Source organism: Paenibacillus sp. EKM206P (genome assembly GCF_011066155.1).
In the GTDB taxonomy this organism is placed as follows: Bacteria; Bacillota; Bacilli; order Paenibacillales; family Paenibacillaceae; genus Paenibacillus; species Paenibacillus polymyxa_D.
This window is the reverse complement of sequence record NZ_JAAMNQ010000001.1, coordinates 115,344-173,014: the sequence shown is the minus strand read 5'-3', so window position 1 is coordinate 173,014 and position 57,671 is coordinate 115,344. Positions and strand designations below refer to the sequence as shown.

Here is a 57,671-nt window from a genome sequence, read left to right as displayed (position 1 = left end):
CAACAGGATCAAAGGAACCACATAATTGGCTAAATCATAAGCAAAAACAATACCATTTTTGAATAACCCGACGACACTTCCGTAGGCCAATTCCATGCCGAAAAATACAGCAATTCGGGTTAATGGCTTTTCCGCCAGATGAATACCCCGCAGCACAGGAATAATCAACATGCTGCTTACCAGCAGCGGTGCCACACTCAACAAGGAAACCGAGTGGTAGGTTCCCTCCAACCAATCCGCAATACGGCGGATTTCCGGGCCTACTGCCCACACTACCAGCGTGTAAGGAATCAGTAGCCGGGATTGCAAGATCGCCAGCAGGAAGGCCGGAAAAACGAGCGCCAGCAATATGGCTCCCTGCTGGCTCATGGTGGGATTCATCTTGGCGCTGGCAAATCCGATGGCGAGTGGCAGCATACAAGCCAGCAACCCCATGCCGATTCCACGCCGATTTCCTAGCCAAACGGAAATCTGCTGATCTGCCAACCGACTCATGTTTCTCACCCCTGACCTCCCTTCATCCGCTTCCGCTTGAACATCTCCTTAAACAGCAGAACGAGAAATTGGGAATCCTCAATCAAATATCTTTTCCACAATCGTTTAGGCTCCTGAGACAATCTCCAGAACCATTCAAATCCCGTCTTCTGCATCAGCTCCGGTGCTCTTTTCACATTTCCCGACAGGAAATCAAAGGTCGCTCCCACCCCAATTGAAATCGGAGCGCGGTAAGTCTCATAATATCTGTAAATCCATTTTTCCTGTTTAGGTGCGCCTACACCAACAAAAACGATGTCCGGGCGAGCCTCTTGCAGCAATTGGACAATGTGTCTGTTCTCCTCTTCGTTTTTCTCAAATCCATAAGAAGGAGAGTAACAGCCCACCACGTTCATGTTCGGATAAGATTCCTGGAGATTGAGCATAGCCTTCTCAGGAATACCGTCAGCTGCACCCAGAAAAAATAAACGATAGCCTCGATCCTCAAAAGCCTCCCCCAACCGAGTGAACAAATCTGACCCGGACACTTTTTGTTTGAGGGGCTTTTTCAGTAACTTGGACGCCCATATGATAGGCATCCCATCGGCCACTACAGCTCCGGCATCTGAATACACCTTGCGGAATTCATCATCCTTGCGAAGCTTGATCACATGATCGACATTACAGGTCAAAATGTAGGAATGACGCTGATGTTCAATAGAAGTATCTATAAATTCGAGTAGATCATTAAAATCGTAATTATCAAAGTTGACATCGAACATGTTCACTCTGCTCATCGTATCACTTCTCTTTGCGAAAATCGGTTTGAGTAGATGTCTGGTATAACGCGTTTAAATACCAGCAAAATGGAATAATCATCTGAACCGTCGACAACGTATTATCTGAAAACGAGTAGATCAGAAAGCCTGCAATTAAGCTTGCAAAATAAGGTTTGATAGACTTGGCAAGCGACCGGTAAATGAGAGCGAACACGATCAGCAATGAAAGCATTAATAGCCCGCAACCGATATATCCCGTGTCAAAATAAAAGCGAATATACTCATTATGCGGTACAACGAAACCATTGAATAACGTCCCGTCGTTCGCAACCGTTACCGCGCCAAGACCTCTACCTGACCAAGGGTAATCATGTACTCTGTTCAAAAAATATTCCCATGCCTCCGAGCGTCCCGATAGGTCAATGCCTGTATCGGTCTCCCGTTCGAAGGAGCGTTTTTTTAAATTGTTCCATTGCAGGGCCACCGCCCCCAGAGCAACCAAAAACGATCCGGCCAGCGGTAGCAAATAATTGACTTTCCCCTTGAGGTACTGACGGGCAATATCAAACAGATACACAGCAAACAGTAATAACAATGCCAGAATCGGTCCACGTGTACCGGTGGCGATCAGAATCAGAAAGTTCAGTGCCAACACTGTGTAATAAAAAGCGGCTTGCTTGGGTTTGCGCTTGACCTCAATTAGAGAGACGGCAATTCCGAGAAAGGAGAGCATTGCCAGATGCGGCGGTATATTCGCTCCTTGTACTCTGACTGCGCCCGTAAATTCCACATCCGTAAACGAATGCAGCCCTAGAACCTGCAAACCCAGCCCAATGACCACACTAATAATGGGCAACAGACTGATCAGTCGGATATGCTTTTCTGCCACATCCTTTTTCCACTGGATCAGTAAAAAAAAGAAAGGGAGTGATAAACCGACGAACGCCTTGACGGCAATCGAGGTCGTTAACAAAGGCATCCATGCTGAAAATCCAAATGTGATTCCCAGCATGATCACCAATGCCCAGACCGGATAGCTGAACTTGAGACGTATGCCATACACGAGCATGCACGGCACCAACAGAGCCAAAATGCCCAATTTGTACAATGACAAAATCTCAATACCGAACACGCCGCCCTGATACAAAGAATCGACTGAGACTGCTGTACTTAGCAAAACAGCATAGCTGATGCGCTCCGGATGATGGATAGAAACAGCCAGCAAGAGCAGTAAACATACCGCCGCAATACTGACCACCGGCTGATAGGTAGCCGCAATTCCTACAGCAAGAGCGCCCAGTAGAAAAATAAAAACATGCTGTATGGTGTTTATTCTAGTAGTCCAAGGATAGTTACTCATGTTCCATCTTTCACCCCGCAGCTGACTCGCTTTTCCGGTTGCGCAGTGTATCCAGCGTCCCACGGATACTTTCAAGCCTGCACCGGTTCAACAGCTTCCTGCCCTCACTACGCGCCAGCAGGGAATCCAAAGTGATGTATAACACTTTGGCTGCCGTCTTCGCCATCAGCATCGCGTTGCCGCGCAGACCTACGGCCTGAGCAGCGTTAGACATGCCCTGACAATAGTAGCGGTTCATGATCCATTCTTTTGTTAACCGTGAAGCCGGCACAAAATGTTCCACAGACATGTGTGGATGATACATAATCGTTCCACCATTTTTACGGATTTGCTCGAATACCCACGATTCTTCACCAGATAGAAGGATATCTCCCTTTCTGCCTAGATGAAGCGGGAACATAACAGCGGCAAAAGCCGTTTTACGCATCGCCATATTCGCTCCAAATGGATTCAGTCCCGACGGATATTCACGAATGGCTTTGCCCAGATCAATAATCGTGTAAGGCAGTTCAAGCGGGCCTGTCAGCCAACCCGGTCGTTCCGTCTCAAACATAGGGTCAATTTTCCCACCCATAGCCGTCAGCTCAGGATTGTTCCCGAATGCTGACATAATCGTTTGCAACCATGTAACACACGGAATTGCATCATCATCGAGAAAAGCAATGACTTCCGCTCTTGATAACGTAATGCCTGCATTACGAGCAGCAGACAGTCCTTGTTCGCGCTCATAATGATATCGGAGATGGATATTCTGACCATGGGCGACGGTGAACCTTTTGATCGTCGCTGCTGTATGATCAGTGGATCGGTTATCGACCACAATGATCTCAGCCAGTGCAAGGTCTTCCAGCTCCAGCAGGGACATTAACGTTTTTTCCAGCAGATCCGCCCGGTTATAGGTGCAAATAACGACGGACACTGCGGGACATCGCTTGAATGCATCCATCAGTAAGCATCCTTGGAGAACAGCATTTTAACGCCTGTTTTCATGATGATTTTCAAATCGAGCCACGTATTGCGAACATGAATATACTTCAAATCCATTTGCACCATTTCTTCGAAGCCTACACTGTTACGTGCGCTCACCTGCCAGTAACCCGTACATCCCGGTGTTACAATCAGGCGTTGCTTATCATAATCGGAATATTGCTCGACCTCGCTTGGCAACGGCGGACGCGGACCGACTAAAGTCATGTCGCCGACCAACACGTTCCACAGCTGCGGAATCTCATCAATACTCGTCTTACGCAGAAAACTGCCAATTTTCGTGATCCGAGGATCGTTTTTAATTTTGAACATGGCGCCGCTCACTTCATTCAGCTCCATCAAGTCCTTTTTCAGTTCCTCAGCATTGGACACCATTGAACGGAATTTATACATATCGAATAACTTCTCATTCTTGCCCACCCGAGTTTGCTTGAAAAACACGCTTCCCTTTGGGTCTTCGAGCTTAATCAGAACGCCTACCACTACAAAAAGCGGAAGCAAGACGATCAAGCCCACGAACGACAGCAGCATATCAAGGAGGCGTTTTGTGACCAGGTAGGACGTTTTATCCTGAATTTGTGTATTTCCGTATGGCATGTAAAACGCTTTACCTGACATGACAGCCTCGCCGTCCTCCGGTAAATTTTCCATGCTCATGCTGACGTACCCCCTCTCAACCTGCCGTGGTTGCTTTCTCGGTCTTTTTCAACCATTCATTCATGGCCTCCATAACCGGATACTTCAAATCATCGCTGGCAAGTGCAAATTCAAGTGTGGTTAAAATATATCCAAGACGCTCACCTACGTCATAACGTGTGCCTTCAAAATCATAGGCGTACACACGCTCACTCTGATTCAGCTTTTGGATCGCATCCGTCAACTGAATTTCGCCGCCAGCTCCTTTTTCCTGAAGATCAAGATATTTGAAAATTTTCGGCGAGAACACGTAGCGACCCATAATAGCCAAATCGGATGGCGCTGTGCCTGGAGCCGGTTTTTCTATAAAATTATTCACTCGGTACAAGCGTCCGTCCTGCTGATCCGGTTCAATGATGCCATACCGGTTCGTAAATTCCTGCGGTACCCGCTGCACACCGATAACCGAATTTTGAGTTTCCTCATACTGATCCATCAGCTGGCGCAGGCAAGGCTTCTGACCTGTTACGATATCATCACCCAGCAGCACACCAAATGGCTCGTCCCCGATAAAGCGTCTTGCGCACCATACCGCATGTCCAAGACCTTTGGGTTCTTTTTGGCGAATGTAGTGAATTTCCACTCCCGAAGAACGCTGTACTTCCTCCAGAAGCTTCAGCTTACCGTCCTCGAGCAGTTTTGATTCCAGCTCAAATGCGTTGTCAAAGTGGTCCTCAATGGCACGTTTGCCTTTACCCGTAACGATAATAATGTCCTCAATACCAGAAGCAATCGCTTCTTCCACGATATATTGAATCGTAGGCTTATTGATAATTGGAAGCATTTCCTTAGGCATCGCTTTTGTGGCAGGGAGGAAGCGCGTACCTAACCCTGCTGCTGGAATAATGGCCTTTTTCACTCTTTTCGTCATCGCACTCATTCTCCTTGCTTCATCGAATTTTGGTGTTGCTTACTTCACCTGATTCATCACAATTCCAACCAGCGTCGCACTGGCCTGCTCCATGAGTTGCTTTGTTTTGCGTAGATCTTCCCGTTTGGTACGACCATGTCTAGCAACGAGAATCACACCATCCGTTAAGCCTGCAATCAGACGAGCATCCGTATAATTCAGCGCCGGAGCCGAATCGAGTAAAATGATGTCATATTCACGTTTGAGCTCTTCGAGTAGCTCAGCCATACGTTCGCTACCGAGCAGATCTGCTGCGTTGTACAGGGTGTCTCCACCGGGAACAACCGATAGCTCCAGGCCACCATGCCTAACGATAGACTTGGAAGAAGCCCCACCGCGCAAATAAGCCGATAGACCTCCGGTATTCTCCATTCCGAATATCTCATGCAGCGCTGGTTTATGCAGATTACAATCCACCAGAGCTACCTTCTTGCCTTCTTGTGCAAAGGAAACTCCGATGTTGGCGAGCAGTGTTGTTTTACCCGCTCCGCTTTCCGGCGAGGTTAACAATAGAACCGTCCCACGGTCCTTTTGCCCAATCACCTGCTGCCGGATGTATGTACGGAGGGATCGAAATGATTCCGAGATATACGATGATGGATTACTTTCTGTAATCAACATGTCATTCAATCGCAGCATATTTACGCTCCCCTACCCGTTCTTTGGAATTTCCGGCTGCTCCATCGACGTCCTTCTTGCGAATGACTGGAATCGATGCAATTACCGGAATACCGATGTCCGCGTCCGCTTCTTTCTCCGAGCGCAGCGTACCGTTAATGCTTTCCAGGAACACAATCGTGCCCAATGCAATCATCAGCGATACGAGAAAACTAATCGCAATATTCATGAGCGGGTTCCCATTAATCGGGTCAGGATTGGCCTGAGGATCCGCTTCATTTAAAATTTTCACATTATTCAATTCCATCAATCCCGGAACCGTCTGTACGAATTTCTGGGTAACCGCGTTTACAACCGCTGCGGCCTGTGGATAGCTCCCTGCCTCAAACGTCAAACCGATAACCTGACTTTTATCCGAGGATTTAATCTGCAGCTTTTCTGCCAACTTCTGCTGTGTCAAACCGAATTCGGGATGAGTCGCTACAACAGCGTCCATAATTTTAGGTGAAGTGAGAATTTGCTTGTAGCTTTCCACCAAATTAAGACTTGTGTTGACGTCGTTCAGATTGTTGCTCCCCTGCTTGGCGGAAATATGATTAACCAGCAGTTGGCTTGAAGCGGAGTAGACTGGCTTCACGACATTGTCGCTCACAAAGTATGTTGTTACACATGAGAGAATGACAAAAATCGCAATCAGCCACAATCTTCTTTTAATCAGGACTAGATAATCCAAAATGGTTTTCTCCACAAAAATCCTCCCTCCTATACAATTTCTCTTCATATTTAAGTATGACTTTATTGTAACAATTGGCTCTGTGAACGACATGGAACCGAATGGCACTTTCTCCCTCACTACAGGGGGAGGGAAATGTATACTTTCGGATACGGCATGGTATACTTTTGTACCATACATTGTTGATTATGGAAAAAGAAATCGAAAAAAGCCTCAAAATCACAAAAATTGGTGATTTTGAGGCTTTTCATTCCACTCGCATATGAAAGTGCAATGCAACTTATAGAGTCAGCGCATCATACAATGTTTGTTGGCTCGTACTTCGCCAGACCAATAGCATTGGCATACAACGCTGCCTGCGTGCGATCCGCCAGCCGCAGCTTGGCCAGGATCTGACTGACATGCTTTTTGACTGTAAACTCACTGATAAATAATCGGGATGCAATTTCACGATTGCAAGCTCCTTGTCCCAACTCGACCAGCACTTCCTTTTCCTTTGGCGTCAGGTCGTCCGTCAGATTGCCCGCATCTTCACGCAGCTTGTTTTCGAGAATAGCCGGATCATAATATTTGCGTCCTTTGTTGACAAGATGAATCGCGTAAATTAGTTCCTCAGGCAACGCTTCCTTAAGCACATAACCGTCCACGGAAGCTTCCTCTGCTTTCAGAAAATCTTCACGTGTTGCGGAAGAGGTCAGCAAAATAAATTTACTTCTGAAACCACGTCCGCGCGCTATCTTGATAATATCCAGCCCTGATTCATCAGCTAGTTTCAAATCCAGCAGCACCAGATCCGGATCCGTTTCCTCAATCACCACAAGTGCTTCCTGTTGATTCTGGGCCTCTCCCGCAAACTGAACATTGGGCTGCATGGATATAACCGCAGCAAGTCCTTTCCGTACTAAAGGATGATCATCGACAATGACAATTTTCATGATTCGGCCTCCTGTCTACAGTTCAGGATTTGCATAATCCCTATGTATCCGATTGTTACCGCAGATTTTGTATTGCAGAATGTTCACACATTTTATTCGAGAATTTTGCAAAATCCTCATTCATAAGCATTTACCGGAATGGACAATCGGATCTGTGTTCCTTCTCCGATTCGACTTGAAATATCAAATTCGCCTCCCATCGATTGAGCTAAATATTCCATATTCATCATGCCCAGGCCCCCGCCTGCACTGACCGCCTCACCTCCTGCTACCATTCTCGCCGTCTCAAACCCTACTCCGTCGTCATGAATAGACAGTCTAATCACTTGGGGCGTCAATTTTAACTTCACATCAATTCGCTTGGCCAATCCATGACGGATTGCGTTCCCCGCCGCTTCGGAAATGATGCGGAACAAAGCCTTTTGGTACAAATACGGAAGTGAATAATGATCACCATGAATGTCAAAATCAATTTGTACATGATTCAGCTTGGATAGTGTATGCAGATGACTTTTCACCGTCCCTAACCAAGTTGAGCCTCCGCTTTTTTTCGAGCTTAGACTATGAATCGCTCCTTTCAGCTCTCTAACCGCTTGGTTGGCAGATTGCTGAATTAGATCAATTTGCTCCTCCACCTGCTCCTTTGGCTGATGACACCAGGTTTGCCGGAGAGAATGCGTTGCGTACACAATACCAAAAAGGCTCTGAGAAACATTGTCATGCATTTCATTTGCAATCCGGTTCTGCTCATTCGTCACAATCAATTGATTCTCAATACGCTCCAGCTCATAGCGCTCCAAAAACACAGCACTCAGCTCAGCCAAGAATATCAGTTGTTGCACGAGCCAGCGTCTTCCTGTCAGACTTTGATCCGGTCCCAGCTTGAGGCCAATCGTCGCTACAAAGCGGGTCGTCATCGGTACGGTGATCATGAGAAAGTCGCCCCATTCTGGCAGATGTCTGAAAAATGGTTCGCGTTCTTCCCTGAACTCCTCCCGGTAATTCTCCAGTTCCTCGAATAGCTGCTCTTCCTCCTCCACCGTCCAGCCTGTCTGGCTGCTTGCCGGTGCATCCTCCTCCTGACTATCCAGCCAGAAAAATGCACGGCTCTGCTTGGTAAGCTTGACAGTGTAATCCGAGATGACCTGACCCAGATTTAATGCCTCATTATGGCTGGTCGTCTCCATGATGTGGTAAATTGACTTGATATGATCCATCGTCTCATTGGCTTGTTCTTTAGCCACCTTCAGTTCGTCCTTCATGACGCCGATAACCTGCATTGCCATCGTGGTTACGATCAATACCAGAAACAAATTAATGTTCTGCAATATAAGATCCCACAAAAAATATTGACCTGGTGTAAAAAAGATATAACAAAATGTAAGCACCAAACCGATATAAGAAAGTAGGAGCGTCCAGCTGTACCTCATAGATAGATGAGCACAAGCTACCAGCATGGGAGTAATCACATACCATTTGAACGGGCTATTTATCCCTCCGGTCGGGAATAACAACAAAATGATCCCTGCTGTTTCTAGTGCAATGCTACATTTCAATACCATATCATGAAGTCTGTATTTACGGTAAATCCAAGTAAATGCTGTAACGGATAAAAATAGAAAACCAATCAGTAACAGCTTCTGCCACACGATTAATCTAGATGATTCGAACAGAAAAACAAGTGACGTTAAAGATAGTGATACATAACGGTATAGAAAAATCATTTTGTCTTCTGCTGACTTCCTCAACTTCATCCTGTCACCCTATTCTGTGTTTTGAAGGGACGATGGGCATATTAGGTTTGTGTACTCTAAAAAATCATAACCAATCCAAAAATAAATAACAAGACATAAACTCTTACGTAAACGGTTACATTCCAAAAAATTTGGTACTTTTTATAACATATTTACCGTTTCAGGAAAACATTTTGGGGGTAATGTCAGAATTTATGACGTTTGTCAAGGGAATAAATCACAATTCAGTAACCTAAAAAAGACTTGCTGGTACCACTGTAATTATAACAGCGGTATTCAGCGAGTCCTTTTTTAGTGAATCTGGTAGTCTACATTTTAGCCCCCAGCACGCGCTAATTCACGCATATTGGCTTCAAATGCTGCCAACAGAGCTTCATCTCCGCTCAAACCAGTTGCCTCTTCTTTTTGGATCTGTTCAACCATACGCTTGTAATCCTTTGGAATCACTCGTACAAACTGCTGAATCGCAGTCTGCCAATCATCCAAAATACGTTGTCCCGCTTCACTACCCGTGTAAGTGACATGGCGTTGAATCAAGCCGCGCAAATCCGCTGCTTCTGCAGGATCTTCCACACCTTCCAGCAACACCATTTCCAGATTACAACGGCTCAGGAACGTCCCCTCAGGGTCATAGACATATGCAATACCTCCGGACATTCCGGCTCCAAAATTCCGTCCGGTTCCACCCAATACAGCTACACGTCCGCCCGTCATATATTCGCAACCATGATCCCCAACGCCCTCAACTACAATACGTGCGCCGGAGTTCCGAACGGCAAAGCGCTCGCCTGCGATTCCGCTAATGTAAGCTTCACCGCTGGTGGCTCCATACAAGGCTGTATTTCCGATAATAATGTTCTCTTCTGCCTTAAAGGTCGCTTTGTGAGACTTTTTCACAATAACCTTACCGCCAGATAGCCCTTTACCGACATAGTCATTGCTATCGCCTTCCACGCTCAACGTGATGCCTTTCGGAATAAATGCCCCGAAGCTCTGACCTGCCGATCCAATAAAGTTAAAGCGAATCGTATCCTCAGGCAAACCCGCCGCTCCATACTTACGGGTGACCTCGCTGCCCAGAATCGTTCCTACCGCCCGATTCACGTTTGTAATAGGTAAGGTGCCCTCAACAGGCGTTCCGTTCTCCAGCGCTTCCGCAGCCATCGGTACGAGCTGCTGCATGTCGAGTGTTTCTTCCAGACCGTGATTTTGGCGTTGTACGCGGTAACGTACACTACCTTCTTCCAACTCAGGAACATGCAACAGCAAGCTCAGGTCTACGCCCTTCTTCTTCCAGTGCGAATCGGCGTTCACGGTATCCAGACAATCCGTACGTCCAATCATTTCCTGAATTGTACGGAAGCCCAATTCCGCCATAATTTCACGGACATCTTCTGCGATGAAACGCATAAAATTCACCACATGGGCAGGATCGCCCATATAATTTTTGCGTAGCTCCGGATTCTGCGTAGCCACACCAACCGGACATGTATCCATTTGGCATACCCGCATCATAATACAGCCCAACGCCACGAGCGGCGCTGTAGAGAAGCCGTATTCTTCCGCGCCCAACAGAGCAGCTACTACCAAATCGCGGCCAGACAGCATCTTGCCGTCTGTCTCCAATACCACGCGGTCGCGCAGATTATTCAGCATCAGCGTCTGATGCGTCTCCGCCAGACCCAGCTCCCATGGCATACCCGCATGACGGATGGAGCCTTGCGGGGAAGCGCCTGTACCACCGTCGTAACCGCTGACCAGAATAATGTCAGCACGGCCTTTTGCTACCCCTGTAGCAATCGTGCCTACGCCTACTTCTGACACCAGTTTCACGTTAATGTCAGCACGCGGGTTGGCGTTTTTGAGATCATAGATGAGCTCTGCCAAATCCTCGATAGAATAAATATCGTGATGCGGTGGTGGCGAAATCAAACCTACTCCTGGCGTAGAACCACGTACCTCAGCGACCCAAGGGTATACCTTACGTCCTGGCAGTTGTCCACCTTCGCCCGGCTTCGCGCCTTGCGCCATTTTGATCTGAATTTCATCGGCGTTCACCAAGTAATTCGATGTTACACCGAATCGGCCCGACGCTACCTGCTTGATCGAACTGCGACGAGAATCGCCATTGGCATCCGGTATGAAACGTGCAGGGTTTTCCCCACCTTCACCCGTATTGCTCTTGCCCCCGATCCGATTCATCGCAATCGCCATATCTTCATGCGCTTCCTGACTGATAGAGCCAAAGGACATGGCTCCTGTCTTGAAGCGACGCATAATGGATGCAGCGGATTCCACTTCTTCCAGCGGCACAGGCTCACCCGTAGGCTTCAACTGAAGCATGGAGCGGATCGTTAAATGCTGTTCCGTTTCGCCCTGCACCAGCTTGGCGTACTTTTTGTATAGCTTGTAGTCTCCCGAGCGAACCGACTGCTGGAGCAAATGCACCGTTTGCGGGTTAAACAAATGCTCCTCCCCATCGTTACGCCATTGATAGTCGCCGCCCGAATCCAGCACTTTGTCGTTGCCGTCCTTGTCAGTGAAAGCACGGTTATGATGAACCAGCGCTTCCGTAGTCACTTCCTCCAGACCAATACCGCCAATGCGGGAAGGTGTCCAGGTGAAATAACGGTCAACAAAATCCTGCTTCAGACCTACAGCCTCAAAAATTTGTGCTCCACGGTACGACTGAATCGTGGAAATACCCATTTTGGACAATATTTTAACGACACCCTTCGTTGCCGCTTTAATATAATTTTTAACTGCCTTTTCGTGCGAGATGCCGCGCAACAAGCCCTGCTGAATCATGACATCCAGCGTTTCAAAAGCCAGATACGGATTAACCGCGCTCACACCGTAGCCAAGCAGCACCGCATAATGGTGAATATCCCTTGGCTCCCCAGACTCCAGCAAAATGCTCACACGTGTGCGTGTACCCTGCTTAATCAGATGGTGATGCAGGCTGGAAACAGCTAGCAACGCCGGAATGGCCGCATTTTCCGCATCCACTCCACGGTCGGACAAAATCAGGATGTTATGACCTTTGTCAATGACACGGTCAGCCGCCTCAAACAATCCTTCCAGCGCCTTGCGTAAGCCCTCAGCACCTTCCTTCGCTTCAAAGAAGATCGGAATGGTCATTGATTTGAAGCCAGGACGGTGTACGTGGCGAATTTTGGCAAACTCCTCATTCGACAACACCGGCGAATCCAAACGAATCTGGCGACAGCTTTCCGGTTCTGGATGCAGCAAATTGCGTTCTGGCCCAATCGTAGTTGCGGTTGACGTTACAATCTCTTCACGAATGGCGTCAATCGGCGGGTTCGTGACTTGGGCAAACATTTGTTTAAAGTAATTATACAAACGTTGCGGACGGTCAGACAGCACCGCCAATGGTGCATCGTACCCCATTGAACCAATCGGTTCTGCACCTGTAAGTGCCATCGGCTCCAGAATTTTGCGCAGTTCTTCAAACGTATATCCAAAAGCGAGCTGAAGCTGGTTTACATTTTCATGTTTAGGCTCCGGTTGTTCTAGTGCTTCCGGCAGCTCATCCAGATCAACCAAGTGCTCATCCAGCCATTGCTGATAAGGTTCCTCGGAAGCAATACGTTCCTTTAACTCTTCGTCAGAAACGATACGACCTTCTTGGGTATCAACCAACAGCATACGACCCGGACGGAGACGATCCTTATAGAGCACATTTTCAGGAGCAATATCCAATACACCCGCCTCTGAAGACAGTGCGATCAGATCGTCCTTGGTCACATAATAACGTGCAGGACGCAGACCGTTGCGGTCGAGAATGGCTCCGATTTGGATACCGTCTGTAAACGCCATCGCAGCCGGTCCGTCCCACGGTTCCATCATGGTGCTGTGATATTCATAAAATGCTCGTTTCTTCGGGTCCATGGTTTCATGCTTGTTCCAAGGTTCCGGCACCATCATCATGGCTACATGAGGAAGAGAACGTCCGCTCAGATACAGGAACTCCAGTGTATTATCGAACATGGCTGTATCTGAGCCATCTGGGTTAATGACTGGTTTTACCTTCTTGATATCTCCGCCAAACGCTTCGCTTTCAAACTGCGCCTGGCGAGCATGCATCCAGTTCACGTTGCCGCGCATCGTATTAATTTCGCCGTTGTGAATCATAAAACGATAAGGATGCGCACGGTCCCAGCTTGGGAACGTATTCGTGCTAAAACGGGAATGGACCAGCGCGATCGCCGATGTCACCCGCTCATCCTGCAAATCCAGATAAAATTTGCCTACCTGCTCGGTTGTGAGCATTCCTTTGTATACAACCTTGCGACATGACAAACTTGGAATATAGAACGACTCACCGTTCTCATCCTCTTGGTTATAGCGAATAGCAAGCTCTGCACGTTTGCGAATGACATACAGTTTCCGTTCGAAGTCCAGTTCTTCCTTCAGATCGCTACTACGACCGATGAATACCTGACGCACGCCCGGTTTAGCTGCTTTTGCCGATTTACCCAGCATTTCATCATAAGTTGGAACATCGCGAAAACCCAAACAATTTTGACCTTCGTCCACGATGATATCTCTTAGCTTCTGCTCATGCACTTCACGAACTTTTGGATCATTGGATACAAAAAGCATACCCACGCCATAATGTCCGGCCTTTGGCAATTTAAAGCCCAATCGCTCCGCTTCCTCTTGAAAAAACAGATGAGGGACCTGAATCATAATCCCTGCTCCGTCACCGGAGTTTGGTTCACTTCCCTGACCGCCCCGATGCTCCATATTCACGAGCATGGTCAAAGCCTGACTTACAATATCGTGCGATGGTTTTCCCTTGATGTGGGCAACAAAGCCCATGCCGCAGGCGTCTTTTTCGAATTGGGGATCATATAGTCCCTGTTTGGGTGGTAAACCTGTCTGTCTCATGGAACGCAACCTTTCTGTTATAAAGTCATGCTGGCCTGAAATACAGGCGGCCGAATAGAAGACAGTGGCGACAAGAGGTAACTCAAAGAACAACTACGAGGAATGGGGGACAAAACATGTGACGTATTCAAGGCGGTACGGTCCGCCGAATGCGTATGTTTTTCAATAATTATGCAATGGCTTGACTTGAAAAATACGTCGATTCCACTGATGAATCTAATTAGTTCTATCATTTTATCATTGACCTATCATGTTAGCAATTCAAAGTTTTTATGATTGTGATAATAAATCTTTTACATTACAGCTTCAACGTATCAATGCAAAAATATCTCATTTTTATGTATAAATATTCACTTTTAAAAAACAGCCTTTCCTATTCCTCTAAGGAACAGAAAAGGCTGACAAAGGAGCTTTGATGAGTTTATAGACCATCAAGTGTATTCCCGTAAATCAGATATCCGTATTAAAATTCGAGACTTTCACCGGGCTTCAACGCTTTCCCTTCAATGCCTTCTTTGTGCAGACGATCACAGAAGCCGTCTCCGTCCTGCTCAATACCCGGGAACGTATTGTAATGCACTGGTATTACGCGGCTTGCACGCAGCCATTTTGCTGCCAGCAGTGCATCCTCCGGTCCCATCGTATAACCATCTCCGATCGGCAATACCGCAGCATCGATGGAGTTAGTTTCCCCAATGAGACGCATGTCGCCAAACAGGCCGGTATCCCCTGCATGGAAAAAGGTTTGGCCTCCCATGGTCAATAAAATTCCCGCTGGCTCTCCCATGTAAATGGTTTGTCCGTCCACCGTCAAAGATGAGCTGTGGAATGCAAGCGTGAATTTCACATGGAAGCCGTCAAAGTGGTGACCTCCACCCAGATTCATACCGTGAGCTTTGGCCCCCAAGGATGAACAATATTCGGCCAGTTCCGCGACCGCGATTACTGGACAATCATTGCGCTTGGCAATTTCAACAGCATCTCCAAAATGATCGGCATGACCGTGTGTCAACAACACGGCATCCACCTGAATATCCTCGGCCTGTACGGTTGCTTTAGGATTTCCCGTCAAAAAAGGATCAATAATAATCCGTTTCCCCTCTGCCTCTACCAGTACAACTGAATGTCCATAATATGTGATTTTCATATCATCTACGCCTCCTTTGTCACTTTCATTATTTGGGTTACTTTCCTTTACCTATTATACCTCTTTTGCATACTGGCTTCACCTGTACCACAAAATCCGTTCACAAAGCTGAACCCTATTGTTTAGAAAGGGCTGTTATTTGTAGAGGGTGCCTTTATTTATAAAAGGTATGATGACCGATCGTTTTCACCTTGGTACGGGAATGATGAACCGTAAGGTCCTGAGCCAACGTAAGCGACAGGAAAAAACAGGTGTTATCAGGCACGGCTTTATGGCCGTTCAAAGCAGCAGTAACCGCACGGATGCTGTCCTGGTTGGGCTGAACACGACGAAGACGCCCGTTCGCGACCGGACTAAATTGCGCTTTTTGATAAATCACTGCCTGAATCGTATCGGGAAATGGGGCTGACCGCAGCCGGTTTAAGACAACGTTGGCAACTGCCACTTTGCCTTCGTACGGTTCGCCTTCTGCTTCTGCCATCACTATTTTTTGCAGCAGGAGCAGTTCTTTAGCGGAGACAGTATAGCTCCAGGTAGACAACGCCTTGTCATCCTGCGTGAGCATTTTTGTCTTCGTAAAGTAGATGGTTGTAGGAGGGGTTAGGATTGCGGACTTGCTATGCTGGACCTCAGGCTTTTTCTTGCCTGTAGCAACGTTATTCCGAGCTTGTTCCGCCTGCTTCATCTGGGAAGCGGGTAACGGAGTCGGCATGATTTCTTTCCAGCTTGGCTGCCCATGAGCAGCAACAAAGATGGGGCTTGTCCTGTTAGACCCTTTATGGGTCCCCATCCTGTCGCCATATGTAGGAGCTGCAGAGTTCCCTGACCAGCTCAGAGAATGCATGGATGCATTTTTATGATTATTCTGTGTTTGCTGAACCTCAGCGTAGAGGCCTATCCCCAATATACAAACAAGCAGCACACTCAAAAGAGGTGCAAACCAACGATGTTCTTTAATAATTTCCATAATGTTCCTCCCGTTAACTTAAGCACATTCCTCAGATATGTAACCCAAAATGCGCTTTTTGAATAACGCTGAAACACTATATCACTAAATTCGCTGATAGATCAAGGGTTTCGCCTCATTAATGGGAATGTTTGAATTATTTGGTACATTGGTTTTTGACCCAATCGTGTTGCATATAAAACAAATTCTCCCACTTCCCAAGGCCCACCGCTTCGGTCATTTGGCTGCCACACAGAAGCTGGAACGGGCTGTCCCCCTGTGTACGAACGTGCTACGGTGATATGAGGCCGATAGGGTCTGTCCTCAGGTTTAAAACCAAGCGGTTTGGTAGCACGAAGTATAGACTGATATAGCTGCTCTAGCGACTCTCGCTGTTCAGTCACTCCTTTCCAGAGTACACGTGGAAATTCTTCACGGCCAAAAAAACCTGCTTCTCCAATGCCAAGTGTGAACGGGTGATGCTCAGCTGCCGCTTGAACTAAAACCTGCTCAAGTTTCGGGATACCCGACGTCTCCACATCACCCAAAAACTGAAGCGTCACGTGGTAATCTCTGAAATCAACCCATTTGCGAAAAGAAAGATCACTCAAATCCTGCTCCACCCAATGATGTAAGTTCTTCTTGTGCTCATTTGGGAGAGCAATAGCTGTAAAAAGTCTTTGCGATTCATCTTTCATCAACCTTTACCTCCTTTGCTATAGATATTTGTGGATATTTCAAAAGCAGCTGTTTGGATTGTCCCTAATCAGGGTAAAGCCATTTGTTGTTATATATAGTGACACCGCGAGCTCGTTTTTATCCTTCTTATGCAATTTTTTCAGCAATCTGTTATTCTTGAAAAGATGGTTCGCCAGAATATATTGGAAACTCCAAGGAATCAAAAATCGAGGAGGCTGTGAACTATGGGAAACATTTTAAGCTTACATCAACTGACGGAAGAGCAAAAAAAACAAGTTCGTGCAGCGGCTTCGGGCTACGAGTTGATTATTGGCAAAGCTCAGGAATTAGAATCTAAACAAATCCGGGAGGCCGAGATTATTCTGGGCTGGTCCAAGCATATTGCCGAAGATGCATTACATCCAGACAGCAAGCTGAAGTGGATACAAACCTGGTCGGCTGGGATTGATAAGCTACCGCTTACCGAATTGGAGAAGCGTAACATTTTACTCACGAATACGAGTGGTGTGCATGCCATTCCAATTACAGAGCAGATCTTTGGAATGCTGCTATCGCATACACGTTATTTACAGCAAGCAGCTCTCTTGCAGCGTCAGAAAACATGGCAACCACCGAAAGGCCAACTGACGGAATTACGTGGCAAAACGCTGTTGATTACAGGCGTTGGCGAAATTGGCCGTGAAACAGCGCGGATTGCAGAATCCTTTGGCATGCGGGTAATCGGAGTCCGCCGTTCTGGCAAGGAAGCTCCGCATGTAGAGCATATGTATACTAACGAACAACTACACGATGCATTGGGAGCAGCGGATATCGTGGTAAATATATTGCCATTCACCGAGGAGACTCATCACTTCTTTGACGAAAAAGCATTTGCAGCTATGCGTAAGGGAGCCTTCTTCATTAATGTAGGTCGCGGTGGAACCGTTCATACGGATGCGCTTGTACGCTCTTTGGAGCAAAAGCATATTGCCTTTGCCGGACTGGATGTATTCGAGGAAGAACCACTACCTGCGTCACATCCACTATGGAGTCTGGACCATGTTTTGATCACACCGCATATTGCAGGCGATACGGACCGATACGCCGAACGAGCGGTAGATATTTTTCTTACTAATTTGAATGCCTATGCCGCTGATCAGGAACTGCCGTTGAATTTGGTTAACTATAAAACTCAGTATTAACACACTACTTACAGATCCAGATTTCCCGACTCATACCTGTCTTATGTATGCGACATTGCTCCGTAAGGGTCCAACCTGACTCGGATAACAATGTTTCCATCGGCTCCGTGCTCACGACCACCGCCCGCGCGGCCAAGCGTCTCAGACTGCGCAGCATCTTCTTTTGTTCATCAGCCGGGAGCACGGAGCACAGGTTATAGGGCATATCCAATATGGCCGCATCGTATGTGCCTTCGAGCTTATTCATATCCCCGAGTTTCACTAGATCTTCTTCATATCCAAAATGACGCATATTCACTCGTGCCCCACGCACCGCCAACGGATTGATATCACAACCGCGAATATCCTTTCCCATACTTAATGCTTCAATCATTACATTGCCCATACCACAACACGGGTCCAGCAGTTTCAATGAGCCTGGTTCTCCCTTTGTTGCTATTAGATCAGTTGCTGCCAAATTCACAAGTGCCCTAGCTACCAGAACGGGGAGTCCAGTAGAATAATTTTGCGGCTTCTGACGACGCTCCTGCCACGATCTGTCGCTATACTGACACCTACCCAGTAGCCACCGTTCTCCTATCCGAATAACACCAAGGGTGATATCCGGTGTCTTCATTTGCGCCTGCCCATGAATACGCGCGCCAATCCGGCGTTCGATCCCGCGCCGCTCGTCATAGTCGGCCTCATGGTCACCTTCTTTAAGGCACAACACCTTGAAAGTCTTTCCTTCCTCAAGCTGTAACATAGAGGCTGCTTCGCATAGCTCTTCCAGTGTTCCCGCATCTGTCACTACATCCAGCCGAAGATGAATAAACGGGCTGGTCCCCGGTTCCAGGCGTCGATGGGACAACAGGATGGAATCCTGCACGGGCGGCTGACCGAACAAACATTTTAATTCCAAAAGACATAACTCACGCTCTGTTTCATGACACGCATAGGTATACACGTAGCTTGGTTTCATTTCATCGATATTCGTTTTCTGTTTATTCATGTCAGATCTCTTTTCATCTTTTCATTAGGAATCAAGGCTAGAATTTACGGCCTCCGCTATTAGACGGTAGGAGTGAAGCCGCTGCTCATAATCGGGAATCGGTGTGACCAACAGAAACTCATCGTTATCATATTTAATCTGCAAACCACGTAACCGTTCGGCAATAACCGACGGCGTTCCCACCAGCCAGCTGGCCCGAATTGCCGGGTCGCCCAATGTAATCTGAGCAGCCCATTGCTGCGCCAGCTCATCCGTCAAGGCACATACTGCGCCTACAGCAACCATGGTACGTGGCTTGTCTATCCGATTGGATGGCTGAAAGCTGGAGCGGTAAATGCTGAGCATCTCTTCTGTTTGATGTTCACTCATAAACTGACCGAATACATAGCCTGTTGAATACTGGGCGGCATATTCGGCACTTTTTCGGTTTGTGCCCAGCATCCACACTGCTGGCGGCTGTTCAGGCATTGGCCGGGCAAACACAGGCACCTGTTCATATTCGTAAGTACCTTCCAGCAAAGCCAATAGAGCTTCCATCGTCTGTGGCAGCTCCGTCACATGTTGAAGAAAATTGCCGCTCAGTGCCATCGAAGCATGAGGTCCCCCACCAGGTGCTCTCCCCAGACCCAATTCGACTCTGCCAGGATATAGAGCGGCCAGCAGATGAAACCATTCCGCGACCTTGACTGGACTATAATGCGGAAGCAAGATAGCACCCGCACCCAGTTTGATTGTCTTCGTCACCGCCCCGATATGAGACAGCAGCACTTCCGGGCTGGAGGAAGCCAGCCCCTCCATATCATGGTGCTCCGAGGTCCAGTAACGTGTATATCCCCACGCTTCTGCCTGTCTCGCTAGTTCGCCAGCTCGTTGAACCGCCTGCTCCGGACGGTTACCGGGCAGCAACGGCACCATATCGAGCACACCGAGATTCAACCTTTTTATAGATAAAGACCGAGATGGCATAGACACAATCCTCCCTCCTACTATCAGCTATAAACCAGTTTCTTCTACTATATAGGGGGAATTTAAAGGTTAATCCAGATCATAAATGGAACCCACCTTCAGGCCGTATAACTCATTATAGATTTTTTCAGCAAAAGCATCGGTCATGCCTGCAATATAGTCTATGACCATATGCTCCCATGTCCAGATCGGCTTCGTCTTGGCTTGGTCGCGCTCATAGCGCTGGAGCCAGTCGCTTGGAATAATAGATTTGGATGTTTCCGGGTCCAGAAAAGCCAACCAAAGTCGTTTGAGCATCCACTCACTCCGTTTTTGCAGTCGCTGTACGCGCAGATCGCGGATCATCGTAACCCAAGCAAAGCTTTTCAATACACTCACCGTGCGCAGCATATCCAAATCTTCGTTTCCATCCCGTACAAAGGTCACTTTTTTCCAATTTCCATCATCAATGACACCCAAGCTGCTGACAAACAGACTGACCCAGTATGCCTTCACTTCACGGCGGGTCCGGGAATAATCGTGTTCACACATCGGCATCTTGCCATTCCACACCTTCAAAAATTCACTCAGCACAGCCGCTACCTTCTGCTCAATCTGAGCCAGTTGCCAGCCTTGCCAGAAGCTATCCTCCAACGTGGTGATTTTCTCCGTAATCAGACGAATTAAATACGGATCATACAAGAAGTGCTCGTGTACCTCGATTTTTCCAGCCTTAATCCCATCCTCCAAATCATGCGCAGAATAAGCGATATCGTCGCACAGGTCCATAAGCTGGGCTTCCAGCGTTTTTTTACCATCAGGGATACCCCAATCCTCGCGGATGGAACGTATATATTCCCACTCATGCAGATACAACCCTTTTTTGTTCAGAATCCCTGGGTACGGGTATTTGTTGATCCCCAGTAACACAGCGTCCGACAAATTCAAACCATCCACGTTCTCACGCTTCTCCAAAAACATAATCAGCCGGAAATTGTGCGCATTCCCTTCAAAATGCTCATAAATTCGTCGCTCACGCGCATAGGCCTCCTGTCCACGCTTGGACTCCAGTGTGAAGCCTCCGGCAGAGGATATCTTTTCTACCTTTGTTTCAATCAGTTGATCCAAAATCCCGTCCAGTACTTCTTCTCCCTTGTGCCCGAACGGGGGATGCCCAAAGTCATGTGCGATGGAAGCACATTCTACCACCTCAGGGTCAATGATCAGTCCTGCGTTATCTGCCTGTTCCAGCTCTACTTCAGGATGGCGGCGCAGCAAGCTTCGGGATGCTTCACGCGCAATTTGCGCTACCTCCAAGGAATGCGTCAGTCGTGTGCGATAATAATCGCCCGTGCCTGCACCAAATACCTGTGATTTACCCTGCAACCGACGGAAAGTCGGTGAATGAATCAAACGGGAGTAATCCCGTTCATATGCGGCCCGTGAAGCGTCGCTTCGTGTCTGTTCCGCAAATTGCCGATGCTCTCTCTTGTCCTGCCATGTCATAAATCCCACTCCCTACGTACTCAATTGGAGTGATTATACATTTTTTTCGCGCTTCATGAAAGCTCACATGACTTTCAGTTATATATGTAAGCATCAAACTATCCCACCTAGCGCATTATCGCCTATCAAGTCAAGCCAGTGGTCAGACGATGAGAAATAAAAAAACAAGTCCCAACTATGTCCCGAGACTTGTTTTTGCTTATGATAACTTCTATTTTTCCATTAATTTATTGAATATTTCTCTATCTTCGGAAGTAAAATCGGAAATCCGTTTCTTTTGCTTGTATGTGTTGGTACTTGAATCCAGCTTAATGAAGCTATTTTCACCAACCACATATACGATATTGTTTTTTATCTTATATGACACAATATTATCAACAGTATTTTCCGTTGGATCAGCAAGATGATTATAAAGTATTAAAGGGTCGTCCGGCCCCCCTCTAAAAATTTGAAAAGTCCCGTCACCAAAATATTCTACGGTATCTTTGCCTGATGGGTATTTATACTTCGTATCATCCCCAGAATTCACCAGGAAAATTAGAGTAGTAATTATAACTAGTAGAGAGATCAAGATCAAAATAAAGATATATCTACGCTTCATCTACAATTCACACTCACTTCCAAGCTTTTCTTGTATCAGTTACTGTTACATAAGACGTATACTCATTTAATGTTCCCCATGATTCCATTAAATTTGTTAGGTTTGCTGCAGCCCAACCAAGTTTGTTGTTCCCAGTAAACATTTGTTTAAAATTATACTCAAAATTATATTTATCATAATATATTGTAGTAATTTTCCATTGCCCGTCAACGTAGTTTCCATTTATTTTATAATACATCTTGTGAAAAGCATTATATAAATCTTTATCACTTTCTAATCCCTTAGATTCATTATTCGAAAAACTTTTAGCTTTATTAGCATTAGCTTTTTTGACTTCGTCATTAACTATTGCGATGTGTTCTTTAGATTTTTTAATTTGCTGCGCCTCATATGACCATTCGTTAAAGTGTAAATTTCCTGGGTTGTAATCAAGTGAATGTTGAAGTAAATTGGCTGTGATGTCCCCGTACTTCTTTCGAGCTATAGGAACAGCTACTAATGTAAAAGCTTTACGATCAGGATAATGTAGTACAGTATCTGAAGAATTCTTTACCTTCTCTACGCCTCGCACCCAAGTCTTTTCTAGTTCTACCATAGGATTTTCAAACGGAAAAGTATTACTTCCTGCATACACTAACATATTCTTACTATATGCATCTTCTAGTACTTTTTCCGAGACATCAGACTGTTCCTTTTCTCTTGTTTCCTTAAGTTCTAACTGAGGACTATATTGAATTTTTCCCAATTGATCTTCTTTTTGTTTTAAAACAAGTTCAAACTCAAGAATCTCTTTGCTGGTATCAATCTGTTCTTGATACTCATGTACGTAAGCGTGTGTAAACGTAATATCTCGAATTGTGTTTTCATTTCTAACGATTTGGATATTACATTTTCGATAGTAATCCTCAGTATCAGGTTCATATTCTGTGTTTGCCCATGTGTACAGCATGTTGGAATTATCCGCATTGTCTATAACTGAAGGAAGCGAATGAAGCGGAATTTTGCTTAGAATATGTAGCGAATGAACCAAGTTTGTAGACTTAGCTGAAAGGTTTAGGGAACTATTATTTTTATAAGTAAAGCCAGTGATCTCACCTTTTACAAACTCGATTGGTTCACCACCGGATTTACGTTCTATTCTTAATGAAATGCTCATTGAAATAATCTCCTCTGTTAATTCAATCTAGTTTTGTAGGAAATATTTGTGAAAAAATAATTTCCAAATATTAATATATACGAAAGATATTAAATAGTAAACATATTTTTAACTTGTACTTTTTCAGTTCGAATCGAATTTGAAAATCTAATATAAAAAAGGTGTTCCCCAGCCATTGGATTCAGGCCAGAGAACACCTCTTTACTCAACTTTATATCCCTCACCACTTTTGCTCTAACGCTTTGCCCTCGGGTCCAATACATCCCGCAGCCCATCACCCATCAGATTAAAGCCTAATACGGTCAGCATGATAGATATCCCCGGAAAAATAACTGTCCACGGCGCGTTCTGGATATATTGCCGCGAATCGGACAACATTTTACCCCACTCTGGCTCAGGAGGTTGTGCACCCAAGCCTAGAAATCCAAGCGCTGCTGCTTCAATGATAGCCGTTCCGATCCCCAACGTTCCCTGTACGATGATTGGTGTCAGGCTGTTAGGCAAAATATAACGGAGGATGATTCGTGTATTATTGGCTCCAAGCGCTCTAGCAGAAGTGATATACTCCTCTGTTTTGACACTCAGCACCTTAGAGCGAACTAACCTTCCATACGTTGGCACATTGACAATGGCAATGGCGTACAGCGCATTTTCCAATGAAGGCCCTAGAATGGCCACAATAGCAATGGCCAGCAAAATACCCGGAAATGCCAGTAAAATGTCGAATAGCCGCGAAATGATCATATCTGCCCATTTTCCGTAAAATCCTGCGATTAAACCTAAGGCGGTTCCTACAATCATTGAACCAATAACAGACAAGAAACCGACCCACAACGAGATTCTGGCTCCATACAGCGTGCGAGTCAGTAAATCTCGACCGAGATCATCCGTACCGAACCAATGCTCCGCAGAAGGAGGCTGCAAACGGCTCACCAAATTTTGCTCTTTATAGTCAAAAGGAGCAATCCACGGCGCGATCAAAGCAATGATGACAAAGAAGATAATAATGCTCAGGCCGACGAACGCCATTTTATTGTGACGGAATGCCCTCCACGCGTCCCTCCAAGGGCCAGTCACAACAGGCAAATGCGCCAATGTACTGCGTGTCGTCGGTATGTTGTTGGGTTCCATTGAAAATTGTGACATCGGACAAGCTCCCCCTTGAACAATTGACGACTTGATTACTGATAACGGATACGCCGGTCGAGAACCGCGTACAACAAATCGACAATCAGATTAATGATGACGAACAGAAACGCTATGATCAGAATTCCGCTTTGAATAACCGGATAGTCACGCGAGCTGATCGCTTCAAAAATGTACCGCCCGATGCCGGGCCAGGCAAAAATGGTTTCTGTCAGTACCGCGCCTCCCAGTAGTGATCCCGTCTGAAGACCGATGACAGTAAGCACAGGGATCGCAGCATTTTTAAGCGCATGTTTGTACACGACTTGAAAAGATGCCAGCCCCTTCGCCCGAGCCGTACGGATATAGTCCGCATCCATAACCTCCAGCATACTGGAACGGGTAATGCGCGCAATGACCGCCATTGGAATCGTTCCCAGTGCGATACTGGGTAGGATCAAATGCTTGATAACGGTCCACACCTGATCCATACGTCCACCTATGAACGCATCAATCACGGCTAAATGTGTCACAGCTTCCACCGGATCACGGGAATTCATGCGTCCGATGGAAGGAAGCCAATGCAGCTTATTTGCAAAAATCCATTGCTCCATCAAGCCCAGCCAAAAAATCGGCATCGATACTCCGACCAGTGCAATGACCATGCTGACATAGTCAAACCAGGAATTTCGCTTCCAGGCACTCACGATGCCAGCGTTCATTCCAACTACTATGGCAAAAAACATGCTCACTACTGTCAACTCCAGCGTAGCCGCCAGATAAGGAAGCATTTCCCGGGCAATCGGCTGTCTGGTGCGAATGGAATCACCCAAGTCTCCATGTGCCAGTTCACTCAAATAGGTTCCATATTGCTGAAACCACGGCTTATCCAGTCCCAATTGCTCACGTAGCGCCTGCTTGGACTGTTCCGTAGCTTTATCTCCTAGTATGGTTTCCGCCGGATCACCCGGAATAGCATGAATAATCGAAAATACGATAAGCGTCATGCCTAGTAATACAGGAATCAATATGGCCAGTCTTTTTACAATATATGAGTTCATATCCTATTCACCGCCTGCTTGCGTTTGGGCTATTCAAAATAAATATTTCCGTACGCTTCCATACCTGCCGGAGAAGGTACAAAACCCTTGAGGTTCGCTTTACCTGCCATCAACGGTGTGCTGTGAACCAAGGGAATCCACGGTGCATCCTGTTTAATAATCACTTGTGCTTGTTTATACAGTTCCCCACGCTTGTCCTGATCGACCTCAACCTGCGCCTTCACCAATACTTTATGGAGTTCCTCATTCACATAAAAACTACGGTTATTGCCTGGAATCGTATCCTTGTCCAGCAATGTATAAAGGAAATTATCCGGGTCACCATTGTCCCCGTTCCATCCCAGCATGTACAGATCATCCTTCTCTCCTGCTTTAAGATCATCCAGATACGTAGCCCATTCTGGAGATTGGATGTTGACTTTGACGCCTATTTTTTCAAAATCGGCTTGAATGGCCTCGGCCACCTTTTTGCCGTCAGGCATATAAGGACGAGATACGGGCATTGCATAGAAGGTTAACGGCTCGGGAAGCCCGTTAGGAAAGCCTGCTTCCGCCAGTAAAGATTTAGCCTTATCCAGATCATAGGCGTAGTCCTGAATACTATCGTTGTACCCCCATAACGTAGGTGGCATCGGATTGACCGCAGGCTTAGCCTGCCCTGCAAACAATGCATCAATAATGGCCTGTTTGTTCACTGCGTGATTCAGCGCCTGGCGCACCTTGGGATTATTGAATGTTTTTTTCTTTAAATTAAATCCAATGTACGCCACATTAAAGGAGGGACGTTCAATTTTCACCAATTCGCTATTACCGTCTAGCTGCTTTGCATCATCCGGATTCAAATCCTCCATCAGGTCAATTTCTCCATTTTGCAGAGCATTAAATCGCGCGGTATTGTCGGGTATGGAACGAACAATGATCTTTGCCAACTTCGGCTGGCCCTCTTTCCAATAGTTTGGATTCTTCTCCAGCGTGATGGTATCGTTCCGTTTCCATTCCTTAAATACAAAAGGCCCCGTGCCGACCGGATTACTCTTGAAATCAGCCTTTTTCTCCTGAATTGCCTTGGGACTTGCAATACTAAAGGATGGCATAGCGATATTTTGTAAAAACGGCGCCTGCGGCTTGTTTAGTGTAAACTGGACACTGTTCGCATCTACCGCTTTAACCTCCTTAATCACCCTACTTCCTTCAGGACCGAACATAGAATCATAATAGTCAAACGAGTCACCTTCAAATTTGTATGGACTTTTTGGATCAGCCCAGCGGTCAAAGTTAAACACAACCGCTTCAGCGTTAAAGTCACTTCCATCATGGAATTTTACACCCTGGCGCAGCTTGAACGTATAGACCAGTCCATCCGGTGATACTTCCCAGCTCTCTGCAAGTCCCGGTTGGATCTCCGTTGTGTTTTCCTTATATTCCAGCAGTGTGTCGAACACTTGCATTCCAATTTTTAGCGACTCGCTTTCAGTCACAATGGCAGGATCTAGCGCCACGGAATCTCCGCCGCGTCCATAAATAAGCGTGTCCTGCACGCCCTCTCCTGCTCCGCTTGGTGTTTTCCCTGCCTCTGGCTTTGCTCCTTCACCTGATCCCCCACAACCGGAAAGCGCCAAAACAGCTCCTAGCGCAAGCACCAGCAGAACGGTCCAGATTTTGTGTTTTGCATACTTTTTGCTCATGCAGCAAACCCCTTTCACACCTTATATATTGTTAATTCGTTGATACCGGATGAATGCCAATTCTTGAATTGACATGACAAGCTTGTCCTCAAGCTGTAATCCCAGGTTCCGAGTTCATCAAATAGGTGTAGTAGGACAGAAGTGTTCATAATCTAGTGGTGTAAGAGATGCTGTAGGGTAATGAATAAATGTGATGTGATAAAGAGAAAGAGGAGTATGTAAGGTCGTGGTGAAAGTGTGACATATACTCACAAACAGTGAATATTATGCTCAAACAAAGTTGATTATTGGATACTTTACTATAAAATCTGGAAGCCGACAAGGGGGTTTTTCATACATTACGATATGTTTTTATACATCATGTCAATTAATATTACAAACCTACAGACACGATCATATCAAATATATGCTTCTGCTGGGGGTCTTTAACCTCCAAACAGGAGCATAATAAGTGCAGGCGGTTGTCTTTGAACCGCCTGTCTATTTACGTTTCAGGCGTATGGCTTAGTCCACATAAAAATAATTCCTTCCGGGCAAAAAATTTATAAAAGATCATTTGGTTGCTTTAAACACACCCAGACGGTTCAGTACGACCAGTAAGCGATAAAAATCGTAACTGCTTGGTAGTTTCGCATCCACAATCGGGCTTGCCGGATGAAATGCAACGGCGGCAGCCATTGCTTCCTTTGCCCAGATCGGTACAGGCATAGTTTGACGCGCCTCCAGCTCAGCTACCCGCTGATCCACTTTTTTAATATAAGCGCTTTGTTCATTCAACGTCTGCTTGAGCACATCTTTGCTGTTTTCAAGAGCGGCGACCTGCTGCTGCAGGGTCTTAAATGCCGCTTTTTCCTCTGCTGTCATTGGCTCCTCCCCCTCTTCTCCTGCAAATGCTTGGCGTAACTCAGCCTCTGTTCCAGCATATACATTCAGATCAACTGGCCCTTGAATGCCTTCAACCCGTCCACTATCGCTGTATTGCCAGAAGTCCCAGAGCTTCCATGGTGTGGTATCATTGGGCACTCGTGTGCTGTAACGCGCAATCCATAGCTTATAACTACCCAACGGGACTTTAAAATGGGTAGCAAAAGCATTGCCCGTATATACCATCGGCTTGCTGCCGCTGACTCGCTCAAATTCCGTCAAAAATGCCAGTGCAATCTCATGAATTGCGGCTGAGCTAAGCGATCCCGGATTGTTTTCATAATCCATTACCGCTGGCAAGTCCAGCACTTTCACCCCACCCACCTGCTCCAACACCTCGGCGAAATGCCTGGCTTCTGCTTTTGCTGCATTTACATTGGTCGCATCTACAAAATGGTACGCTCCTAGTAAGAGCCCGGCTGCCTTGATCCCTTTTGCATTCGTGATAAATGTCGGATCGACGTAACGCTGTCCTTGACTCGCTTTAATAAAGGCAAACGATTTACCATCGGCTCGCACACGCTTCCAATCAATCGTTCCCTGATATCGGGACACGTCAATGCCTTCGGCAGCGTTAGGGCTGCGATTCTGCATAAGGCGTTCCCTCCTTATCATTCATAATGTTATAGCTCACTTTGTCTCTGTTATCCATATGCTTGGACCATCCATACGGTCTGGGCTTTTCCACTTTTACACCGAAAAAAGGGCAAAAAGGTAGTCAGCCTATTTGGGTAGTGGCCACTGCTGACACTTTATGAAACTTTATTTTCTTTGTCAGAAGGGTCGGTTGACTTTATTTTTTCCCCACTCGACTTAGACTCAAAAATAGCTACCGCATTCCGTAAAATATCCGGCATCGGTACTCCCATTCTGCCCACATTTTCAATAATGGACAACAGCTCGTTCGCTAAATAAAAGAAAACGACGGCATCCCGGAAGTAATGTGCATCTCCGAGAATACCGTCGATTAAATGAGCTACCGTAATGAGCAAAAACACGGTAACCTTGCGAAAAATACCGTAATACCCCTGGCGGCTTTTTAGCTCCCCATTAATCCAAGCCGCTGCCCATCCGGTGAAAAAGTCGATCACGACCATCCACCACAGCAACGTCAACATTGTGGTCCACCCCCCGAAAAAATAACCGATCAAGGTCCCCGTGGAAAGCCCCAGCCAAATCTGATCGATCTTTTCATGCATGTTTGTTCCCCCTTTTGAACCTAGGTGTAAAGTGAATGCCCTTGGACTGATCCAAGGGCATATAAACAATGATTTTTATTTTGTTCTCTATACTGTTTTCTTACGGAAAATAGAGGTATACCATTTAACCGTTTCTTCCTGTTCATTTGAAGCATCGGTTGATGACGATCCTTCTACGTTGCCCGCTATTAGATCAGAACGCTTGGATAAAATAATCTTCATTACTTGTTCACGCTGTTCTACATCTAAAGCGTAGCTTCCCATGATCGTTGCTATATTGCCCTCACCCCGCTCATAGCGAGTGATGCAAGCATAAGCACAAATACGCATTTGTGCCTCTGTTAAAGCGGCCATGTTTATAGTTTCACCTCTTTTATATAAAGATGCTGTTACATATAATCCTCAGTACACGTTATTTTCCTGTGTTACCAAGCATAAGCTGGGTCAACGTCACTTCGAGATCTGCAATCCGCTGCTTCAGTTGATCTGTCTCGCTTGGCTGTTGTTCTGCTTTTTGTGTCAGTTCCTTAATTGCTTCCTCACTCAATCCTTCACTCCAGAACGTCGTTGGGTCTCTTCGTTCTGGGGCCATGAATGTCTGAGCAGAATATATAGGTTCGTCTCCACGTTCGTTTTCAGGTTTGTTTTGCCATTCATCATGCTGCTTCTGAAATAAAGCTTGGGATTCGTTGTTCAACTCCTCATAGGCTTTTTGCGCTTCTATCAGCTTTTGATCATATTTCGCTTCGTAGGCCAGCCAACCTTGGATGTCAAAACGAGGATGGTATAGACCTGGTGGTACTGGAATCCCTACTGTATAACCAGCAGGGATGCTTTTTGAACTTGTTCCATCTATGGTACTAGAGCTACTGTCAGTATGCTGATGGGTGTCTAGTTGCTGGTTTGTACCAGATAGCGTGAGTGAAGATGGAGTATAAAAAGGAACGACACCTGAAAAGGTATCGTCCACCAGTTCGTCCTCCAGATAGAGGCCATCTGTATTTACTTTAGGTACTGCTTTCATGTGCCAACCCTCCTTTATCTATTCGCTAAGAACTTAATACCATCTAACCTCATCCAAGCCAAGGATACAGTAGACTCCATTTGCACATTGCCATTTTCACTCACAAGTACTTTTATAGCAACATCCGCAGAGCCCGTGTTGCCCGCACACATTAAGGCAACGAGTTGTTTAGGTCTATATCCTACAGGCAAGCGGAACATTACGAACGTACCTGCTGCGGGTGGCTTAACAGACCCTTGAAACGTCACAAGACCGTCCGAGGATTTAACGTACTCTACCGGAGAAAATGCAGCCTCAACAGTGACCCCGTTTAGCAATGTCGGATTCAACACATCAGGATTATCTTTGTCAGCCTTCTTATTCTCCAGCACAGACACCCGCGCCGTGTTCTGCTGTACGCTATCCGTCAAGTCCGCGAGCAGCGTCTTTTCGTTGGCTGCGTAAGAACCTGTGAACGGTACGATTGGCGAACGATCAAGCATAAGATACGTAACGGTGTATGCTTCGGACGCAATGTAATCGCGTTCTGGCGTATACGCAAGCTCGCCAGGTGCTTGACTTGTGGAAATCACCCTGAATGTATCATCCTGTTTCGACGTTCTGAACACATGTAGTATTTTCTTGGCTTTACTCTTTAACAGCGATTTTGGTAACCCTTCACTGTTTATCTGATAGTTCAGTCCTACAGATTCATACTGTGGTTTTACTGATTCTCTCAGCACAATGCCCGTACCTACTTCAACTTGATTGTCACCCTCAACAAAGGATAATTGCCCCTCTGAAACGATAGGTTCCACAGTAGGAGTTGCGAGTTGATATACGAGCTGGTACGGTGTATACCCTGCATATGACTGTTGCGGTGCGGATTGTGTGAAAGTAGGAGTTCCCACGCGTTGAACCCAATACTTAGTACCTGTACCGCTCCAGGTTGCTGTGGTCATGGTTTGAGCATCAGCAGGAGTGATGGTGTTAGCATCGTACGCCTTATATCCGTAAAAGTAGGCTTTGATATCGTCTAATGTCGGTGTGTAGCTGTCTGCCCATCCGCTGTCTGTAACGGGGACAGATATAGCAAAATTTAAAGCTATCGGGTCTATCGACCATCTATCCGCATTAGACTCATGGTCACCCCAAAACAATATTTTACCGTTGTATTTTGCTGCGGCTGCACCAGGACTACCATAGTTATAGTTAGCACCTGGAATTACAGGGTATATAGTTTTAAATCCTGTCTTATTTGCTATACCATTCACTGCTGTAATCTTGCCGCCTTCTAACAGGACGCTTTCAAACCGTTTCACTTTGAAATATTGACCATCACGTTCAAACACTGTATCAGCATTAGCCCCTGTAACTGGATCGGCGTACAGGTCTGTTTGCAATGCCAACATGGAATCCTCGCGCGGCTTGAATGCTTTAGCTGTGCTGCCGATGTTGAGCATTGGCTTTGTCATGGTAACGGCTGTTGATGATGTCCCTAGCAATCGGATATTAGCAGCTCGACTCGTTGCTGTGAATGTGGCGCTTAACAACCCCGAACCCACTGCCTCAACTATAATAGCGGACTCAGGATCGTCCGTAACCGTAACCCTACCAGTCGCCCCACCCGATTGAACTGATACAGTGTACTTTTGTCCGGGCATTAGCGGCGATACAGTGTGTACTATTTTGTTATCCAACGTGACAGTAATGCTCTTTTCGTCCACTATGGTAGGTGTCCCCTGTTTGGCTGACCACTCAAAGAAAGAAGGCAACATATTCTCCCCATACCGAATCGCATACGGATTACGTACAGGCATTACGCTTTCCACATATGGATATTTGGTAACTATCTGTTCAGCGGTCATGCTGTCTAAGGCAGCATAATCTGAAGCGCTGATCTCATAAAGACGAATAGCGTCTGCATAAAAAGCTTGGCCAGTTGCTGTTGAAATTGATGCAACTTCTAAGTTCATCTCAGTATCGTTTGTCGGTGCACATTTTGTATAGATCGTTACAAATCGACTCTGATCTTTGGACTGTTTGAGCGCCTTATTACCACCTGTAGAAAAGTTTACATAGATATTACTTGAGGCATTGATGTTTTTAACATCAGCCAGGGCGACATAGTATCTTCCACCAGTAAGCTTTAATCCGGTACTATACACGTTATACACACCGGAGGCATTCTTTGCAGTCACCTTGATAGATCCCGTACCCTGCGCCTTATTAGATGTATCCAGTGCAAGATCAGCTTCCCAACCTAAAAGGCTGTCAATTCGGTCACAAGAGCCTATCCGCCCCAACATATTCACCAACGTACGTCCACTTAGTCCCGTCAGCGAAAATGGCGCAGCCTTTTCCGCATGAACCATCTGCACCCCGGGTTCGAGAGTTACCGTCTTACGCTCTGTCGTATCCAGACGCTTCTTGATCTCATTCACACCATCATTCACGTCACCAGCAAATTCATCAACAGCCCGCCAGTTTTGGTCCAAATACTTCTCCAAATCAAAATACGTGGTTTTGGGCGATGTGCGGTCAATTTGATTCAAGCCAAGATTTGGTGTTTTTTCACTTGCCATGTTATGCGCCACCTCCTAAATATCTATCCTGTGTTGTATGTTCATTTTCATAGAGGGTCATAGACTCGACCTCGGCAATGGTCAGGTAACGTAATTTGTACTCCACCGCCATGTGAGCGGGCTTGATCTCCTCAATGGCTGCTTTAAGATCCTCCACGTTAGGCGGAATCCCGATGGTATCGATAAATTTGACCGTAAATCCCCATTCGGCAGGGTGAAAAATAACATCTACCGTACCTCCGTCATACGCCTCTGCTACATTTTTGACAAGCCGACCGGAAAAAGTTCCTGCCCCTCGTAGCTTCGATTCCACCACCGCACGCCGTTGGTCCAATGGCTTCGCCAGATCGGTTTCAATCCCCAGCTCCATTTCCCAGCGTTCCAACCCCCATGTGGCGGTACGCACGAAAAACTGTCCCACTGTTGCATCCATTGCAAGATACAAGGCGTCCAATTCGCTTCCTTTAGCATCCATATCGGAACGCATCACGCGTGAGGTTTCATAATAGGCAGGCAAATAGGAAAGCAGCTCGCGTCCCCGTTCGCTGCTCATTTGACCCATTGCATCTTCCGCTAGAGTTACTCGATTAACAAAAGTGTCACTACGGTTTGCACGTTTTCCCTCGTCTGAGTTATTCAAAAGCTCTTCAAAACTGTTCATTCCGCTGTTACTCACTGACGCTCACCGTCCCCAGCACGGCCACCTGACCTGATCCAATCTCAATATTCTGATTGCTCAGTCCATTGATTTTCAGTTCAGAGAAATCAATAATAATTGGAATGTCCAGCAGCACAGCGGAAATCCGGGTGTACCGTACCAACGGATCTGCCTTGTAAAAAGCAAGCTGCTTCAAATACGTCCGCACACCGTTTTCAATCAGCTTTTTGATTTCATCCAGAGTGGATGGCTTCTCTTTGGTCCGCTGTACCTTAACCGAAACGTTTATTACTACTTCAGCCGCTGGCATGACCGTCACCACGGGGCCCGCTGGTGCCAGCCCTTCCCCTTGCCCATCCTGAGTCGGATCAATATACTTCTGCACCGCAGCCACGATATCTGGGCTGGCTGCTCGTTTGTCCGTATCCAGCACATATAACCCCACTGTTCCCGGCCCCTTCCAGAGCGGAACTACTTCCACGCCACCCACTCCAGCAATCTCATTCGCCCACTGGGTATACTGTGCCTTGTTGCCACTGGTGCCCTGGTTCCGCACCTTGGCATAAAAACGCTCCAGCAACAGCTGGTCGCTCTCAACGTCTGTGCCGCTTTTGGTTTCCTCCGTATTGATCACAGAGGCAACCCCGCTAATCGGAGTGGCCATCACCTGGATGACGCCCGCAGGTACATTACCGCTGCGCCCGGGGTTGACCGCCCGAATAGCCGCTTCCCCGGCACCTTGTTCATCCAGCGTGACCGAAGCCGTGGTCGCATACTCAGTAGAAGCTTCCCCGGATACATCATCTGCCGGGGTCGCCACCAAGGTTCCCGCCGGGACAGTCGTTCCCGCTGTGCCCGTGAACGTAACCATACCTGAGGCCGCAACCGCTTCTCGCCGTGTCACCCCATGCTCTGCTGTCCGCAAATCCAGCTCAGGCGAACGAAAATCCGGGTTGTCGCTGGCTGCTGTGCTGGCAAAGCCCCGACGCAGCAGCTCCTGCGCCCAGATCGCCGCTTCCGAGAGCATGAATGCCACCGGCGCCTGCGCATCCCAAATAAAAGAGCCCTCGGACTTATCAATATCCGAAGGCACTTTTTCCAGCATTCGATTTAAAATTTCCTCTTCCGTCTGGTCTACCAAATATTCCGGCAAGTCTGCCATTAGATCACCACACTTTCCACAATTTCCGTTTCATCCCGCACGTTCGTAATCTGGCAGCTAAAATGGCATGCCTCGCCTTCCCAGCGAAACGTGAACTGATCCACACTAGCCGTACGTGCATCTGCTAGTAGCGCCTCTGTGACCATGCGTTTAATTTCACTTTCCTGCACACCGTGCCCATAGCTGCTGCCAATGAGCTCCTCCAGTTCACTGCCATAGTCAGGTGAATAGATCACATGCCGGTAGCGAGGAGTGCGAATCGCTTTTTCACACCACTGTACCCAGGCTTCTTTCTCGCCTGTAGTCACGATTTTACGGCTAGGGCTCATAACAAACTCGCCGGCTTCAAAATCAAACCTCCAGCTTCGCCCAAATACTGCACGGTTATCCTCCAGTATATCCGGGTCGGTCATATCCTTGTCTGTCCAGATCATATCATCTGTTTCGGGAAATAAATTAGCCACGTCCACTCACCACCTTGCACACGACCACCACATCATTGCCGCTATTCACCCGAACCGCAAGTACACGATCTCCAGGCTTGAGTCCTTCGTTCAAACTGAGATTCACATCCTCCAGCTCGTCTTCCCCGATATAAAAGGAAGTTTTCAGCTCTTTGCCTTCCCAATTTTCTGATTCCACTGCGGTTGAGGTACCTTTGTACATATGGCGTGGTACAGATAGCAGTCCCGGCAGCTCCGCGACCAGATAATCCTGAAGCTCATGTTTAAAATCGTCCAGCTTGAGTCCCGTGGAGGTGATCGTGCCTAGTACCGCGCCTACTCCACTCAGCGCTTGCTTGGTATGCTTATGAAATGAAGATTGCAGCGCAGTAGCTAAATGCCCGTAGGGGTCCTTATTCAAGGTAAAACCTCCTTTTTACATCGTCATACGTTCCGAGCTCCAGCGACATACTGCCGGGGTTGCCCAATTCCCTGCTCACTGAAATGACCAACAGCTTTATGGAACCTAACATTACCGCGTCTCCTGCTCGGATCGTGTTCATATCCGGTGCATTTACCGATATCGTTTGCTGTATGCCTCTCAGCTTACTTTTAGCCAGCTCACGGGCTGCTGCACCGGACTTGACCTCGTCATCCTGCACGATCACCTGAAGTGTCCCATATTTGGCAATGTCCTTTTCCTCAAGCGCCATCACCTTGGAAGGAACCTCATTACCTGTTTCACTAGCCGCCGTAGCCAGCACTTTCACCCTCGTAGCTGCACCTTCCAGCGTGCGGGACTGTGTCGTATCAGTCACTCTCTCCAAAACATACACGTCTTTGTTCGTTCCTAGCTCGTACAGCTCCAACCCGGAAGAAATCATCCGCGGATGATACAGCTTTCCCCCCGCCTTTGCCGTTTCGCGCAGATCTCCCAGCATCATAGAATAGATGGACTGTGTGCGGTATACGGCGCGTCCCAGCGTTTTTTTCGTATCTGGCAATGAAGCGATTTTCAACTTCCAGTCCCTAGCATACTTCTGAAAACGCTGAGTAGCCGTCTGCTTGGCAGGGAGTAAATATTCATCCTCTGACTTGTCCAAATACACTGTACGGTCATACAACGTCAGCGTCATGCGTTTAAGCCCGTTGTTAGATGTTTCTACTTCCCAAATCACGGCAGGGGACAATAAGGGAACATAATCTTTTTTACCATAAGGAATCCCGCTAACCCGAATGGACATCCCAGGGGAAATAGCGGGCATATCCGGAGTAACGACAAGATTGACCGTGCCCTGATAGGCGATTTGCTCCAGCGAATCCCTCAAATTAATGTTTTCCACAAGCGGCGACAAATCATATTTATCCTGTAAAATGACTTTATAGCTCATGACAACACCAGCTTTTGCCCCGGTTTAATTGCATTCGGATTTTGTCCAATAACCTTTTTATTAAGCTGATAAATACGACTCCATTGCGAACTGTCCCCCAACTCCAGCTTGGCAATTTTGGACAAGGAATCCCCGGACTTAACCGTATATGTTTTTTTCTTTTCTTTCATATCTGTGCGGGGCTTTTTGTTGACCGCAGCCGCCTTACTTCCTGTGCCACCAGCTTTTTTGGCAACTTTCATATCACTCCAGGTCCGCAGTGACAGATCAAAATTCACATCCCCATACTCGCCGCCGCGAAAGGTGGAATTATGAGAAGCTACAATTACAGGTACATTCACGGCTGTCTCCGTAATAATAAAACGTAGCGGGTTCTTGGATAACAAAAAGCCATTTAACGTGTTCATGGCCTCCTGCGGATCAGGGATATCTTCATATGTGCAATACGCTGGATTGTACTCTTTCGGAAAAAAAGAAGAGAAGGAGATTTCCTTCACCTTCTCCCCTTGCGGGAAGTCAAACTCCCCATAGGATAAAATCGTCGTTGTATCAAATCCCTTTTGCCGTGAGATCGTCACTTCCTCAGGATTTACTGGAAACTGAAATTTTTTCCCTTTACCATCCGTCAAACTAAATTCCATCTCTTTCCTCCCTCCCCATTACTCCCATCTACTGTATTACTTAGCTACAGCGCCTACAGGCTTGGTGTTCTGCGTTGCACGCAGAATTTCAGCTTTGAGACGGTAGCCAATTTGCATAATAAGCCCATCCACATCCAGCTTGTTCTCATGTACAGTGACCTGTACAGCCCCCGCAGGAAGATTGAATTGGTTGGTAGTTTCGGTTTTAAAATCCTTCAAAAAGCCAGACAGTGTTCCCATTTGTTCAGGACTGATCTGAACTACTTGAGGAGTTGGATTGCCATTGGCCTTGCCTTTAGCTTTGGCTCCATTGTTTGCATGAGCAGCAGTATTCAGTAGTGGGTTGGGATTGACTCCCTGGTTAGCTATAGCCATCGGTCCATAAGGATTAGGGACACCTTTTGCACCTGGTTGCTGAGGTCCATGCATCACTTGAGAGCCGGGGGGTAACCCCGGAAATGGTGGCATAGGTGTTAACGGTTTGGTAGCCACAGCTACAGCAGGTTGAGGTGGTATAGCATGTTTAGGTACTTCAGGCGGCTTAGCTGGGGCTTTCTTAGGTTCATCTTTTTTACCAAAAGAGAAGAAATCAGAAAAGCCTTTACCGAAATCTCCAGCCTTATCCGAAAGCCAACCTGTTACCTGGGAAGCTTTTTCTCCAAGAAATTTACCAGCGGACTTCGCTTTGTCCATCATGGCTGGACCATAATCTGAGACTAATCCACCAATTTTTCCACCAACAAAGTCTCCCGCCATACCCCCAAGTGTAGAACCAACCACAGTACCAATACCCGGAAGCAAAAATGAACCTATAGCTCCACCTATCGCAGAACCAGCAGTTCCGCCTACAGTTGAACCAATAGCTTCTGCACGTTCTTTACCAGAGGTAGCCTTCGCGATGTTCACAATATCCATTCCATAGCTTAAAGGTCCCAACAGTTTTTTCGCTCCACCTTTTAGAAGGTTTTTGAATAAGCCTGATCCGGCTTCCTCAGCTGCACCTGCAACACTACTTGGTCTGATAATACTTGAAGCTGCATCTGCCGCAGCACTCGAACTTGCAGCGCTAGGCACCACACCAGCGGCTTCACTCGGATTTATCATCCCCAAGCTTTTAGCCTGATCAAACAATCCCTGTCCACCTTCAATTAAATCTGAAGCCCCCCCAAATTTTTCTAAAAACTCACCCCCAGATTTCCCTACATTAATTGCTTTACTAGCAAAATCTTTAAACTTCTCTCTTCGGTTAGCTCCCTGGAGTGGTCCCTTTAAAATACCAAAATCAGTTTTAAATTTTTTAAATGCTTCAGGAGCTTCAGATATGCTCTTTACTCCTTCACCAACTTTTTTTACATTACCAAGAAAATCCTTTACCTGAGTTAATGCATCCTTAGGCTCTTCTTTTTTCTCTGCAGCTGGTGTCACAGATCCCAACTTAGTACCTAAATCAATAATAGCTGCTGTATTAGTGTTTACAGCTATAGTATTCAATTGCACTGCAGTGCTTAGCAAAACGATACTTGGATTGTTATCAGCCTTTGGGGAGCCTGAGCCAGATTGAGAGTTTACCTTCACATTCACACTTCCCGAGGCGTTAATAATCTGGGATTTAACCCGGTTAATCTTGTTCAACAGATTATCCAATCCTTTGGAAGCCATATCGTTCAGCACAATTTCCGGGGCCATGCGAGTGCGGCCGATTTTCAACACACGTCCTTGAATCCGCTCAAAATAACGTTCCATTGCGCGCAATTCTCTGTTCGCCTTAATGACGTTTTGAGGATCAATCACAAGGTTCATGCGGTAATTTAATGCTTCTGCCATCTATCATGTTCACCTCCTTGTTTATGCTTTTGAAGCTGCTATGCTATCCATTTCCTGTTCGGCAAACGCCAGCAGCAGCATGCGCTCACCGCGGGGAAGCCGCCAAAAGTCTCCGGGGCGGAGGTGGTGCCGGACCCACAAGTGGTACAGCATCGTCGTCATTCCCCCGGAGCCGATTAGTTTTTTAAGTCGGCAATCTCAACGCCAAAACCGGACAGCTCCAGCACCTTATCTCCTACTGCATCCAATTCACCCGCCAGCAGCATACGGCGGACGGACTGTTCGCCACCGGACAGCTTCAAGCGGCTTGTAATCCGAGGATCGCCCCAACCGTTAAGGGACAAGCCCTTCACTTCCAGCTTTCCGGTAGCTTCTGAGATCAACAAGGCGTTGAACGTTTCAGTATCTACTTTTTCATCTACAGCCCCCTTCACGGTTCGGCGAATCGTGCAACGTTCACGAATGCTGTCCACTTTACTGGAGGTCAGGCCATGCAGCACAATTTTCATATCGAGGCGCTTGATACGAACCGTTTCTTCCGGTAGTTTTTCAGCGGCTTCAAACAGGCTGTCCAAAATTTGTTCTTCTGTCATATTCTCATTCAAACTCATAAGTCATTCTCCCTTATTGTTTATTTGTATTTAGGGAACGGAACACCTGACAGCATTCCATCCCCCGTTTTTCAATTTAGTTCGCTACAATCGGGTCCAGCAGCTCATAGCCTTCAAAGGTAAAGGTCGTTTCTTCCTGTACCTCTTCACCTGCTGTCCAGTTGGCCAGTTGGATTTTGTCAGGAGTGCAACGAATAAGACGAATACTTTCATGTCCGAAGGCTTCTGGATCATCCAATTTAGTAATAATCTCAAAACGGTTAAAACCGCGACGAATCATATCGGATGTGACCTTGTAGCCACTCATCGTTCCCGTTCCTTTTTTGATACCGCGCTTGTGCACCTTCCATTCGTTGCCCACGAGATTCAGCTCGCGTTTTTCCATCTCCACGCTGGCTTCCAGCTTATTGATATTCGTCTGCCACACCCCGTCCACATGCGCCTGACCAAACGTACCTAAAATAACTCTTGAAGCATCCAACATTTCTTTTTCCTCCTCAAAATAATCCATAATATAGTTCGGGATTTCATAAAATCCTCGTTGTTAACAAGCTACTTCATTTCTGCCGATTGCCTACGAAATGCTTATACACGTAAAATGCTTATTTATTGCACGTAAAATGTGCCGAACAACTGCTCCATCACGTCGGTGAGCTTCACGTTCCATTGCAGGAACACTTGATCCGGCTCCGGTTTGATGACTGGCGCATCGCCGTAGTAAGCCGGGTCGAGAATGACATCGTAGCCATCTGCTTCGATGACATTGCTCAGCGACAGCTGTGCCAGGTATTCTTTGATTGCACCGATAAGTGCCAGACGGCCTTCCACCGTATTGTTGATTTTGCCAATGTAAGTCTCTTCAGCTGCACGCTGCAAGTCAGCGTTAATAGCGTCCATGACACGGATGGAACGAATTTTCTTCCATGCGTTGTTTTGCCCGGCAGATGGATTCACCAAGCTGTTGATCCCGCGCAGCGCTTTGACCTGACGACCGTCGAAGAACAGCAGGAAGACACCGTTACGGACAGCCTGCTCCTGCTCGGAACGTGTCCAGCGGCGGGTTACATCCTCAAAAGGCGTAACCGCATATGTTGCCGATTGATTCAGACGTTGACCTGCAATCAGGCCAGCTACATAAGCAGCCGTTTGGGCGGAACTGTAATCCGAACCTGCCAGACGTACGCCTGTACCAACGTTCACGATGCCTTCATGGTTTAGGGCCAGGGAACGTGCAGAGGCCAAGCTGACGGCTGTTTTGGACACATCATCTGCCGCAGAACCGCCGAATACAGCGATTACGCCTTTACCTTCGCCACGGACACGCTTGATCCAGGCAGCGAAGCTTTGCAGCAATGCCAGATCAGCTGCATAATCCAGAGCCAGGACATTAAACTCTTGTCCTTCAAGTGCCTCCTGCATCGCGATGTAATCGGCATTAACCAGCTTGCTATTGCCGCTGTTGCCGCCAGTGAGGTGTACGCCGCTGACATCCACCGGAATGCCGCCGTCGCCGACAACTTCGGCCTTCACCCATACATTTTCGCTGTTCTCGTTCATCGCCTTGGCGATAGAGGCAGCCGTACCGTCACTGCCTTTGTACGTGCCGAGCAGCTTGGTTCCTTCATAGAGGCGCACCTCACGAGCTTGCTCATCACCCAAAGTTGGCTGTACAGTTACAGCAAAACCATTACCGCGGCTACCTGTGTACAAAGCCTTCAGACGCAGCACATCCGCCGGGGTCGCACCGCCGCTTTTCAGCGTCACAGATGCTTCAGCAGCTGTATCATCTGCCAAACGGTAGGCTAAGAGCTTTTTCGGACCGCCCAGCAAAGCCAGATACAGCGTCGAATACGCGGTCGCACCGTCCAGACTGTCACCCGAAAAGATTTGGCTGATTGCCGTTTCACTGCCGATCTCTACAAACTCACGTACAGGGCCCCAATTCGCCTTAACGGGCACAACGACCGTACCACGCGACCCACCTTGAATCGCTGAAGCTGCTGCTGCCTGAAAATTCATATACAAACCCGGCAATACCGGTTTATTCGTGTTTTCCCATGTTCCGCCTGCCATAATTAGTCCACCTTCGCTTTCATAAATTGTTCGATTTTAGTGTGTGCTTCTGCTACCGTAAACAGCTTGTCCTGTGTGCCAAAAAAGGCGCCTGCCAGCACTTCTTCTTTCACGGAAAACAATGGTTCTGCGTGCTCCTTTAGCTCCTCCAGCGTATAGCGAGGGCCACTTGCTTCCTGCCCGGCATATACCGGGGCCTTCTCATGGTCTTCCAAGGTCACTCGGACCACCTCATTTCAAAATAGGATGAATTTCCACTCTGCGAATCAACGCCGCTTCCTCAACTGGGCGCATACGCCGCTGTACTAGCATCAGCCGAAGCTGACCATCTAAAATGGCATCCGCCTGCAAATCGGCTGAAGCTTCAGCTGTAGACATATAACGGCCTTTGTCCTGATCCAGAGGAAGCTGGATTTGAGCGGCAAAGCCCTCGATCAGTGCGGAAGCTGCGCGGTTTTCTTCAGTGGTGTCTGGGGCGGTAATATGCCCGATGAACCGTTTGCGCAGCTCATACATGGAGGCTCCCGCCATCCTAGTTTCGCAGCCGCTCATCCGCCACAGTACCGCTTGCCGCCCCGGCTGTGCGGGCCATGCGTCGGCGTATACCGACCACGTTTCACCCAGTTGCTTCTGCGTCCAGCGGACCAGCGCGGCCAGCCACTCTTCCGGCTGTGTAGCACCGTTTGCTGGAGCGGGTGAACCACCTTCCGACTCAGGCACATACACGCCAAAACGCAGCGTTCTATAGGCCTTGCCCGTAACAGTGTCCAGCTTTTCTGCATCCCGCACGCCCAAATAGTGCGCGGTAAAAGCCGATGTGTCCTCACCTGCACCTGTCACGGGTTCCCGGTGCAGCCCAGCAATCAGGGCATTCGCCCATACATCAGCCTGCGCCAGTCCGGCTTGTCCTGCGTACAGCTTGATGCGAACAACCTGCCGATAGCCAGCCCAGGAAGACTTCCAGATTTCCTCGCCCAGCGCCATAACAGCATACGGCTCCTCTGCCGTCTGCGACGGTGGCTGAACATCGTATACACGCCCTTGCAGCGCTGGAATAATTTCAATGAGCTTTTGCTTAAAGGCTTGTCTCATTCTGCGGCATGCCACCTTTGCGTACCCTGCGTGCGCATGTTGTGGCTATTCAGCCAAGCTTTTTTCCACTTCCGTGTTCTCATCCGGCGTAGCCTCGTACTCATGCATTGCAGCATCCCTTGCTTAGGCAACACGACTCCTCCTTTCTATTCAACGAATTCCCGGGAACCGACAGAGACGATCACCGCATGAAAAAACCGGCCCTAATGGCCGGCTAACGTTTGACTGTGTGTGTCTTCGGTATGTCCTCTTGTCTTGATTCCCGATGATATAATCTTACACCCTAATAACGAATGCGTTGCCGGGGAAATGGACGATAAAAGCAGAGACTAGGGATGATGTTGGGAGGTTTTTAGAGAACGTGTGTTCCTATTATAAAAAAGGCCTTGATCCCTGTTATTACAGGAAATCAAAGCCTTTAGGAAATGATATTAAATTATAAACGAGAACAAATGGATAATTATTACATCACCCCGATTTTCGATCCGCGCCCTTCTGCAAGCCTGCCAAATTTAAAACGCCTTGGTCCGCCAGCGCAAGCGCCATTTTGTAAAAAGCACGTGTGCGAAGCTTCGTATACGTATCCTTGCTGACTGGCGGGTCTAACACGTAATTGTAAACCTTGTAATCAAACACATCGTCATCCTTTAAATAACGTTCACGGATGAGCAGCTGTTCGCGTTCATTCAAGCGACTCACTACGGCATCCACCATTTCGCAGTAGGCCAAGCGGGCGGCAGGAGCATCTACATTATATACGGCTGTCCGGGCCGTTGGATCGCTTGTCACATTTGTTGGGCCGTTCGGTCGATCCGTATAGCCAGCAGTAATAAAGCTCTCCCGATCCATAAAAGTAATCGTTTTATAAATCCGGTATTTCTCAAACACACCCTCCAATGCATTCTGCGTTTTGCGACGGTCCAATTCGGGTAAGTTATTTCTCATGTAAAGCAACACTCCTTATCTTATGCCTTTTGACAATGATGTATTTTTAAATGAAGATTTTGCAAAATCCTCAAATAGAAAACGTTCATGTTTACATTTTGTTCCCCTTTTGTTCGTATCTTGAGTATAACATAACATTATTTAGGATAGGTATCCATCGTCAAAAAAAGCAGTATAGCTCCAAAAACAGGATATTCGCTTTATTTTCCTATGCCTTTTGGCATATTACGTGCTTTTACTATTTACCTAATGGTATAATAAAACCAATATCTATGATTCTCTTGCAGAAAGGAGCCTCCATTGTGGAACAGCCAGCATTCGGAACTTACTTAAAGCAGCAGCGTGAGCACAAACAATGGAGCATCAACCAATTGGCAGATGCTGCAGGTATTAGCAATTCACAAATTTCCCGCATTGAAAATGGACTGCGCGGAATCCCCAAACCTTCCACTCTCCGCAAAATAGCGGATGCGCTTAGCGTATCCTATACCGAAATGATGAAGGCCGCCGGATATTGGGGAGACGATGATTCAATGGAGCAAAATCAACATGAACTTTATCGTTCTACTGTGCCAGAATGGGCAACCTCCAAAGACCGCCGGGATTTTAAAAAAATGCTGGAGGAAGACGACGAATTAATGTTCGATGGTATTCCGCTGGATGAAAAAGATCGTCAACGGATCAAGGACGTGCTGACAGGTCTGTTCTGGGAAGCCAAGCAGATGAACAAACATAAAAAGCCCAAAGAGCCCCGAACGGGCAAAGATCAGGGATAGCAGGTGATCGTATGAACGAGCTTATTCACAAACTTGTCCGAAAATACCGTACCAACTGTCCCTTTGATATTGCGAAAGCTCTGGGTATCCATATCCGATACTGCGATCTAGGCCCCACAACCAAAGGGCTGTATTACCACAAGTTGCGTAGAAGATTTATCGTTATCCACAATGGCCTCACACCCGAATGGGAACGGTTCGTCTGTGCGCATGAATTGGGACATGACCGACTGCATAAAGGCATTAGCCGCTTTTTTATGGAGGAGCACTCCTACTTTTCCCCAGGAAAATTTGAACAGCAGGCCAATCGGTTTGCCGTGCTTTTGTTGAGTGAAGGAAAACCGCCACTAGCTGACGAAACGTTGGATCACTATTTACCCCGGATCGGGCTGCCCAAAGAGACTGCCCTTTTTTTTGATCACAAAACAGAACGCTAGTTCCCCACCCGTAGGTTACTGTTTATTACTTCCTCTATAATATAGGTAACTAGACGATGGGTTTAACAACCGATATATCAAAAAATTTTAGTGCTTTGATATAAAATAGAAGTTATTTTTACAATCATCTGATAAAATGTGGTCGTAAGCGGTTTCTCTAATTCATTCATTTTATGGGAGGTTGAAGGAACAACATGAACTCATGGAAAAAACTCTCGTCGATCCTGACGACTGCCGCGCTTTTACTTGGGTGTCTCGGTACAGCAGCAGCAGACCCAGCAACCCATGTGGGAACAGCGGGAACGGCAACGACTCCAGTCAGCGGTAAACACATCACCATCCTACATACGAACGATACCCATGCCCACGTGGTCGCGAATGACAAGGAAATGGGATTCGCCAAGCTGGCGGGTATCATTGATCAGTACCGGGCTTCTAATCCCAATACACTGCTGCTAGATGACGGGGATACCGTTCATGGAACGACCTTCGCTACTTTGGTTAAAGGTGAGAGCATTGTGAAAGTGATTAACAAGCTGCGCTATGATGCTATGGTTCCGGGTAACCACGAGTTTAATTATGGTTGGAAGCATCTTGTCGAGCTAAGTAAGGAAATTCAGTTCCCTGTGCTCAGCGCCAATATTAAACAAACAGACGGAACACGTTTGTTCAAACCCTATGTTATTAAAGAAGTGGACGGCGTTAAAATCGGTATTATCGGTCTGACTACGCCAGAAACAGCATATAAGACGAATCCCAAAAATGTGGAGGGTATTCAATTCACCGATCCTGCGGCTGAGGCCAAAGCGGCTGTTGATGAAATCCGCAGCAAAGTAGATGTCGTTGTTGTTCTTGGTCACCTGGGGCAGGATGCGTCTAGTAAGGACACCAGCCTTAAGGTTGTTAAGGAAGTGCCTGGCATTGATATTTTCATCGATGGACACAGCCATACCGTACTGGAAAAAGGCTTGGTTAGTGACAATGGTACATTGATCGCTAGCGCAGGTGAATACACCAAGTATTTGGGTGTTGTGGACTTATGGGTTGACGGCGGTAAGGTTACGCAAAAGCAAGCCAAGCTGATTGATTCGACTCAAGCAGTGGACGTTCAGCCCAACGCTGAAATTGCTGCATTGATCGCCTCCATTCAGAAGGACCAGGAACCTATTCTAAAAGAGGTTGTAACGCAAACAAGTGTGGATCTGGAAGGAGCACGCGAAAAGGTGCGTGCAAGTGAAACCAATCTCGGTGACCTGCTCACCGATGCTATGCGTGACGTTTCGGGAGCAGATGTGGCTTTAACGAATGGTGGCGGCATCCGTGCTTCCATCAAGACGGGAACGGTAACCAAGGGAGACGTCATCACAGTGCTACCTTTCGGCAACCAGATCGTTACCCTGAAAGTGAAAGGCTCTGACATTCAGGCCGCACTGGAAAATGGTACAGCCTCCTATCCAGAGCCAAGCGGAGGTTTCCCACAGGTATCAGGTATTTCGTTCAAAATAGACACATCAGCAGCCAAAGGGAGCCGCGTTCATTCCATTCTGATCGGCGGCAAGACACTTGATCCTGAGGCAATATATACACTGGCCACCAATGATTTTACTGCCGTAGGTGGTGACCAATATACGATGTTCGCTAAATATCCACAGGCAGGTATGTTCGGCTCGCTTGATGAGGCGTTAATCCGCTACATGCAAAAGGTGGGCTCCGCTAGCCTGCAAGTACAAGCAGACGGTCGCATTCAAGAAGCCAAGACTGATGGTAAAACTTCTGTCCCTGCCGCACAAGCTGTGCCATCTGCTACAACCGCAACACCCGCACCTGTGCAGGAAAAGCCGCAATCCGTCTCTACACCGGCTGCAAAACCAGCGCCCGCAAAACCGGCACCGGCAAAGTCTCAAACAGCTAAGCCACAGCAGACATCCGATTCTGCACAAGTTACAAATAGCCATGTATATGTTGTGAAATCCGGGGATACGCTGTATGACATTTCCCGCAAACATGGTACCACCTGGCAGCAGCTTCAACAGTTGAATAAGTTGAAGAATCCTCACCGTATTTATCCCGGACAAAAGTTAGATCTCCCGGCCTAATTCGATAGCTAGCAAAGGCAGCATCCTAGTAGTTCCGGATGCTGCCGTAGGTCAGGCGTTTATAGATATGCGATAGTCCAAGCTCATTTGGACATCGCATATTTTTTTTAAAAGCAAACCTTTTAACCGCTGACAAGTTGTGAACCGAGAGGTATGATGGAGAAGAGTCACTCGGGCAAGAACATTCGTCCCGATCCCCATCGGGATCAGTTATATGTGTGGAAGGAGTCCAGAAATGCAATACATTATTTACGATCTTGAATTTACCGTTAGTCGTAACGCCAGATATTCCTCCGAAATCATTGATATCGGTGCCGTCAAAGTTGTTCAGGGAGACGATGGCCTATACGTTGCGGATACGTTTCACAGTTTTGTAAGACCCTCGAATCGACCTGTACTCTCTACTGATACCGTTCAGTTCACGGGTATTACTCAACGAGACATTGATGCCGCTCCACTATTTCCTGAAGCTGTGAAGGAGTTCATAGCCTGGCTCGGTACGGATTCCCCTTATTATTTATGCGCATGGGGCCCGGATGACCGTCAGAAGCTGGTATCCCATTGTCGTACCCATCATGTAGATCTCGGATGGATTCATAATACAAATGATATACAGAAGCAGATTTCCCGTCTGCTTGGTTCCAATGGAAAGTACCGTCAGTTGAGCCTGTCTCAGGCGCTGGAATTGTGCAACATTGACTTTGACGGTCAACAACACCGGGCACTGGATGATGCCGTGAACACCGCTCAGGTTTTCATGTACCATTTTGATCGTATTACATTAGTTCATAATGCTGCTGACGATGAGGAAAGCCGTGGATCGAAGCTCGTCTACTCCTCACCTGAAGAAGAGCAGGAACAGTACAGTCCTTTTGGCAATCTCGCCAACCTGTTTAAGGACCGTTAAGCGGATAGCTCCCCGGCCCGTTCCGGGGGATCTCCCCCTGTTATTCTTAATTTCCTGCCTTTTTATCGAAATAGAATGCCCCCCAGGTCCGCAGCATTTCTTGCATTCGTTTGCGGTACCGTAAAGGCTCCAGGATCTCGGCCTCAGCTCCATAGGAAGTGAGCCAATCCAAAAATTCACGGTCATGATTGACCGTCACCTCAAACAACAAACTTCCATCCGGCAAATCCTTAAGAAAAGGCTTGATGAACAGTTCCTCTTCTTTGACCCGATATACAGACTCGGCAGAAAAACGTACCACAAACCGGATATTCTGATTTCCTTTGGTCACCGACCAGGTCCCTTTAAAAAACATTTCCATTTCAGTTGTATTTTTTTGAAACGTATACGGCAAAATTCTCATGTTCCGAAATCGGCTGATCCGAAAGGTTCTCATCGCGGATTGCTTGTGACAAAAACCAAGCATATAGAATCGCCGATCCTGCGGAACCAAACAATAAGGATCCACCTGAACGAGTGAAACATCTTCATTTTGAGGCGAACTGTATTCCGCTTCAATGGTCTGCTGCGTAAGACTCGCTAAAACAATCAGCCTGAGCAGATAGGGCTGGTTTTCCCGATCAAGTGTCGAGCCGAGCCGGACAATATTTTTCATTTCCTGCGCGAAGCTCGTCTGTTCCATCTTTTTTTTCTGACTAGAGGCCATCACTTTCTCATAAGCACTTTCAAAAGCTGGCGGTAAAAGAGGCTTTACCGTTTCCATAATCTCTCCCAGCTTAGTAAAAGCCTCTGCCTCTTCTTCCGTCCAATTCAGAGGATACAAAGCGAAATTGCTAATAAAAATGTACCCCTTGCCATGCCCCATATTCGCAATCGGTATATGCATAGCGCTTAGCGCCTCCATATCTCGGTATATGGTACGTTCTGATGTTTCACAACGTTCGGCAAGCTCTCTTGCCAATATCCCTGGATTTGCCTGAACAATAGTAATAATCCGCATTAAACGTATCAACCGATCAGTCAAGGAAGTCTCTCCTTTACAAAAAGATAGTAAATTAGACTCACTATATTACACAAATAAACTAGCATAATTGCCTATCTCAAAGTATCATTTTCAGTAAAATGAACATCTTCTAGCGATATTGCCTTATTGAAAAAGACTTTAGAACTATACGCTGTAAATGATACAAAAGTACCACTCCATTTATTACGTATAGCCAGAAGCAACTCGGCTTCCTGCAGGTAGTCCATATCATCGCTTCTTGCTGCACGTATAAGTAATTCATCTGCTTGTCTGGTAAGGATGAACGCCCCTTGCTCATATTCCCCTTTCTCGTACATACGCAATGCCTTTTTTACAATAGGGGACGTCTCATTCAGCTTTATGTATTTTTCCACCTTCGGGTTGGATGGAATGCTCAGCAGACCAAGATGATGCGTAAAATGGATGTAGAGCTGGTCTGTCCGGATCATCGTTCGCTTTTCCTGCGATGGCTTGCGCCAGCTCCACTCCATCATTCCAATCGTATGTCTTCCGGACGAGTGAGCCGGTATAGAAAACGTCAAAATAGCCTGTCTATATTTTCCCCGCCGTACATCACCACAGTGAACAAACATGCTATCTCCGTTTTCCGAGCGTTTAAAACCGAGCCTTACCCCTTCAGCTTTTAATAGACTTACCCCGTTTTCTGGAATGAACTGGAGTTGAAGGTCACATCCCGCTGCTTTCGGTATTAGATTTCCTTTTCTTTTACGTTTAGCTCCATAGCCCCATTCTATCAGTAGATTTACTTGTTTGGACCCATTCGCAGATATAGACTCTTTGTCCCATGTGTACGTTACATTGAGCATTGACTTCACCACTGGTAAATTCCCCCTAAAAGAACATGTAACTCTAAATTAACAGTGTTATCTGACACTATATTGTCAGGGAACGTATGTTTGATTGTGAAAATTATACATGGGAATCTTTATGAAGGGGGACCTAGTTTGGTAAATAACATTTTAAACCATTTGAATTACATGAACGCGCAAAAATAGCCCGGCGTATGCCGGGCTATTTTATAGTCTACTTCTATACTTAAACTTATGAGATTGTAGTTTCTGTTAAAGAAACATTCGTTTTTGTGCAAATATCAGATATAGGGGCAAAAGTAGTACTATCTACGACGAGATCCTTTGATAACGGCTTTCCATTTACAGTGATTTTTAAAGTTTTATAGTTTTGTTCTTTCTCATTCATCTTGCAAAATCTCCTTCTATATTAATTTTTAATATATTTCAGTTCATATATTCATATTTAAGACCTGATCAGGTGCGGATCGTTCTTTACTCGTATGCTAGAAAAAATGCCGGAATGTTGCCGCTTCCTTGATATACCCGTTTTAAGGTACACTTAAACTCATATATCGACTTTTTTTGAGATCATTTTCTCCGTATTTATCGTCCGTTTCTTCAAAAATCTGCATCCGTATCGTTATATTATACGTAACCATGTCATATGGGTAATGATCTATATCATCTAACATCTTGGTTTATCAAAAGGGGGAACATCTCTTGGCACGACCAACTTGTCGCTTTGCTTTGTATCGCCGCATTGTCTGCGCTGCTATAGCACTTTTGTTTATTTTTGGGATAACTCGTGTACCCGAAGTACATGCTGCTTATTGGGATGATGTATATCAGGGCTTCGAGCAATTTTCGAGGTTACCTGGTGATGTATATCAGCTCAAGGAAAGCTATCGACAAACACAGGAGGATCTGGAAAAGGCCCGTAACAGCTTAGAAGCCTATCAAGAGCAAAACGCCCAATTGCTGGAGCAAAACCGCAAGCTGACTGACACAGTCACAGAATTAAAAAATCTTCAAACCCAGCGCGATCAGGCTTCACATCGAAATAAAATGCTCATCATCACAGCTATAATTCTGCTGGCCGGTTATTTTATCGGTATCCGACTGTTGCGTTACGGGATGCGTCGACGTTCGGGAAGATACTAACTGTCTGAAAGGATGAAAGGTCTGAATGGACATACAAGCAGGACAACACCATGATGAAAGCGTCGGTTCGGTCGTAACGCTCGATCTGGCGGAAGGAGAAAAGCTGCACGTTCTGCATCCGCAGCAAATCATCGCATACCGCGGACCCAGCTCAGGCCGCAGTGATAAACTGATGAATATTAAGGGCATGTATCGCAAACACAAACTGATTCAGGCCGATTTCACAGGAGCTTGTCGCCTAATTGCCGCACTTCCACCTGGCTTTAGTCTAAAAATGATTAAGCTTGAAGGAAGCGATGATCTGTTATACGATTTTCGCAACCTGTTCTGGTACAGCTCCGGTATCCAAATGCGTACTAAGCTGCTAAGCATGAAAAACATGTTATTTAGCCGTGATGTTATAAAAATGAAATTTGATGGTGTGGGTCAAATCGGTCTTTTGACGCAGGGATTGGTATGTCAGGAACAGCTTCATCCGACAGAACCGATCTATGTGGATGCGAGCAGCGTCATTGCCTATCCCGAAAACGCCCATCTGGAGTTGACCGTGTACGGCAACCATCTGGCCAGCCAGCATATGAACTATCATTTTAAAATGACCGGACAGGGTACCGTACTATTCCATGCCGGGGAGCATCATCGGCGGCTCCAACAGGATATGAACGACGATGGCGTGATCAAGCGATTTTTAAGGGAAGTCATTCCATTTGGTGGAGTGTTTATCAAATAGCCCTGCCATGCTATAATGACAATGCTAAAGCCGTCTGTCCTCGTGGCAGATACTAATGAAGAAAATCCATGCGTCATGCATGGGAGAGGTTCGCGAACTCCCTCTATAAAAAACTAACGATGCTTTGTCCTCCGCAAGAAAAATGATTTCTCGGGGCAAGGCCTGTTTTTTGTTGAAGTCGGTTCAAGAACTCTCCTTCTTCCAAGTGACAAGACTTGTGTCTTGCACCATTCCAAGAAGATCGAGAGGTTTTTTTATGTTTGCAAACGAAAAAGCAGTCGTCGTATTCAGCGGCGGCCAAGACAGCACAACCTGTTTATTTTGGGCAAAAGAACATTTTGCTGAAGTAGAAACCGTGACATTCGATTACGGTCAACGCCACAAGCAGGAAATCGAAGTAGCCGCTGGAATCGCCCGCGAACTGGGTGTTCCGCAAACGGTACTGGATATGAGCCTGCTTAATCAACTAGCCCCTAATGCCCTCACACGCACAGACATTGACATTACTCAACAGGAAGGCGAACTGCCTAGCACCTTTGTAGACGGTCGCAACCTACTGTTCCTGAGCTTCGCGGGAGTTCTCGCCAAGCAAAAAGGAGCGCGCCACATCATTACAGGCGTATGTGAGACGGATTTCAGCGGCTATCCCGATTGCCGGGACTCCTTTATCAAATCGCTGAACGTCACACTGAATCTTTCGATGGACTATCCCTTTGTGATTCATACCCCGCTCATGTGGTTGAACAAGGCCGAAACTTGGCACATGGCCGATGAGCTGAAAGCTTTTGAATTTGTAAGAACACGTACACTAACGTGCTATAACGGCGTCATTGGCGATGGCTGTGGCGAATGCCCTGCTTGCAAACTTCGCCGTGCTGGACTGGAGCAATATCTCGCGGTGCGCGGAGCTTCATCCCAAGGAGTTGAAGGTCATGCGTGAGCCAGGTACCTTTCGCATTGTCGATAAGCTCCAAGAGTTCGGGACAGACATTGAGCGCTCTCAGCTGCGTTATCACCGCAAACGTGTACTCGTCAGCAAACAATTTACATTCGATGCAGCACATCATTTACACTGCTACGAAGGCAAATGCAAAAATCTGCATGGACATACCTATATCGTCGTATTTGGCATAAGTGGTATACCGGGCGAAACGGGTCTAACGCTGGATTTTGGTGACATCAAAACGATCTGGAAAGAGCGGATTGAGCCTTTTCTGGACCACCGTTACTTGAATGAGACGCTTCCTCCAATGAATACAACGGCGGAAAATATGGTCGTCTGGATCTTTGAACAAATGGAGTCAGCCTTGACCTCGGAGGCATACCGCAACCGTGTCGAAGGTGGACGTACCGAGTTTGTACGGTTGTTCGAGACACCTACCAGCTACGCCGAGTTCCGACGGGAGTGGATGCTCGATGAGTAATACCGTGACTTCTCACCAACCCATGACAGCCTCCCAAGGCACCCAAATAGCCCCTATTCCCGTACTGGAGGTGTTTGGTCCCACTGTTCAGGGCGAAGGTATGGTCATTGGTCGTAAAACGATGTTTGTACGCACCGCAGGCTGCGATTACCATTGCTCATGGTGCGACTCCGCCTTTACCTGGGACGGCAGCGCCAAGGATCAGATCCGTCGTCTGAGTGCCACGGACATTTGGCAGGAGCTGAAGGCCATCGGCGGCGAACGCTTTTCGCATGTGACCCTTTCTGGAGGCAATCCTGCCCTGCTACCGCAGCTTGGGGAGCTAATCACCCTGCTGCGCAGTCAAGGCATTGCCACCGCTGTCGAAACACAAGGCTCCCGTTGGCAGGAATGGCTGTACGATATCGATGAGGTAACCCTATCCCCGAAATCGCCCAGCTCTGGTATGACGACCAACTGGGACGTGCTGGATGATATTGTCGCCCGTCTGTCGAACCGGAAAATGGCTTATGAGTCCCGAGCGACGTCCCACGTCGCAATCGCAACAGACTTGAAGGAACCCGCTAATGAATCTGCGCGGCTCTATACCGGAGCTTGCAGCTTGAAGGTCGTCATCTTCGATGACACCGATCTTGCCTATGCCCGCACTGTTCACGAGCGCTATCCACACGTACCGCTGTTCCTTCAGACGGGTAATCCAGATGTAAACACGGAGAATACCGGACAGATAGCGGAGTCCCTACTCCATCGTTATGAATGGCTTATCGATCGTGTCATGGACGATTCCCTACTAAACGATGTAAGAGTACTCCCGCAGCTCCACACCCTCGTATGGGGCAACAAACGCGGCGTATAACACTTATATGTAATATATTCCGTATGCGCTGTATGTGATACACAAAGGAGAGCATTACTCACTTCTATCCCAACCTACACGTAAACGAGTAGGACTTTATGGTGATGACGGCGGTCGGCAGCGAAGCGGAGACTCAAATCATTCGCGGAGCGACCTCCCACCACCATAACTCCCTCTCTCTTTTACCAAACCAACTTACTTTAAGGAGCCTCATCCATATGACCGGAAGAACACCCGAAGAAATGACCGACGTTACCCTACTTGGCAATCAAGGCACACAATACACTTTCGCCTATGATCCCGCCATTCTCGAAAGCTTTGATAATAAACATCCCTATCGGGATTATTTTGTTAAGTTCAATTGCCCGGAGTTCACCAGCCTGTGTCCGATTACAGGACAACCTGATTTTGCAACCATCTATATCAGCTACATTCCCGATATTAAAATGGTAGAAAGCAAATCCCTTAAGCTGTACCTGTTCAGCTTCCGTAACCACGGCGATTTCCATGAAGACTGCGTCAACATCATCATGAATGACTTAATTAAGCTGATGGACCCTCGATACATTGAAGTATGGGGCAAATTCACGCCACGCGGCGGTATCTCTATCGACCCGTACACCAACTACGGCAAGCCAGGAACAAAGTATGAACAGATAGCGGAGCACCGCATGATGAATCATGATATGTACCCAGAAAAGGTTGATAACCGTTAAGCTAATAACTCTTCTGACATAGCGTAAATATCAAGGGGTTGTCCTAAAGTCATCAAATGACTCAGGGACAACCCCTTCGTTTTACTGAAAGGAGACTGTGCACGCTTGTGGCATTACACATCCAGATCAAATCTTGATTTTTTATATTCATACGGTGTTTTACCCATAACTTCTCTAAAAGCTTTTCTGAAAGATTTCTCGTTTGGAAACCCGACCTCGTAAGAAATTTCTGTAAGTGACTTATTAGTTGAATCCAGTAAATCGATCGCCTTCTCCAAACAAAGAATTTGCTTGTATTCGGTAAACGTCTGGCCTGTATATTTATGAAACATTCGCGACAAATAAGCCTCCGAATAACCGCAGATACGGGCCGTTTTGGCCAAGCTAATATTTTCAGTATAATGCTCTTTAATAAAGTCCATGATTGTCTTTATCTTTTGTTGCTTTTCACTGAATACTTCCGGTGGAATGTCTGTCGTCTGACTAAAATGATTGACAAGCAAATATTTCAGTTCAATAATTCGGCTTTGCTCTAAAATGTAGTCGTATTTGCTTTTGGAAATATGTAGATCATATATATCCATAAACAATCCCCTTAATTTAGAGATTATAGGTTCTTCAACTTGTTTCTCTTGCGTGTTTAAATGGATGATTACTTGTTCATTGGCAAAGAAAGTGTCTGGAAATTGCAGCACAATGACTTGGTTCTCCGTAATGCTCTGCGTGGAATGCGGAACATTGCTGTTAATGAATAGCGCATCCTTTTCCATCAAAATAGTTATTTTTCCTTCATGCCACACCTTTAGACTTCCACTTGTACAGTAGATCAACTCCATATTGCTGTGAAAATGCATAGGAATGACTCTTTCTGTATCTCTGGATTGGAACATAAAAAGGTTAATCATTTTTTTTCTATCTATTTCGATATGTTCATATATTTTTTTCATCACCACACCTCATCAGCCAGCCATGAGTAATTCATCTGTATTCTATATTAAGGCATAAACTCTTATACTAATACTCATACTATACCGATAGTAAAATGCCCGGACAAGCAGAATCTATTCAACGGACCAAAAATAAAAAAGAAGGCAGTTCTTCCCGCAAACGGGATAATGAACAGCCTTCCTTAACCTGCTTGCAACCCGGCAAGCAAAAAAATGTTACCCTACACATTCCTGCAACTGATACATTCTAACTTCTCCTACATTGTGTCCTGCCTCAAGTAATACATTGCTTTGGTCTGCACCTTCTATGAAATAACGCAGGGAAAACACTTCTTCACCCTCATTCACAAAGATCTCCAGGCTTGAGCTTTCAATGAATATTTGCATTTCTGCAAGCTTATTATTTAATGTTGCTCTTCTGTACTCTCTCTCGCCAGTCAACCAGTTTGTTCTCCAAACGGTCAGACTGTTTTGTTCCTGATCATAGTCAATTTGCACAGCATCCCTTATGATCATTTTAAAATTTTCTGTCAGTAAGGAAAAATCAACAATTAGCTCCGCTTGTGTAGAAGGCAGCACCCACTCACTACTACTTTGAATTTCCCCTTTGTAATGCATGCCATCCAGTCTTAACAATTGTAATTCCGGCAATGGTTTCTGGTACAACACACCGTTCATCAGCACAACTTCTCTAGGAAGTGTTAATGCATGAATCCAGCCCTCTTGAATGGTCGGGACAGCCCTCTCCGCTTCCTCATTCATGGCGCTCATCCATCCGAACATAATGGTTCTGTCATTAACTTTGAATGATTGTGGAGCGTAAAAATCAAATCCTCGATCAAGCTCTTTAAAATCGGAAAGGTCCCCGTTGAATTTGCCTGTATTCGATAATTTGCCAACCATATATCCCGATTGATTAGGATTTTTATAATATTCGCCTCTCTCCGGTAAACCCTGAGGAGAGAAAACAAAAACATCGTTTTCGGCAAATTGAAGTACATCCGGACATTCCCACATATATCCAAATTGATGATCATGATCAACAAATGATCCTTGGCATTCCCAATCGGACAAATTTTCAGATTTGTAGATAAGCGTATCTCCAGTCAAATCTTCTCTCTGAGCACCAACAATCAACCACCAGTTCCCGTGTTGGTCTCTCCATACTTTCGGATCTCGAACATGCCTAGTGTAACCTTGGGGATGCTCAAACAAAGGGCCGATTTTTTGAAAATACTCTCCATCCTCCGAAATCGCGGCGCATTGATAGCTTTCTTTTACTCCATCATCTCGGATTACATTTCCTGTATAAAACAGATACAGCTTTTCATTATGAACAATGCCCCCGCCCGAATAAATGCCATCCTTGTCATACCATTCCGAAGGCTCCAGCGCGACACTTTTCCTTTGCCAGTGCACCAGATCGCTGGAAACAACATGGCCCCAACATTTATTTTTATGCTCAGTTCCTTTTGGATTCCACTGATAAAACACATGATATTGATGATTGAAATAAGCAAGTCCATTAGGATCATTGAGCAAACCGTAAGGAGGGGTGATATGATATTTCAGGTTATACGCGTCGCTTTTATTCATGCTCATCCTCCGGTAAAAAAACAAAACTAAAACTCAGCAAAATTTCCTGCGAGCTTGACCCGATATAAACATCAAATTCACCGGGTTCACTTTTGTATTGCATTTCACGGTCATAAAATTTAAGCATTTCTTCATGAATTGAAAATTCAACATTTTGGGTCTCGCCACTTTGCAAAAACATTTTTTTAAAGTCTTTTAATTCTTTCACTGGTCTTGCAACACTTGCAAATTTATCGCGAATATATAATTGGATCGTTTCCTTTCCATCATAAATTCCAGTGTTGGTGACAGAAATACAGATATCAACTGACTCATTTTTCTTCATTTCTTTTTGGCTAATTGTTAATAGGCTGTATTCAAATGAGGTATAGGATTTGCCATAGCCAAATGGATACAAGGGTTCATTCACTTCATCTATATATCGGGATGCAAACC

At 46.5% G+C, this 57,671-nt stretch carries 57 protein-coding genes and 1 riboswitch (2 of these 58 cut by a window edge); of the genes, 11 read left to right on the top strand and 46 right to left on the bottom strand.

What is annotated here, in order from left to right; all coding sequences use genetic code 11:
* The 14 genes from G9G53_RS00760 to thpR all read right to left on the bottom strand — a co-directional run.
* Positions 1–495, bottom strand: the start of a protein-coding gene (locus G9G53_RS00760; protein ID WP_165144648.1) for an O-antigen ligase family protein. It extends 939 nt beyond the left edge of the window; 495 of the gene's 1,434 nt are visible here — the first part of the coding sequence; its start codon is at positions 493–495; its stop codon lies beyond the left edge, outside the window.
* Positions 496–500: 5 nt separating this feature from the next.
* Positions 501–1,271 carry a WecB/TagA/CpsF family glycosyltransferase gene (locus G9G53_RS00755; protein WP_013309155.1) on the bottom strand — a complete coding sequence of 257 codons (771 nt, stop codon included), beginning with the start codon at positions 1,269–1,271 and terminating at the stop codon, positions 501–503.
* A 4-nt stretch (positions 1,272–1,275) separates the two neighbouring features.
* Positions 1,276–2,613: an O-antigen ligase family protein gene (locus G9G53_RS00750; protein ID WP_165144645.1), complete on the bottom strand. Its 1,338-nt coding sequence runs from the start codon at positions 2,611–2,613 to the stop codon at positions 1,276–1,278.
* Between the two features lie 10 nt (positions 2,614–2,623).
* Positions 2,624–3,559: a glycosyltransferase gene (locus tag G9G53_RS00745; RefSeq protein ID WP_029516193.1), complete on the bottom strand. Its 936-nt coding sequence runs from the start codon at positions 3,557–3,559 to the stop codon at positions 2,624–2,626.
* Entirely contained in the window at positions 3,559–4,257 is a 699-nt protein-coding gene (locus G9G53_RS00740; protein WP_013309152.1) for a sugar transferase, read from the bottom strand. The genes G9G53_RS00745 and G9G53_RS00740 overlap by 1 nt, the downstream gene beginning before the upstream one ends.
* Before the next feature lie 16 nt (positions 4,258–4,273).
* Positions 4,274–5,167: a UTP--glucose-1-phosphate uridylyltransferase GalU gene (galU, locus tag G9G53_RS00735; RefSeq protein ID WP_013309151.1), complete on the bottom strand. Its 894-nt coding sequence runs from the start codon at positions 5,165–5,167 to the stop codon at positions 4,274–4,276.
* A gap of 39 nt (positions 5,168–5,206) precedes the next feature.
* On the bottom strand, positions 5,207–5,845 hold the full coding sequence (locus G9G53_RS00730) for a CpsD/CapB family tyrosine-protein kinase (protein ID WP_013309150.1): 639 nt from the start codon (positions 5,843–5,845) through the stop codon (positions 5,207–5,209).
* Positions 5,829–6,572, bottom strand: a complete 744-nt coding sequence (locus tag G9G53_RS00725) for a YveK family protein (RefSeq protein ID WP_165144642.1) — start codon at positions 6,570–6,572, stop codon at positions 5,829–5,831. The genes G9G53_RS00730 and G9G53_RS00725 overlap by 17 nt, the downstream gene beginning before the upstream one ends.
* A 281-nt stretch (positions 6,573–6,853) precedes the next feature.
* Positions 6,854–7,492, bottom strand: a complete 639-nt coding sequence (locus tag G9G53_RS00720; RefSeq protein WP_165144639.1) for a response regulator — start codon at positions 7,490–7,492, stop codon at positions 6,854–6,856.
* Positions 7,493–7,608: 116 nt separating this feature from the next.
* Positions 7,609–9,246 (bottom strand): sensor histidine kinase, encoded by a 1,638-nt coding sequence (locus G9G53_RS00715; RefSeq protein ID WP_029516188.1) that lies wholly within the window; start codon positions 9,244–9,246, stop codon positions 7,609–7,611.
* A 315-nt stretch (positions 9,247–9,561) separates the two neighbouring features.
* Complete coding sequence (gene gltB, locus G9G53_RS00710; RefSeq protein WP_165144636.1) at positions 9,562–14,160, bottom strand: glutamate synthase large subunit; 4,599 nt, start codon at positions 14,158–14,160, stop codon at positions 9,562–9,564.
* Positions 14,161–14,623: 463 nt separating this feature from the next.
* Entirely contained in the window at positions 14,624–15,307 is a 684-nt protein-coding gene (locus G9G53_RS00705) for a metal-dependent hydrolase (RefSeq protein WP_029516186.1), read from the bottom strand.
* Between the two features lie 154 nt (positions 15,308–15,461).
* Entirely contained in the window at positions 15,462–16,274 is an 813-nt protein-coding gene (locus tag G9G53_RS00700) for a cell wall hydrolase (RefSeq protein ID WP_029516185.1), read from the bottom strand.
* 101 nt (positions 16,275–16,375) lie between these two features.
* The gene (gene thpR / locus G9G53_RS00695; protein WP_165144633.1) at positions 16,376–16,951 is read right to left on the bottom strand and encodes an RNA 2',3'-cyclic phosphodiesterase; all 576 of its coding nucleotides are present in this window, start codon (positions 16,949–16,951) and stop codon (positions 16,376–16,378) included.
* A gap of 225 nt (positions 16,952–17,176) precedes the next feature.
* On the opposite strand from thpR, the gene G9G53_RS00690 reads away from it, so the two are divergent.
* Positions 17,177–18,133, top strand: coding sequence for a D-2-hydroxyacid dehydrogenase (locus tag G9G53_RS00690; RefSeq protein WP_039269519.1), 957 nt, complete (start codon positions 17,177–17,179; stop codon positions 18,131–18,133).
* Between the two features lie 4 nt (positions 18,134–18,137).
* Here the strand turns inward: G9G53_RS00690 and G9G53_RS00685 are convergent, their stop codons facing one another.
* The 26 genes from G9G53_RS00685 to G9G53_RS00560 all read right to left on the bottom strand — a co-directional run bounded on the left by G9G53_RS00685 (position 18,138) and on the right by G9G53_RS00560 (position 43,754).
* A complete protein-coding gene (locus G9G53_RS00685; protein ID WP_165144630.1) occupies positions 18,138–19,124 on the bottom strand; it encodes a methyltransferase domain-containing protein in 987 nt (328 codons plus the stop codon).
* 24 nt (positions 19,125–19,148) lie between these two features.
* On the bottom strand, positions 19,149–20,090 hold the full coding sequence (locus G9G53_RS00680) for an MsnO8 family LLM class oxidoreductase (RefSeq protein ID WP_165145386.1): 942 nt from the start codon (positions 20,088–20,090) through the stop codon (positions 19,149–19,151).
* 69 nt (positions 20,091–20,159) lie between these two features.
* On the bottom strand, positions 20,160–21,575 hold the full coding sequence (locus G9G53_RS00675; protein WP_069012216.1) for a deoxyguanosinetriphosphate triphosphohydrolase family protein: 1,416 nt from the start codon (positions 21,573–21,575) through the stop codon (positions 20,160–20,162).
* Positions 21,576–21,786: 211 nt separating this feature from the next.
* Positions 21,787–22,176, bottom strand: a complete 390-nt coding sequence (locus tag G9G53_RS26195) for a hypothetical protein (protein WP_185156333.1) — start codon at positions 22,174–22,176, stop codon at positions 21,787–21,789.
* A gap of 13 nt (positions 22,177–22,189) precedes the next feature.
* Positions 22,190–23,332 (bottom strand): hypothetical protein, encoded by a 1,143-nt coding sequence (locus G9G53_RS00665; protein ID WP_165144627.1) that lies wholly within the window; start codon positions 23,330–23,332, stop codon positions 22,190–22,192.
* Positions 23,333–23,566: 234 nt separating this feature from the next.
* Positions 23,567–24,478 carry a nickel transporter permease gene (nikC, locus tag G9G53_RS00660; RefSeq protein ID WP_029516175.1) on the bottom strand — a complete coding sequence of 304 codons (912 nt, stop codon included), beginning with the start codon at positions 24,476–24,478 and terminating at the stop codon, positions 23,567–23,569.
* Positions 24,479–24,513: 35 nt separating this feature from the next.
* On the bottom strand, positions 24,514–25,518 hold the full coding sequence (locus G9G53_RS00655; RefSeq protein WP_165144624.1) for an ABC transporter permease: 1,005 nt from the start codon (positions 25,516–25,518) through the stop codon (positions 24,514–24,516).
* A 29-nt stretch (positions 25,519–25,547) separates the two neighbouring features.
* Positions 25,548–27,203: an ABC transporter substrate-binding protein gene (locus G9G53_RS00650; RefSeq protein ID WP_165144621.1), complete on the bottom strand. Its 1,656-nt coding sequence runs from the start codon at positions 27,201–27,203 to the stop codon at positions 25,548–25,550.
* 552 nt (positions 27,204–27,755) lie between these two features.
* Positions 27,756–28,721 (bottom strand): glycoside hydrolase family 25 protein, encoded by a 966-nt coding sequence (locus tag G9G53_RS00645; protein ID WP_165144618.1) that lies wholly within the window; start codon positions 28,719–28,721, stop codon positions 27,756–27,758.
* 158 nt (positions 28,722–28,879) lie between these two features.
* Entirely contained in the window at positions 28,880–29,326 is a 447-nt protein-coding gene (locus G9G53_RS00640; protein WP_039269501.1) for a phage holin family protein, read from the bottom strand.
* Positions 29,327–29,413: 87 nt separating this feature from the next.
* A complete protein-coding gene (locus tag G9G53_RS00635) occupies positions 29,414–29,680 on the bottom strand; it encodes a hypothetical protein (RefSeq protein ID WP_165144615.1) in 267 nt (88 codons plus the stop codon).
* Positions 29,681–29,738: 58 nt separating this feature from the next.
* Entirely contained in the window at positions 29,739–30,350 is a 612-nt protein-coding gene (locus tag G9G53_RS00630) for a hypothetical protein (protein ID WP_165144612.1), read from the bottom strand.
* Positions 30,351–30,364: 14 nt separating this feature from the next.
* On the bottom strand, positions 30,365–32,914 hold the full coding sequence (locus G9G53_RS00625; protein ID WP_165144609.1) for a hypothetical protein: 2,550 nt from the start codon (positions 32,912–32,914) through the stop codon (positions 30,365–30,367).
* A 1-nt stretch (position 32,915) separates the two neighbouring features.
* Positions 32,916–33,590 (bottom strand): YmfQ family protein, encoded by a 675-nt coding sequence (locus tag G9G53_RS00620; RefSeq protein WP_165144606.1) that lies wholly within the window; start codon positions 33,588–33,590, stop codon positions 32,916–32,918.
* Positions 33,583–34,734 carry a baseplate J/gp47 family protein gene (locus tag G9G53_RS00615; RefSeq protein WP_165144603.1) on the bottom strand — a complete coding sequence of 384 codons (1,152 nt, stop codon included), beginning with the start codon at positions 34,732–34,734 and terminating at the stop codon, positions 33,583–33,585. The genes G9G53_RS00620 and G9G53_RS00615 overlap by 8 nt, the downstream gene beginning before the upstream one ends.
* Entirely contained in the window at positions 34,734–35,198 is a 465-nt protein-coding gene (locus G9G53_RS00610; RefSeq protein ID WP_165144600.1) for a DUF2634 domain-containing protein, read from the bottom strand. The genes G9G53_RS00615 and G9G53_RS00610 overlap by 1 nt, the downstream gene beginning before the upstream one ends.
* Positions 35,191–35,598, bottom strand: a complete 408-nt coding sequence (locus tag G9G53_RS00605) for a hypothetical protein (protein WP_014280222.1) — start codon at positions 35,596–35,598, stop codon at positions 35,191–35,193. Before G9G53_RS00605 ends, G9G53_RS00610 begins: the two co-directional genes overlap by 8 nt.
* Complete coding sequence (locus tag G9G53_RS00600; protein ID WP_165144597.1) at positions 35,591–36,568, bottom strand: XkdQ/YqbQ family protein; 978 nt, start codon at positions 36,566–36,568, stop codon at positions 35,591–35,593. The genes G9G53_RS00605 and G9G53_RS00600 overlap by 8 nt, the downstream gene beginning before the upstream one ends.
* Positions 36,565–37,209 (bottom strand): LysM peptidoglycan-binding domain-containing protein, encoded by a 645-nt coding sequence (locus tag G9G53_RS00595; RefSeq protein WP_165144594.1) that lies wholly within the window; start codon positions 37,207–37,209, stop codon positions 36,565–36,567. Before G9G53_RS00595 ends, G9G53_RS00600 begins: the two co-directional genes overlap by 4 nt.
* A 36-nt stretch (positions 37,210–37,245) precedes the next feature.
* The gene (locus tag G9G53_RS00590) at positions 37,246–39,033 is read right to left on the bottom strand and encodes a hypothetical protein (protein WP_165144590.1); all 1,788 of its coding nucleotides are present in this window, start codon (positions 39,031–39,033) and stop codon (positions 37,246–37,248) included.
* 176 nt (positions 39,034–39,209) lie between these two features.
* Complete coding sequence (locus G9G53_RS00585) at positions 39,210–39,644, bottom strand: phage tail assembly chaperone (protein WP_007429164.1); 435 nt, start codon at positions 39,642–39,644, stop codon at positions 39,210–39,212.
* A gap of 76 nt (positions 39,645–39,720) precedes the next feature.
* The gene (locus G9G53_RS00580) at positions 39,721–40,128 is read right to left on the bottom strand and encodes a phage tail tube protein (protein ID WP_069011551.1); all 408 of its coding nucleotides are present in this window, start codon (positions 40,126–40,128) and stop codon (positions 39,721–39,723) included.
* A 122-nt stretch (positions 40,129–40,250) separates the two neighbouring features.
* Positions 40,251–41,717 (bottom strand): phage tail sheath family protein, encoded by a 1,467-nt coding sequence (locus tag G9G53_RS00575; protein ID WP_165144587.1) that lies wholly within the window; start codon positions 41,715–41,717, stop codon positions 40,251–40,253.
* A gap of 2 nt (positions 41,718–41,719) precedes the next feature.
* On the bottom strand, positions 41,720–41,938 hold the full coding sequence (locus tag G9G53_RS00570; protein ID WP_165144584.1) for a hypothetical protein: 219 nt from the start codon (positions 41,936–41,938) through the stop codon (positions 41,720–41,722).
* A gap of 10 nt (positions 41,939–41,948) precedes the next feature.
* Positions 41,949–42,809: a hypothetical protein gene (locus tag G9G53_RS00565; protein WP_165144581.1), complete on the bottom strand. Its 861-nt coding sequence runs from the start codon at positions 42,807–42,809 to the stop codon at positions 41,949–41,951.
* Between the two features lie 468 nt (positions 42,810–43,277).
* Positions 43,278–43,754: an ArpU family phage packaging/lysis transcriptional regulator gene (locus tag G9G53_RS00560; protein WP_165144578.1), complete on the bottom strand. Its 477-nt coding sequence runs from the start codon at positions 43,752–43,754 to the stop codon at positions 43,278–43,280.
* A 302-nt stretch (positions 43,755–44,056) separates the two neighbouring features.
* On the opposite strand from G9G53_RS00560, the gene G9G53_RS00555 reads away from it, so the two are divergent.
* The 4 genes from G9G53_RS00555 to G9G53_RS00540 all read left to right on the top strand — a co-directional run bounded on the left by G9G53_RS00555 (position 44,057) and on the right by G9G53_RS00540 (position 47,970).
* Complete coding sequence (locus G9G53_RS00555; RefSeq protein ID WP_039269479.1) at positions 44,057–44,530, top strand: helix-turn-helix domain-containing protein; 474 nt, start codon at positions 44,057–44,059, stop codon at positions 44,528–44,530.
* Between the two features lie 11 nt (positions 44,531–44,541).
* Positions 44,542–44,967, top strand: a complete 426-nt coding sequence (locus G9G53_RS00550; protein ID WP_029516155.1) for an ImmA/IrrE family metallo-endopeptidase — start codon at positions 44,542–44,544, stop codon at positions 44,965–44,967.
* Positions 44,968–45,161: 194 nt separating this feature from the next.
* Entirely contained in the window at positions 45,162–47,063 is a 1,902-nt protein-coding gene (locus tag G9G53_RS00545; protein ID WP_165144575.1) for a 5'-nucleotidase C-terminal domain-containing protein, read from the top strand.
* 235 nt (positions 47,064–47,298) lie between these two features.
* Positions 47,299–47,970: a 3'-5' exonuclease gene (locus G9G53_RS00540; protein ID WP_029516153.1), complete on the top strand. Its 672-nt coding sequence runs from the start codon at positions 47,299–47,301 to the stop codon at positions 47,968–47,970.
* A 46-nt stretch (positions 47,971–48,016) separates the two neighbouring features.
* On the opposite strand, the gene G9G53_RS00535 is transcribed toward G9G53_RS00540, so the two are convergent.
* The 3 genes from G9G53_RS00535 to G9G53_RS00525 form a co-directional block, all read right to left on the bottom strand.
* Positions 48,017–48,994, bottom strand: a complete 978-nt coding sequence (locus tag G9G53_RS00535; RefSeq protein ID WP_029516152.1) for a helix-turn-helix transcriptional regulator — start codon at positions 48,992–48,994, stop codon at positions 48,017–48,019.
* Positions 48,995–49,065: 71 nt separating this feature from the next.
* Positions 49,066–49,833, bottom strand: coding sequence for a hypothetical protein (locus G9G53_RS00530; protein ID WP_029516151.1), 768 nt, complete (start codon positions 49,831–49,833; stop codon positions 49,066–49,068).
* Between the two features lie 223 nt (positions 49,834–50,056).
* On the bottom strand, positions 50,057–50,212 hold the full coding sequence (locus tag G9G53_RS00525; RefSeq protein WP_165144572.1) for a hypothetical protein: 156 nt from the start codon (positions 50,210–50,212) through the stop codon (positions 50,057–50,059).
* Positions 50,213–50,526: 314 nt separating this feature from the next.
* Here G9G53_RS00525 and G9G53_RS00520 point away from each other — a divergent pair, with 314 nt between their 5' ends.
* The 6 genes from G9G53_RS00520 (at position 50,527) to queF (ending at position 54,693) form a co-directional block, all read left to right on the top strand.
* Positions 50,527–50,967 carry a hypothetical protein gene (locus G9G53_RS00520; protein WP_023987365.1) on the top strand — a complete coding sequence of 147 codons (441 nt, stop codon included), beginning with the start codon at positions 50,527–50,529 and terminating at the stop codon, positions 50,965–50,967.
* A 25-nt stretch (positions 50,968–50,992) separates the two neighbouring features.
* Entirely contained in the window at positions 50,993–51,697 is a 705-nt protein-coding gene (locus G9G53_RS00515) for an AIM24 family protein (protein WP_069011542.1), read from the top strand.
* A 79-nt stretch (positions 51,698–51,776) separates the two neighbouring features.
* Positions 51,777–51,820: riboswitch (PreQ1 riboswitch) on the top strand.
* A 133-nt stretch (positions 51,821–51,953) separates the two neighbouring features.
* Complete coding sequence (gene queC, locus G9G53_RS00510) at positions 51,954–52,637, top strand: 7-cyano-7-deazaguanine synthase QueC (protein WP_165144569.1); 684 nt, start codon at positions 51,954–51,956, stop codon at positions 52,635–52,637.
* Entirely contained in the window at positions 52,630–53,121 is a 492-nt protein-coding gene (gene queD / locus G9G53_RS00505; protein WP_165144566.1) for a 6-carboxytetrahydropterin synthase QueD, read from the top strand. The genes queC and queD overlap by 8 nt, the downstream gene beginning before the upstream one ends.
* Positions 53,114–53,977, top strand: coding sequence for a 7-carboxy-7-deazaguanine synthase QueE (queE, locus tag G9G53_RS00500; protein ID WP_165144563.1), 864 nt, complete (start codon positions 53,114–53,116; stop codon positions 53,975–53,977). Before queD ends, queE begins: the two co-directional genes overlap by 8 nt.
* Before the next feature lie 218 nt (positions 53,978–54,195).
* Positions 54,196–54,693, top strand: a complete 498-nt coding sequence (gene queF, locus G9G53_RS00495; RefSeq protein ID WP_029516147.1) for a preQ(1) synthase — start codon at positions 54,196–54,198, stop codon at positions 54,691–54,693.
* A 113-nt stretch (positions 54,694–54,806) separates the two neighbouring features.
* Here the strand turns inward: queF and G9G53_RS00490 are convergent, their stop codons facing one another.
* The 3 genes from G9G53_RS00490 to bglX form a co-directional block, all read right to left on the bottom strand.
* Positions 54,807–55,640: an AraC family transcriptional regulator gene (locus tag G9G53_RS00490; protein WP_029516146.1), complete on the bottom strand. Its 834-nt coding sequence runs from the start codon at positions 55,638–55,640 to the stop codon at positions 54,807–54,809.
* 216 nt (positions 55,641–55,856) lie between these two features.
* The gene (locus G9G53_RS00485; RefSeq protein WP_029516145.1) at positions 55,857–57,236 is read right to left on the bottom strand and encodes a glycoside hydrolase family 32 protein; all 1,380 of its coding nucleotides are present in this window, start codon (positions 57,234–57,236) and stop codon (positions 55,857–55,859) included.
* Positions 57,229–57,671: the 3' end of a beta-glucosidase BglX gene (gene bglX / locus G9G53_RS00480; protein WP_165144560.1), read on the bottom strand. It continues 1,813 nt past the right edge of the window; the window shows 443 of its 2,256 coding nt (coding positions 1,814–2,256); its start codon lies beyond the right edge, outside the window; its stop codon occupies positions 57,229–57,231. Before bglX ends, G9G53_RS00485 begins: the two co-directional genes overlap by 8 nt.

Bases quoted from the DNA above. Each gene is read 5' to 3' on its own strand.
- G9G53_RS00740 (WP_013309152.1), bottom strand. From the start codon at position 4,257: ATGAGCATGGAAAATTTACCGGAGGACGGCGAGGCTGTCATGTCAGGT.
- G9G53_RS00580 (WP_069011551.1), bottom strand. From the start codon at position 40,128: ATGTTGGATGCTTCAAGAGTTATTTTAGGTACGTTTGGTCAGGCGCAT.
- G9G53_RS00650 (WP_165144621.1), bottom strand. From the start codon at position 27,203: ATGAGCAAAAAGTATGCAAAACACAAAATCTGGACCGTTCTGCTGGTG.
- G9G53_RS00645 (WP_165144618.1), bottom strand. From the start codon at position 28,721: ATGCAGAATCGCAGCCCTAACGCTGCCGAAGGCATTGACGTGTCCCGA.
- queD (WP_165144566.1), top strand. From the start codon at position 52,630: ATGCGTGAGCCAGGTACCTTTCGCATTGTCGATAAGCTCCAAGAGTTC.
- G9G53_RS00690 (WP_039269519.1), top strand. From the start codon at position 17,177: ATGGGAAACATTTTAAGCTTACATCAACTGACGGAAGAGCAAAAAAAA.
- G9G53_RS00625 (WP_165144609.1), bottom strand. From the start codon at position 32,914: ATGGCAAGTGAAAAAACACCAAATCTTGGCTTGAATCAAATTGACCGC.
- G9G53_RS00705 (WP_029516186.1), bottom strand. From the start codon at position 15,307: ATGAAAATCACATATTATGGACATTCAGTTGTACTGGTAGAGGCAGAG.
- gltB (WP_165144636.1), bottom strand. From the start codon at position 14,160: ATGAGACAGACAGGTTTACCACCCAAACAGGGACTATATGATCCCCAA.
- G9G53_RS00600 (WP_165144597.1), bottom strand. From the start codon at position 36,568: ATGAGCTATAAAGTCATTTTACAGGATAAATATGATTTGTCGCCGCTT.
- G9G53_RS00490 (WP_029516146.1), bottom strand. From the start codon at position 55,640: ATGAAAAAAATATATGAACATATCGAAATAGATAGAAAAAAAATGATT.
- G9G53_RS00545 (WP_165144575.1), top strand. From the start codon at position 45,162: ATGAACTCATGGAAAAAACTCTCGTCGATCCTGACGACTGCCGCGCTT.
- G9G53_RS00745 (WP_029516193.1), bottom strand. From the start codon at position 3,559: ATGGATGCATTCAAGCGATGTCCCGCAGTGTCCGTCGTTATTTGCACC.
- G9G53_RS00515 (WP_069011542.1), top strand. From the start codon at position 50,993: ATGGACATACAAGCAGGACAACACCATGATGAAAGCGTCGGTTCGGTC.
- thpR (WP_165144633.1), bottom strand. From the start codon at position 16,951: ATGAAAGATGAATCGCAAAGACTTTTTACAGCTATTGCTCTCCCAAAT.
- G9G53_RS00635 (WP_165144615.1), bottom strand. From the start codon at position 29,680: ATGGCCGCTTTAACAGAGGCACAAATGCGTATTTGTGCTTATGCTTGC.
- G9G53_RS00590 (WP_165144590.1), bottom strand. From the start codon at position 39,033: ATGGCAGAAGCATTAAATTACCGCATGAACCTTGTGATTGATCCTCAA.
- G9G53_RS00720 (WP_165144639.1), bottom strand. From the start codon at position 7,492: ATGAAAATTGTCATTGTCGATGATCATCCTTTAGTACGGAAAGGACTT.
- queF (WP_029516147.1), top strand. From the start codon at position 54,196: ATGACCGGAAGAACACCCGAAGAAATGACCGACGTTACCCTACTTGGC.
- G9G53_RS00655 (WP_165144624.1), bottom strand. From the start codon at position 25,518: ATGAACTCATATATTGTAAAAAGACTGGCCATATTGATTCCTGTATTA.
- nikC (WP_029516175.1), bottom strand. From the start codon at position 24,478: ATGTCACAATTTTCAATGGAACCCAACAACATACCGACGACACGCAGT.
- G9G53_RS00565 (WP_165144581.1), bottom strand. From the start codon at position 42,809: ATGAGACAAGCCTTTAAGCAAAAGCTCATTGAAATTATTCCAGCGCTG.
- G9G53_RS00715 (WP_029516188.1), bottom strand. From the start codon at position 9,246: ATGAAGTTGAGGAAGTCAGCAGAAGACAAAATGATTTTTCTATACCGT.
- galU (WP_013309151.1), bottom strand. From the start codon at position 5,167: ATGACGAAAAGAGTGAAAAAGGCCATTATTCCAGCAGCAGGGTTAGGT.
- G9G53_RS00675 (WP_069012216.1), bottom strand. From the start codon at position 21,575: ATGACATGGCAGGACAAGAGAGAGCATCGGCAATTTGCGGAACAGACA.
- G9G53_RS00755 (WP_013309155.1), bottom strand. From the start codon at position 1,271: ATGAGCAGAGTGAACATGTTCGATGTCAACTTTGATAATTACGATTTT.
- G9G53_RS00585 (WP_007429164.1), bottom strand. From the start codon at position 39,644: ATGAGTTTGAATGAGAATATGACAGAAGAACAAATTTTGGACAGCCTG.
- G9G53_RS26195 (WP_185156333.1), bottom strand. From the start codon at position 22,176: ATGAAGCGTAGATATATCTTTATTTTGATCTTGATCTCTCTACTAGTT.
- G9G53_RS00700 (WP_029516185.1), bottom strand. From the start codon at position 16,274: ATGGAAATTATTAAAGAACATCGTTGGTTTGCACCTCTTTTGAGTGTG.
- G9G53_RS00730 (WP_013309150.1), bottom strand. From the start codon at position 5,845: ATGCTGCGATTGAATGACATGTTGATTACAGAAAGTAATCCATCATCG.
- G9G53_RS00575 (WP_165144587.1), bottom strand. From the start codon at position 41,717: ATGGCAGGCGGAACATGGGAAAACACGAATAAACCGGTATTGCCGGGT.
- G9G53_RS00485 (WP_029516145.1), bottom strand. From the start codon at position 57,236: ATGAATAAAAGCGACGCGTATAACCTGAAATATCATATCACCCCTCCT.
- G9G53_RS00685 (WP_165144630.1), bottom strand. From the start codon at position 19,124: ATGAATAAACAGAAAACGAATATCGATGAAATGAAACCAAGCTACGTG.
- G9G53_RS00595 (WP_165144594.1), bottom strand. From the start codon at position 37,209: ATGGAATTTAGTTTGACGGATGGTAAAGGGAAAAAATTTCAGTTTCCA.
- G9G53_RS00750 (WP_165144645.1), bottom strand. From the start codon at position 2,613: ATGAGTAACTATCCTTGGACTACTAGAATAAACACCATACAGCATGTT.
- G9G53_RS00665 (WP_165144627.1), bottom strand. From the start codon at position 23,332: ATGAGCATTTCATTAAGAATAGAACGTAAATCCGGTGGTGAACCAATC.
- queC (WP_165144569.1), top strand. From the start codon at position 51,954: ATGTTTGCAAACGAAAAAGCAGTCGTCGTATTCAGCGGCGGCCAAGAC.
- G9G53_RS00550 (WP_029516155.1), top strand. From the start codon at position 44,542: ATGAACGAGCTTATTCACAAACTTGTCCGAAAATACCGTACCAACTGT.
- queE (WP_165144563.1), top strand. From the start codon at position 53,114: ATGAGTAATACCGTGACTTCTCACCAACCCATGACAGCCTCCCAAGGC.
- G9G53_RS00630 (WP_165144612.1), bottom strand. From the start codon at position 30,350: ATGAAAGCAGTACCTAAAGTAAATACAGATGGCCTCTATCTGGAGGAC.
- G9G53_RS00680 (WP_165145386.1), bottom strand. From the start codon at position 20,090: ATGCCATCTCGGTCTTTATCTATAAAAAGGTTGAATCTCGGTGTGCTC.
- G9G53_RS00640 (WP_039269501.1), bottom strand. From the start codon at position 29,326: ATGCATGAAAAGATCGATCAGATTTGGCTGGGGCTTTCCACGGGGACC.
- G9G53_RS00525 (WP_165144572.1), bottom strand. From the start codon at position 50,212: ATGAATGAGAAAGAACAAAACTATAAAACTTTAAAAATCACTGTAAAT.
- G9G53_RS00540 (WP_029516153.1), top strand. From the start codon at position 47,299: ATGCAATACATTATTTACGATCTTGAATTTACCGTTAGTCGTAACGCC.
- G9G53_RS00560 (WP_165144578.1), bottom strand. From the start codon at position 43,754: ATGAGAAATAACTTACCCGAATTGGACCGTCGCAAAACGCAGAATGCA.
- G9G53_RS00615 (WP_165144603.1), bottom strand. From the start codon at position 34,734: ATGGCAGACTTGCCGGAATATTTGGTAGACCAGACGGAAGAGGAAATT.